General features: G+C 76.0%; 46 protein-coding genes. 31 read left to right on the top strand and 15 right to left on the bottom strand.

Annotated features, from left to right (window positions below; all coding sequences use genetic code 11):
* Positions 1 to 272 precede the first annotated feature (272 nt).
* Positions 273 to 710, top strand: a complete 438-nt coding sequence (gene arfB / locus ACPCUX_RS17080) for an alternative ribosome rescue aminoacyl-tRNA hydrolase ArfB (RefSeq protein ID WP_423389229.1) — start codon at positions 273 to 275, stop codon at positions 708 to 710.
* Positions 711 to 812: 102 nt separating this feature from the next.
* Here arfB and ACPCUX_RS17085 read toward each other — a convergent pair whose 3' ends face one another.
* Complete coding sequence (locus tag ACPCUX_RS17085; RefSeq protein ID WP_423389230.1) at positions 813 to 1442, bottom strand: putative glycolipid-binding domain-containing protein; 630 nt, start codon at positions 1440 to 1442, stop codon at positions 813 to 815.
* Positions 1443 to 1503: 61 nt separating this feature from the next.
* Here ACPCUX_RS17085 and ACPCUX_RS17090 point away from each other — a divergent pair, with 61 nt between their 5' ends.
* Entirely contained in the window at positions 1504 to 1923 is a 420-nt protein-coding gene (locus ACPCUX_RS17090) for a VOC family protein (protein ID WP_423389231.1), read from the top strand.
* Here ACPCUX_RS17090 and ACPCUX_RS17095 read toward each other — a convergent pair.
* Positions 1920 to 2576 (bottom strand): helix-turn-helix transcriptional regulator, encoded by a 657-nt coding sequence (locus tag ACPCUX_RS17095; protein ID WP_423389232.1) that lies wholly within the window; start codon positions 2574 to 2576, stop codon positions 1920 to 1922. The genes ACPCUX_RS17090 and ACPCUX_RS17095 overlap by 4 nt on opposite strands.
* 229 nt (positions 2577 to 2805) lie before the next feature.
* Between ACPCUX_RS17095 and ACPCUX_RS17100 the strand changes: the two genes are divergently transcribed.
* From ACPCUX_RS17100 to ACPCUX_RS17175, 16 genes are all read left to right on the top strand, one after another.
* Positions 2806 to 4626, top strand: a complete 1821-nt coding sequence (locus ACPCUX_RS17100) for a fatty acyl-AMP ligase (protein WP_423389233.1) — start codon at positions 2806 to 2808, stop codon at positions 4624 to 4626.
* Positions 4623 to 4889 carry an acyl carrier protein gene (locus ACPCUX_RS17105; protein ID WP_144723492.1) on the top strand — a complete coding sequence of 89 codons (267 nt, stop codon included), beginning with the start codon at positions 4623 to 4625 and terminating at the stop codon, positions 4887 to 4889. Before ACPCUX_RS17100 ends, ACPCUX_RS17105 begins: the two co-directional genes overlap by 4 nt.
* Entirely contained in the window at positions 4886 to 5926 is a 1041-nt protein-coding gene (locus tag ACPCUX_RS17110) for a 3-oxoacyl-[acyl-carrier-protein] synthase III C-terminal domain-containing protein (protein ID WP_171467176.1), read from the top strand. The genes ACPCUX_RS17105 and ACPCUX_RS17110 overlap by 4 nt, the downstream gene beginning before the upstream one ends.
* Positions 5923 to 7380: a hypothetical protein gene (locus ACPCUX_RS17115; RefSeq protein WP_423389234.1), complete on the top strand. Its 1458-nt coding sequence runs from the start codon at positions 5923 to 5925 to the stop codon at positions 7378 to 7380. Before ACPCUX_RS17110 ends, ACPCUX_RS17115 begins: the two co-directional genes overlap by 4 nt.
* Positions 7377 to 8690 (top strand): type III PLP-dependent enzyme, encoded by a 1314-nt coding sequence (locus ACPCUX_RS17120; protein WP_423389235.1) that lies wholly within the window; start codon positions 7377 to 7379, stop codon positions 8688 to 8690. The genes ACPCUX_RS17115 and ACPCUX_RS17120 overlap by 4 nt, the downstream gene beginning before the upstream one ends.
* A gap of 72 nt (positions 8691 to 8762) precedes the next feature.
* Positions 8763 to 9047, top strand: coding sequence for an acyl carrier protein (locus ACPCUX_RS17125; protein ID WP_061268877.1), 285 nt, complete (start codon positions 8763 to 8765; stop codon positions 9045 to 9047).
* A 43-nt stretch (positions 9048 to 9090) separates the two neighbouring features.
* Positions 9091 to 10050: a hypothetical protein gene (locus ACPCUX_RS17130; RefSeq protein ID WP_423389236.1), complete on the top strand. Its 960-nt coding sequence runs from the start codon at positions 9091 to 9093 to the stop codon at positions 10048 to 10050.
* Positions 10047 to 10817: an acyl-CoA dehydrogenase family protein gene (locus ACPCUX_RS17135; RefSeq protein WP_423389237.1), complete on the top strand. Its 771-nt coding sequence runs from the start codon at positions 10047 to 10049 to the stop codon at positions 10815 to 10817. The genes ACPCUX_RS17130 and ACPCUX_RS17135 overlap by 4 nt, the downstream gene beginning before the upstream one ends.
* Complete coding sequence (locus tag ACPCUX_RS17140) at positions 10814 to 12052, top strand: acyl-CoA dehydrogenase family protein (protein WP_423389238.1); 1239 nt, start codon at positions 10814 to 10816, stop codon at positions 12050 to 12052. The genes ACPCUX_RS17135 and ACPCUX_RS17140 overlap by 4 nt, the downstream gene beginning before the upstream one ends.
* A complete protein-coding gene (locus ACPCUX_RS17145; protein ID WP_415297611.1) occupies positions 12036 to 13523 on the top strand; it encodes an MATE family efflux transporter in 1488 nt (495 codons plus the stop codon). Before ACPCUX_RS17140 ends, ACPCUX_RS17145 begins: the two co-directional genes overlap by 17 nt.
* Positions 13520 to 15604, top strand: coding sequence for a hypothetical protein (locus tag ACPCUX_RS17150; RefSeq protein WP_423389239.1), 2085 nt, complete (start codon positions 13520 to 13522; stop codon positions 15602 to 15604). Before ACPCUX_RS17145 ends, ACPCUX_RS17150 begins: the two co-directional genes overlap by 4 nt.
* Positions 15601 to 16299: an HAD-IA family hydrolase gene (locus ACPCUX_RS17155; RefSeq protein WP_396049727.1), complete on the top strand. Its 699-nt coding sequence runs from the start codon at positions 15601 to 15603 to the stop codon at positions 16297 to 16299. The genes ACPCUX_RS17150 and ACPCUX_RS17155 overlap by 4 nt, the downstream gene beginning before the upstream one ends.
* Complete coding sequence (locus tag ACPCUX_RS17160) at positions 16296 to 16994, top strand: 4'-phosphopantetheinyl transferase family protein (protein ID WP_051028342.1); 699 nt, start codon at positions 16296 to 16298, stop codon at positions 16992 to 16994. The genes ACPCUX_RS17155 and ACPCUX_RS17160 overlap by 4 nt, the downstream gene beginning before the upstream one ends.
* A complete protein-coding gene (locus tag ACPCUX_RS17165) occupies positions 16991 to 18457 on the top strand; it encodes a hypothetical protein (protein ID WP_423389240.1) in 1467 nt (488 codons plus the stop codon). Before ACPCUX_RS17160 ends, ACPCUX_RS17165 begins: the two co-directional genes overlap by 4 nt.
* Positions 18458 to 18604: 147 nt before the next feature.
* Entirely contained in the window at positions 18605 to 18868 is a 264-nt protein-coding gene (locus ACPCUX_RS17170) for a GlsB/YeaQ/YmgE family stress response membrane protein (RefSeq protein ID WP_009863124.1), read from the top strand.
* Between the two features lie 45 nt (positions 18869 to 18913).
* Positions 18914 to 19261 (top strand): STAS domain-containing protein, encoded by a 348-nt coding sequence (locus ACPCUX_RS17175; RefSeq protein WP_170963661.1) that lies wholly within the window; start codon positions 18914 to 18916, stop codon positions 19259 to 19261.
* Between the two features lie 24 nt (positions 19262 to 19285).
* On the opposite strand, the gene ACPCUX_RS17180 is transcribed toward ACPCUX_RS17175, so the two are convergent.
* Positions 19286 to 20200, bottom strand: coding sequence for a LysR family transcriptional regulator ArgP (locus tag ACPCUX_RS17180; RefSeq protein ID WP_423389241.1), 915 nt, complete (start codon positions 20198 to 20200; stop codon positions 19286 to 19288).
* Between the two features lie 68 nt (positions 20201 to 20268).
* Between ACPCUX_RS17180 and ACPCUX_RS17185 the strand changes: the two genes are divergently transcribed.
* The gene (locus tag ACPCUX_RS17185) at positions 20269 to 20922 is read left to right on the top strand and encodes a LysE/ArgO family amino acid transporter (RefSeq protein ID WP_423389242.1); all 654 of its coding nucleotides are present in this window, start codon (positions 20269 to 20271) and stop codon (positions 20920 to 20922) included.
* Between the two features lie 62 nt (positions 20923 to 20984).
* Here ACPCUX_RS17185 and ACPCUX_RS17190 read toward each other — a convergent pair whose 3' ends face one another.
* Both ACPCUX_RS17190 and ACPCUX_RS17195 read right to left on the bottom strand, forming a co-directional pair.
* A complete protein-coding gene (locus ACPCUX_RS17190; RefSeq protein ID WP_144723503.1) occupies positions 20985 to 21371 on the bottom strand; it encodes a hypothetical protein in 387 nt (128 codons plus the stop codon).
* A gap of 156 nt (positions 21372 to 21527) precedes the next feature.
* On the bottom strand, positions 21528 to 22262 hold the full coding sequence (locus tag ACPCUX_RS17195) for an aminoglycoside phosphotransferase family protein (RefSeq protein ID WP_423389243.1): 735 nt from the start codon (positions 22260 to 22262) through the stop codon (positions 21528 to 21530).
* Positions 22263 to 22367: 105 nt separating this feature from the next.
* Between ACPCUX_RS17195 and ACPCUX_RS17200 the strand changes: the two genes are divergently transcribed.
* Positions 22368 to 24116, top strand: a complete 1749-nt coding sequence (locus tag ACPCUX_RS17200) for a SpoIIE family protein phosphatase (RefSeq protein WP_423389244.1) — start codon at positions 22368 to 22370, stop codon at positions 24114 to 24116.
* A gap of 19 nt (positions 24117 to 24135) precedes the next feature.
* Here ACPCUX_RS17200 and ACPCUX_RS17205 read toward each other — a convergent pair whose 3' ends face one another.
* Both ACPCUX_RS17205 and ACPCUX_RS17210 read right to left on the bottom strand, forming a co-directional pair.
* Positions 24136 to 24624 carry a hypothetical protein gene (locus tag ACPCUX_RS17205; RefSeq protein WP_423389245.1) on the bottom strand — a complete coding sequence of 163 codons (489 nt, stop codon included), beginning with the start codon at positions 24622 to 24624 and terminating at the stop codon, positions 24136 to 24138.
* A gap of 362 nt (positions 24625 to 24986) precedes the next feature.
* Positions 24987 to 25844 (bottom strand): MBL fold metallo-hydrolase, encoded by an 858-nt coding sequence (locus ACPCUX_RS17210; protein ID WP_051028345.1) that lies wholly within the window; start codon positions 25842 to 25844, stop codon positions 24987 to 24989.
* Between the two features lie 55 nt (positions 25845 to 25899).
* Here ACPCUX_RS17210 and ACPCUX_RS17215 point away from each other — a divergent pair, with 55 nt between their 5' ends.
* Positions 25900 to 26418: a VanZ family protein gene (locus ACPCUX_RS17215; RefSeq protein WP_423389246.1), complete on the top strand. Its 519-nt coding sequence runs from the start codon at positions 25900 to 25902 to the stop codon at positions 26416 to 26418.
* Positions 26419 to 26578: 160 nt separating this feature from the next.
* Complete coding sequence (locus ACPCUX_RS17220; protein ID WP_423389247.1) at positions 26579 to 27550, top strand: LacI family DNA-binding transcriptional regulator; 972 nt, start codon at positions 26579 to 26581, stop codon at positions 27548 to 27550.
* A 38-nt stretch (positions 27551 to 27588) separates the two neighbouring features.
* Here the strand turns inward: ACPCUX_RS17220 and ACPCUX_RS17225 are convergent, their stop codons facing one another.
* From ACPCUX_RS17225 to ACPCUX_RS17245, 5 genes are all read right to left on the bottom strand, one after another.
* The gene (locus ACPCUX_RS17225; RefSeq protein ID WP_423389248.1) at positions 27589 to 28335 is read right to left on the bottom strand and encodes a glycosyltransferase; all 747 of its coding nucleotides are present in this window, start codon (positions 28333 to 28335) and stop codon (positions 27589 to 27591) included.
* Positions 28332 to 29741, bottom strand: coding sequence for a PIG-L family deacetylase (locus ACPCUX_RS17230; protein WP_423389249.1), 1410 nt, complete (start codon positions 29739 to 29741; stop codon positions 28332 to 28334). The genes ACPCUX_RS17225 and ACPCUX_RS17230 overlap by 4 nt, the downstream gene beginning before the upstream one ends.
* Positions 29738 to 30829 carry an acyl-CoA dehydrogenase family protein gene (locus tag ACPCUX_RS17235; RefSeq protein ID WP_423389250.1) on the bottom strand — a complete coding sequence of 364 codons (1092 nt, stop codon included), beginning with the start codon at positions 30827 to 30829 and terminating at the stop codon, positions 29738 to 29740. The genes ACPCUX_RS17230 and ACPCUX_RS17235 overlap by 4 nt, the downstream gene beginning before the upstream one ends.
* Positions 30830 to 30931: 102 nt before the next feature.
* Positions 30932 to 32104, bottom strand: a complete 1173-nt coding sequence (locus ACPCUX_RS17240) for a YihY/virulence factor BrkB family protein (protein ID WP_423389251.1) — start codon at positions 32102 to 32104, stop codon at positions 30932 to 30934.
* A 134-nt stretch (positions 32105 to 32238) separates the two neighbouring features.
* Positions 32239 to 33195, bottom strand: coding sequence for an L-lactate dehydrogenase (locus tag ACPCUX_RS17245; protein ID WP_423389252.1), 957 nt, complete (start codon positions 33193 to 33195; stop codon positions 32239 to 32241).
* A 152-nt stretch (positions 33196 to 33347) separates the two neighbouring features.
* On the opposite strand from ACPCUX_RS17245, the gene ACPCUX_RS17250 reads away from it, so the two are divergent.
* From ACPCUX_RS17250 to ACPCUX_RS17270, 5 genes are all read left to right on the top strand, one after another.
* Entirely contained in the window at positions 33348 to 33719 is a 372-nt protein-coding gene (locus ACPCUX_RS17250; RefSeq protein ID WP_423389253.1) for a hypothetical protein, read from the top strand.
* A gap of 174 nt (positions 33720 to 33893) precedes the next feature.
* The gene (locus tag ACPCUX_RS17255; protein WP_423389254.1) at positions 33894 to 34454 is read left to right on the top strand and encodes a SigE family RNA polymerase sigma factor; all 561 of its coding nucleotides are present in this window, start codon (positions 33894 to 33896) and stop codon (positions 34452 to 34454) included.
* On the top strand, positions 34451 to 35137 hold the full coding sequence (locus tag ACPCUX_RS17260; protein WP_423389255.1) for a hypothetical protein: 687 nt from the start codon (positions 34451 to 34453) through the stop codon (positions 35135 to 35137). The genes ACPCUX_RS17255 and ACPCUX_RS17260 overlap by 4 nt, the downstream gene beginning before the upstream one ends.
* 329 nt (positions 35138 to 35466) lie before the next feature.
* A complete protein-coding gene (locus ACPCUX_RS17265) occupies positions 35467 to 36117 on the top strand; it encodes a hypothetical protein (protein ID WP_423389256.1) in 651 nt (216 codons plus the stop codon).
* A 929-nt stretch (positions 36118 to 37046) separates the two neighbouring features.
* Positions 37047 to 37538, top strand: coding sequence for a hypothetical protein (locus ACPCUX_RS17270; RefSeq protein WP_423389257.1), 492 nt, complete (start codon positions 37047 to 37049; stop codon positions 37536 to 37538).
* Positions 37539 to 37619: 81 nt separating this feature from the next.
* On the opposite strand, the gene ACPCUX_RS17275 is transcribed toward ACPCUX_RS17270, so the two are convergent.
* Positions 37620 to 38054: a hypothetical protein gene (locus ACPCUX_RS17275; RefSeq protein ID WP_423389258.1), complete on the bottom strand. Its 435-nt coding sequence runs from the start codon at positions 38052 to 38054 to the stop codon at positions 37620 to 37622.
* Positions 38055 to 38481: 427 nt separating this feature from the next.
* Between ACPCUX_RS17275 and ACPCUX_RS17280 the strand changes: the two genes are divergently transcribed.
* The 4 genes from ACPCUX_RS17280 to ACPCUX_RS17295 all read left to right on the top strand — a co-directional run bounded on the left by ACPCUX_RS17280 (position 38482) and on the right by ACPCUX_RS17295 (position 42448).
* Positions 38482 to 40821: an arylsulfatase gene (locus ACPCUX_RS17280; protein ID WP_423389259.1), complete on the top strand. Its 2340-nt coding sequence runs from the start codon at positions 38482 to 38484 to the stop codon at positions 40819 to 40821.
* A gap of 103 nt (positions 40822 to 40924) precedes the next feature.
* Positions 40925 to 41401, top strand: coding sequence for a DUF6325 family protein (locus ACPCUX_RS17285; RefSeq protein WP_021480863.1), 477 nt, complete (start codon positions 40925 to 40927; stop codon positions 41399 to 41401).
* A 23-nt stretch (positions 41402 to 41424) separates the two neighbouring features.
* Complete coding sequence (locus ACPCUX_RS17290) at positions 41425 to 41727, top strand: SHOCT domain-containing protein (RefSeq protein ID WP_137279997.1); 303 nt, start codon at positions 41425 to 41427, stop codon at positions 41725 to 41727.
* 52 nt (positions 41728 to 41779) lie between these two features.
* Complete coding sequence (locus ACPCUX_RS17295) at positions 41780 to 42448, top strand: YrhK family protein (RefSeq protein WP_171467198.1); 669 nt, start codon at positions 41780 to 41782, stop codon at positions 42446 to 42448.
* Between the two features lie 34 nt (positions 42449 to 42482).
* On the opposite strand, the gene ACPCUX_RS17300 is transcribed toward ACPCUX_RS17295, so the two are convergent.
* Positions 42483 to 44699, bottom strand: a complete 2217-nt coding sequence (locus ACPCUX_RS17300) for a sialidase family protein (RefSeq protein ID WP_423389260.1) — start codon at positions 44697 to 44699, stop codon at positions 42483 to 42485.
* Positions 44700 to 44920: 221 nt separating this feature from the next.
* Positions 44921 to 45592 (bottom strand): peptidase, encoded by a 672-nt coding sequence (locus ACPCUX_RS17305; protein WP_391513420.1) that lies wholly within the window; start codon positions 45590 to 45592, stop codon positions 44921 to 44923.
* Positions 45593 to 45864: the final 272 nt, after the last annotated feature.

Genomic DNA, 45864 nt, shown 5'->3' on the forward strand with positions numbered 1-45864 from the left:
GAGAGTGTAGACAGGCATGGTTCCTCAGGTTCCTTCCGTCGGTATGTAGCCACGCTAGGACCTCGACCACGGTTGAGGTCAAGGAGGGCGCGCTGTGATCTTGCAGGTCGGACGGGTCGTCCCGCCCGTCGAACGGCTGCGCCGAGCACGCGGTCCGCGACCGGGAAGGCCCTTTCCGCTCGCTCGTCCCGTGCTCGACGGACGGTGGTCGGGAAGGGGGCCGGGGTCCGAATCCGTTGGGCTGGGGGGTCCTCGTCGGGCACGATGGACGGATGCCCGACGACGCCCGCACCGGCCTGCGCGTGACGACCGCACTGGTCGTCCCCGAGGCGGAGCTGTCGTGGCGGTTCTCGCGCTCGTCCGGCCCCGGCGGGCAGGGCGTCAACACGACGGACTCGCGCGTCGAGCTGTCGTGGGACGTCGCCCGGTCGGCGGTCCTCACCGACGCCCAGCGCGCACGCCTGCTGGACCGGCTGGGTCGCCGTGTCGTCGGGGGCGTCGTCACGGTCGCGGCGTCCGAGCACCGGGAGCAGCGGCGCAACCGCGAGGCGGCGCGCGCCCGGCTCGCCGCGCTCCTGGCCGCGGCCGTCGCGCCGCCCGGGCCGTCGCGGCGGGCGACGCGGCCCACGCGCGGGTCCGTCGAGCGGCGGATCGCCGCCAAGAAGCGGCGGACCGACGTCAAGCGCCTGCGCCGCCCGCCGCAGGACTGACCGGGCGGGCACGCCTCGCCGACCACGACCCTGCGCGCGGTCGAGCACGAGCCTCCTGTCGTCCTCGACGCGAGAGCGACAGCAACCTCGTGGTCGGCGGGGTCAGAGGCGGCGCGCGAGCTCCGGGTAGTCCACCACGAGACCGTCGGCGTCGACGGTGAGGTCGGCCGTGAAGTCCCGCGTCGCGCTCGTGTACGTGACGACGCCCTGCCCGGTCGCGGGGTCGAGCGGCTCGCGCGCCGCGTAGACCTGGTCGCTGCGCAGGACGCGCAACGACGGCACCTCGACCCAGGCCATCACGAGGTGCGTCTCGTGCGCCGGCGGGTCGTCCCCGAGCAGCCCGAGCCGCAGGATCGGCATCGTGTTCGTCACCGGGCAGAGCGCGACGTCGCAGTCCAGCGCCCCGTCGAGCGTGGCCGGGTCCTCCACGCCGGGCGCGGCCAGGCCCGACGGCGGCGTCCCCGCCTCGCGCACGTCGGCCCGCCACGCGCCGTCGGGCATCCGGACGAGGTCGAGGTGCCGCGACCACCCGAGGCCCCGCACCGACACGTCGAGGTGCTCCGTGACCCAGCCCGGCCCGGTGCGCAGCGCCCACGCCGTCGCGTAGGTGGTGGCGCGCGACGTGCCGAGCGCGGCCAGGCGGTCGCCGCGCACGGTGACCGTCGCCGCCTCGAGGCGGTCGGGGTCGTCGTCCCAGCCGGTCCATGCGACGTGCCTCGTCCGTGGGCTCACGCCGGTCAGTGTGGGCCGAAAAGCCGGTGCCCGCGCGGCGAGCGCGTGGCAGGGTCGCGCCATGACCTCTCGTATCTCCCACACCACGTTCGACGCGCGGGACGCCTACGCGCAGTCCGTCTTCTGGGCCCAGGTGCTCGGGTACACCGACGTGCCCGGCGACCCGAACCTCCCCGGCCACGAGGAGTGCATGATCGTCCCGCCGGCCGACGCGACGACGCCCGTCGAGAGCCGCGGGCACGTCCTGTTCGTCGAGGTGCCCGACGACAAGCAGCTGAAGAACCGCGTCCACCTCGACCTGCAGCCCACCGACGGGTCGCGCGAGGAGGAGGTCGAGCGCCTGCTCGCGCTCGGCGCGACCCAGGTCGCCGACCGCCGCACGCCCGACGGCGGCGGCTGGGTCGTCCTCGCCGACCCGGAGGGCAACGAGTTCTGCATCCTGCGCAGCGACGCCCAGGTCGCGGCGGACGCGGCGCGCTAGCGGTCGGTCATCCGGATCCAGCCGCGCTGCGCGGCCCGGACGCCGGCCTCGAACCGGCTGGTGGCGCCGAGCCGCCCCATGAGGCCGGCAGCGTGACGGCGCACGGTGCGGGGCGAGACGCCGAGCCGGACGGCGACGGCGGTGTCGGTCTTGCCCTCGGCGAGCAGCCGCAGCAGCGTGTCCTCGCTCGGGGCGAGGGCGTCGCCGTCGGGCCGTGCGCGGTCCCACTCGGACTCGGCGAGGGCGCGCAGCGCGGCGACGGCGTCGCGGTCGGTCACGGCGCGCGTGCGCCCGGGGCGCGCCACGAGCACGACGGTGTCGTCGAGGGCGACGAGCGACACCGGGAGGGAGGTCGCGACCCGTCGCTCGACCGCGGGGGCGCCGCCGCTCGCGTCACCGGGGTGACCCGCCGCACGACCGGGGCCGCCGTCCTGCGCGGGCGTGCCGTCCGTGACCTCGCCGCGACCGGCACCGAGCATCACGACGCGGAGGCGTGCGGCGTGGCGGGCGCGCTCGCGGACCCGGAGCCACAGGGGCTCCGGGCAGGTCTCGCTGCCGTCGTCGAGGACGAGCACGTCGTGCGCGCGGCGCAGCGCGAGGGCCCGCGCGGAACGGCGGGCCCCGAGGACCGGGTCCCGCTCCGTCGAGGTCACGCCGTGTGACTGTAGTCGACCCCGGCAACGGTCCCGGGCCGTCCCGCGGTGCGGACCGATGTGACGGGTTGCGGTCGAGAGAAGGCATTTGTCCTCTTCCGGCCACGTGAATTTGTTTACACCGCGAGCAACCGCTGCGAGGCTTCCCCCGGACCGCCGGGGTGGGGCGCGTGCTTCCCGGCGTCCGCGTGCGTCGGGACGGTCCCGGCGCCGGCGAGCAGGGGGCGACGTGGGCGTGCTGCCGGACGACCGGACTCTCGTGGACCTCGTCCGCGACCATGTGCGCGAGCGCCCGGACCACCCCGCGGTCGTCGTCGTGCCGGAGGTGGGGGAGCGTCGGACGCTCACCTACGCCGAGCTCGACGCGCAGGCGGCGGCGCTCGCGGGGCGGCTCGCGTCCCTGCACCAGCCGGGCGACCGGGCCCTGGTCCTCTACTCCGCCACCGCGTCGTTCGTCGTCGGGCTCCTCGCGTGCTTCTCCGCCGGGCTGGTCCCCGTCCCGTCGCCCCTCCCGGGCGGGCAGGCGTACCAGCGCGAGCGCGTGCGGGGCATGCTCGCGGACTGCGACGCCGCCGTCGTGCTCGTCGACCCGACCGCCGCGATCGAGACGACGGAGTGGGCCGTGCCGCTGCGGCGCGCCGACGGCAGTCCCGTCGCCGTCACCGTGGTCGACGGCGCGACGGACGGCCCGGCGCGGCGGGACCGCCCCGGTCCGCAGGACGTCGCGTTCCTCCAGTACACCTCCGGGTCCACGAGCAGCCCCAAGGGCGTCGTGGTCACGCACGCGAACGTGCTGCACCACCACGACGCCTTCACGACGACGCTCGGCCTCGTCCCGGACGACGTCTTCTGCAGCTGGCTCCCGGGGTACCACGACTTCGGCCTCGTCGGGATGCTGCTCGTGCCGCTCGGCCTCGGGGCGACGGCGGTCGTCGTGCCCTCGACGTCGTTCCTCAAGCGCCCTGTCCGCTGGCTCTCCGCCATCACCGAGACGGGGGCGACCGTCACGGCGTCGCCGAACTTCGGCTACGACCAGTGCGCGCGGCGCGTGCGCGACGACCAGCTCGCCGAGCTCGACCTGTCCCGCCTGCGCTGGGCGCTCGGCGGCGCCGAGCCGGTCGACCCGGCCGTCCTCGACGCGTTCACGCGCCGGTTCGAGCCCGTGGGCTTCCGCGGGTCCGCGCACGGCCCGGGCTACGGCCTCGCGGAGGCGACGCTGACGGCCACGTACCCCGACAGGCGGCTCCCGCTCGTCGTCACGGCGGACGAGACGGCGCTCGCCGACGGCCGCCTGGTCGTGACGGAGGAGGCGACGTACCTGTCCGCCCTCCCCGACGCTGCGGCGGTCGAGGGGCCGGGCGCGCGCCTCGTGTGCTGCGGCGTGCCGAGCGGGGTAGAGCTGCGGGTCGTGGACGGCGAGGGCGCCACCGTGCCGGACGGCGCGGTCGGCGAGGTCTGGCTGCGCGGCGGCAGCGTCGCGGCCGGGTACTGGGGCGACGCGGCGGCGTCCGCGACGGCGGAGACCTTCGGCGCCGTCGCCGCGGACGGCACGGGCCCGTGGCTGCGGACCGGCGACCTGGGGGCCCTGCACGGCGGCCAGCTCGTCGTCACGGGCCGCATCAAGGAGCTCCTCATCGTCGCGGGGCGCAACCTCTACCCGTACGACCTGGAGCGCGAGCTGCGCCGCCTGCACCCCGGGGCCGAGGGCCGCCCGGGCGCGGTGTTCGAGGCGGACGGCCGACCGGGAACGCTGTGCGCGGTCCAGGAGTTCCGCCCCACGCCGGGCGCCCGGGCGGGCGGGGCGGCGAGCGCCGAGGAGGAGCTGGACGCCGTCGTCCGGCAGATGGCGGCCCACCTCGCGACGGTCTCGGGCGCCGCGGTGCACGACGTCGTCCTCGTGCGTCCCGGCCAGGTGCCGCGGACCACGAGCGGCAAGATCCAGCGCGGCCGGGCGCGCGACCTGCACGGCCGGGGCGACCTGGCCGCGCTCCACTCCCTGCGCGCGGCCCGCGACCGCGCGCACCCCGAGCTCGCAGGGAGCCGACCATGACCGCACCCCGCCCCGACGCCTTCGACGACCTCGTGCTGCGCCACGTCGCCACCGCGCTCGGCGTCGCCCCCGCCGACGTGGACCCAGGGGCCGACCTCGCCGGGCTCGGCCTCGGCTCGGTCCAGGTGCTGGCGCTGCTCGGCGACCTGGAGGACGTCCTCGGCGTCGACATCGACCCGGAGGCCGTCGTCGACAACCCGACGCCCCGCGCGCTCGCGGCGCACCTGCGCAGCGTCGTCGACGTCCCCGGGACGGCGGCATGACGACCCTCGTCGACGTCGGCGCGCACGTGCCCGCGACGCGCGTGCCGATCCGGGACCTCGCCGACGAGCTCGGCCTCGACCACCTCGAGCTCGGCGTGTTCGAGCGGTTCTTCGGGCTGCGCGAGGTGTGCACGGCGCCGGGGCAGACCCTCACCGACCTGCTCGTCGCCGCGGCGCGCGCCGTGCCCGGGCTCGCGGGCAACGAGCACCGCGTCCGGTACGTGCTGGGGGCGCGGACCATCGCGACGGTCGCCCCGGTCGGGATGAACCCCCTGCACGACGCCGCGACGCGCCTGGGTCTGGACCACGCGGTCGTGTGGACGCTCACCCAGCACGCGTGCGCGTCGGCGCTGCTCGCGGTCGACCTGGCGGGGCGCCTCCTCGCGTCGGACGGCGACCCGGACGCGCTCGCGCTCGTGCTCACGGGCGAGAAGGCGTTCAGCCCGGGCTCCCGGCTCATCGAGGGCACGACGATCATGGGCGAGGGCACGGCGGCGTGCCTCGTCGCGGCGTCAGGCCCGGCAGGCTCGTCCGCCGACGGGCCCGCGTCGGGCAGCCCCGTGCTCGCCTACGCGACCCGCACGCTGGGCGAGTACCACCAGGTGCCGCTCCCCGAGGACCTCGCGGGCCCGTTCGGCGTCGCGTACACCGAGGTGCTCGCCGAGGTCGTGCTGGAGGCCGTCGAGCGCGCGGGCCTCACGCTGAACGACCTCGCGCTGGTCCTGCCGCACAACGTCAACCGCGTGTCCTGGCGGCGGCTGTGCGCGCGTCTCGGCCTCCCGCTCGCGCGCGTCCGGCTGGACGACGTCCCGGTGACCGGGCACTGCTTCGGGGCGGACTCGTTCATCGGCTACGCCGCCGCGCGCGCCGAGGGCCGGCTGCGGCCCGGCGACCCGTTCCTCATGGTCGCCGTCGGGCTGGGCGCCACGTTCTCCGCCATGGTCCTGCGCCACGAGGCCTCGGAGGGCTCCGGGGTCACCGGGGTCTCCGAGGACTCCGACGGCGCCACGGCCCACGACACGAAGGAGCAGGCATGACGGTCGACCAGGTGACGGGGACCGCCCCGCAGACCACCACGGCGGCCGGCCGCGAGCCGTTCCTCGCGCGGACGAAGCGCGCGCTCGCGGGCGCGCCCGACGCGCCGCTCGTCCTGCTGGGGAACGTCGAGGTCGAGGACGCGTGGGCGGCCGGGGAGGTCGGCCTGCCCGCCGTCGGCGGCGCGTCGGCGACGGCGGCGCTCGTCCACCGCATGGACGAGCTCGCGCTGCTCCTCGCGGGCCCGCGCGACCACGTCGTGCTCAAGGCCGAGCCGGACCCCGACCACCTCGCGCACCTGGACGCGCTCGGCGTCGGGCTCCCCACGGTGCACGTCGCCGGGTCGAGCGACCCGCTGCGCACGGTGACGCTCGACGCGCTCGACTCGCCCGCGCTGCTCGCGCGCCTGGGGGAGCTCGCGGCGGACGGCGTGCGGCTCCTCGCGCACGGGACGTCGTCGGCCGAGGAGGACCTCGCGACGGCGACGGGCCTGCGCTCGGTGCTCCCCGACGCGGCGACGACCAAGACCGTCAACAGCAAGGTCTACAGCCGCGGGCTGTGCGACGAGCTGGGCGTGGAGCAGGCGCGTGGCTGGGCGTGCCGCACCGTCGAGGACTTCGAGCGTGCGTGCGCCGAGGCCGCGCGGCTCGTCGCGGACGGCGCGACCGTCGGCGTCAAGGACGCGTACGGCGTCTCCGGGAAGGGGATCCTCGTCGTCGACGACCCGCGCCGGCTCGACCAGCTCGTGCGCATGGTCGCGCGCCGGGCCGCGCGCTCGGGCGACGACCGCCTCGCCGTCGTGGTGGAGGTGTGGGCCGACAAGGCGACGGACGTCAACTACCACTTCACCGTCGCGCGGGACGGCTCGGTCGCGTTCGACTTCGTCAAGGAGGCGATCACGGAGGGCGGCGTCCACAAGGGCCACCGCATCCCGTCGCGCCTGCCGGCGGAGCAGGTCGACGCGCTGGCCGAGCTGTCGGGCCGCCTCGGCGCGCGGCTCGCGGCCGACGGCTTCCACGGCCTCGTCGGGGTCGACGCGCTCGTGCGCACCGACGGCCGGCTCCTGCCCGTCCTCGAGATCAACGCGCGCAGCAACATGTCGACGTACACCGTCCCGCTCCAGGAACGGTTCCAGCCCGACGGGTGGGTCGCGCTCGCGCGCCAGTACCCGCTGGTGCTCGACGCGCCGCTCCCGTTCGCGGCGCTCCACGACCTGCTCGGCGACCTGCTGCCCGGCGCCCCCGGCGAGGCGGGCCTCGTGGTCCAGGGGACCGGCACGGTCAACGCGGGGGCGTCGGGCGCGTCCGGGCCGACGCCGGGCACGACGTTCGCGGGCCGGCTCCACGGCCTCCTCGTCGCGCCCGACGAGGACACCCTGACCCGCCTCGACCGCGCCGTGACGGAGCGGCTGGCCTCGCGGCCCACCGGCCGCTCCACCGAAGGAGACGCCCGATGACCACGAACCGGCCGACGACGCCCGGGAGCGCGGACCTCGCCGCGGTCGCGGAGCGGTACGGGACCCCCGTGTACGTATACGACGGCGACGTGCTCGCCGCGAACTACCGGGCGCTGCGCGAGCGGCTGCACCCCGCGCTGGGGATCTTCTACTCGCTCAAGGCGAACCCCAACGTCAGCGTCTGTGGGCTGCTGCACGCGCTCGGCGCGAACGCCGAGGTGTCGTCCCTCGCGGAGCTGCGCACCGCGCTCGCCGCGGGCGTCGCGCCGCAGGACGTCCTGTTCCTCGGCCCCGGCAAGAGCCGGGACGAGCTCGTCTCGTGCCTCAACACGGGCGTGCGCGCGATCATCGTCGAGTCGCTCCCCGAGCTCGTGCTCGTGGACGAGCTCGCGCAGGCGGTGGGACGGCCCGCGCGCGTCGTGCTGCGCGTCAACCCGTCGTTCTCGGTCAAGGGCTCCGGGCTCACCATGGGCGGCAAGCCGCGCCAGTTCGGCATCGACGAGCAGCAGCTCCTCGACGCGCCCGACCTGTGCGCCGGCCTCACCGCGGCCCGCGTCGTGGGCGTCCAGGTGTACATGGGGACGCGGATCCTCGACGAGGGCACGATCGTCGAGAACACGACGCGGATCTTCGAGCTCGCCGAACGGCTCGCGGAGCGCCTGCGGTTCCCGCTCGAGCTCGTCGACGTCGGCGGCGGCCTGGGCGTCGCGTACTTCGAGCGCGAGCGCGACCTCGACGTCGAGGTCCTCACCGCGGCGCTCAACCCCGTCGTCGAGGCGTTCGTGCAGCGCCACCCCCGGACCGACCTCGTCATGGAGCTCGGCCGCTACCTCGTGGCGCTGTGCGGCACGTACGTCGCGCGCGTGCGGTACGTCAAGGAGTCGATGGGCGAGCGGTTCGCCGTGGCCGACGGCGGCACGAACCACCACATGGCGGCCGTCGGCATCGGGTCGTTCGTCAAGCGCAACTTCCCGATGCGTCGCGTGGGGCCCGCGTCGACCGCCGAGGACGTCGCGTGGAACGTGACGGGCCCGCTCTGCACCCCCAACGACACGATCGGCAAGGCCGTGCCGCTCCCGGCCGACCTCGCGCCGGGCGACCTCGTCGCGGTGGACCGTTCCGGCGCGTACGGCGCGACGGCGTCGCCGGTGCACTTCCTCAGCCACGGGTACCCGGCCGAGGTGCTCACGCTGGGCGACGAGACGTTCCTCGTCCGGCACGCGGACACGCCCGACGACCTCCTCGCGCGCCAGGTGTTCCACGACCTCGGTGCGCGGGTCGAGCCCGTCGCCGTCGGCGCCGTCCCCTGACCCACCGCCCGTCCGCCGTCGTCCAGCCACCGCCCGCCCCGCGGGCGCCGACCCACCACCGGAGGAACCATCGTGAGCACCAGCACCGAGCCGCAGGAGGCCCTCGGCCGCGAGCGCGTCGTGGGGGCCGTCGTCGAGGCGCTGTCGAGCGTCCTCGGGCGACCGCTGCCTGACGTGACTGCGGCGACGCGCCTGTTCGACGACCTCGACCTCGACTCCACGAGCGTCCTCGGCCTGCTCATGGCCCTCGAGGACTCGCTCGACATGGAGGTCGACCCGGAGTCGCTCGAGCAGCACCACCTCGAGACGGTCGGCTCGCTGACCGACTTCGTCGTCGAGCACTCGACCCGGAACTGACGTGCCGCTCGGGGGCAGCGGTGCGGGGCCCGGAGCCTCGCCGGTGTCGGATCCGCGCGAGGACGCGCTGCGGGTGCGGGCCGTCGTGGACGTGCCGGTCGACGACCTCGCGCCCGTCGGGGACGGGACGCGGCGGTCGGTCGCGGAGGACCTGCGGTACGTCTACGGCGAGGACCAGCCGACGGACTGGCTCGAGGACGGGCCGGGCCGCGACTACCCGACGATGATCCGCGCGGCGCGCGCGGCGCTCGACGGGCGCGGCCTGCTCGACGACGTGCGCCTCGTCGTGCTCGTCGTGACGACGCCCGACCTCCAGCACGAACGGCTCCTCGGCGGGTTCGTCGCGGACCTGTTCGACGGCGGCCCGTCCACCTTCTGCGTCACGGAGCAGGGGCTCGCGGGCCCGTTCACCGCGCTGCGGCTCGCGGGCGAGCTGCTCGCCGACGGCGGGCCGGGTGTCGGGTCGCTCGGCGGACCGGGAGGCGGGCCGGGCGGCGGGCCGGACGGTGCCGGGCCAGCAGGGACGGCCGTCGTGCTCGTCCTCGAGCAGTGCACGCTCCCGCCCACCGCGACGCGCGTCCCGGCGCGGGACCGCGTGGTGGCGGTCGTCGTCGCGCGCGACGGCGCGGGTCGGCCCGTCGAGAACCTGTCGGTCGCGCGCGCCCCGCGGGGTCCGCGACCCGCGGGCCCCACCACGCCGGCGGGTTCGTCCGACGCACCCCGCGGGGCGGGCCCGGACGTCCGGCGCGTCGTCCTCGGTGTCGACGTGGACCCGGCCGACGTGCCCCTGCTCGACGGCGACGTCGTGCGGCACGCCGACCCCGGGGCTGCGGCGACGGGCGTCTGGGAGGTGCTCGCTGACGACGACGCCCCGGACGCGCCCGTCGTGCTGCACGAGCGGTGCGTCGAGCTCGGCTACCGCTGCTCGCTCGCCCTCGGTCCGCGGTCGGCCGCGACGGCCCCGGAGGCCGGCGGCCGCGCCCGCGAGGCGGTGCTCGCATGAGCGCGGGGGTCGTCTCGCGGGACGCGGGCACGGTGAGCGCCGGCGTCGCGGCGCCGGGCGCTGCGGGGGGTGCTGCGACCTCGGTGGCCGGGGCCGCCCGGGTCACCAGGATCGCCGGGGTGCGCGACGTCGCGCGCGAGCAGGGCGCGGTCGCGGCGCTCGTCGCGCTCGCCGCGGTGCTGCCGGTCGCGGCGCTGCCGGGGGAGTGCGTCCTGCTGCCCGACGACGTCGCCCCGCCGCCCGGGTCGGTGCTGCTGGGCGAGGTGGTGACGGACGCGGGCCCGCTGCTCGCCTGGCGCGCGGCGGCGTCCGGGCCGGTGGACGACCGGCGCGGCCGCGCCGCGGACGCCGCGTGGCGCGTCGGGGTCGCGTGGGCGCGGACGGGCCTGTGCGAACGGCTGGCCGACCGTGCGGTCGACCGGCTGCGCGGCCGGAGCATCGGCGGCACGGCGACGGTGAACCTGCCGCCGGTCCGCCTCGTCCTCGCGGACGCGGCGCTCGCGCACCTGGAGGCGCAGGCGCTGCTGGCGCGCGTGACCGCGGAGCCCGGGGAGCAGGCCGACGACGGGCCGGTGCCCGCCACGACGCTCGCGCGCGTCACCGCGGTGCTCGACCGCACGTCGCGCGCCGTCCACAACCTGTTCGGCGCCTCGGGGTTCGTCGACGGCGACGCGGCCCGGCTGGCCCGCACGATCGACCTGCTCGGCCACGCGAGCGGGACGCTGCCGACCGGGGCGACCCGCGGCGGGGAAGGGCAGGACGCATGACCACGGTCGACCTCCTGGCGCTGCGGGACCACCTGCGCCCCGTGGCCGTCGCGCTCCGCGAGCGCGCGCTCGCGGTCGACGCCGACCCGGGCGCGCTGCACGCGCTCCTCGACGCCGGCGTGCTCCCGTACCGGCAGCTCGGCGGCTTCCCGCCCGGCTATCTCGACGACCCGCCGCGCGTGCGGGGCGTGCCCGTGCTCGTGCGGACGTGCGTCGAGCGCGCCGTCGTCGCGGAGACGCTCGCGTGGGGCGACGCGTCCGTCGTCGTCGGGGCGCCGGGACCGTCGATGTCCGGGGTCGTGGTGGACGACCTCGCGGACGACGAGCAGCGCGACCGCTTCTACCGGCACGTCGCGCAGCCGCGCACCTGGACGTTCTTCGGGCTCACCGAGCCCGACCGCGGCTCGGACGCCGCCGCGCTCGAGACCGCGGTGGTCGCAGCAGGCGCGCCCACGGGCGGCGCGACGGCGGACGGCGCGATCGAGGACGGTGCGACCGAGGGCGGCGCAGCCGCGGACGACGGGAGCCCGGGCGCCGTCCTGCGCGGCCACAAGAAGTACGTCGGCAACGTCGCCCGGGCCAGCCTCGGCGTCGTGTTCGCGCGGCACCGCCCCGGCCCGCTCGGGGTCGGGGTCTACCTCGTCGACACCGCGCGCCCGGGGTTCGACGCCGCGCCGCTCGTGACGACGGGCATGCGGGCCGTGCAGCTCGGCGAGGTCCGGTTCCGCGACGTGCCGCTCCGCCCGGAGGACAGCCTGGGCCGGCACCTCTCGCCGTCGCGCCGCGGGCTCCTCGGCGCGGTCCGCACGTTCAACCGGCTCCGCCCCGTCGTCGCGGCGCTGGCCGTGGGCGTCACGCAGGCGGCCCTCGACTACGTGCGGGCCGAGCGGTCGTCGTTCCGGGCCGACGAGCGCCGGCTGCTCGAGACCTTCGACGACCGTCTCCACACGGCCCGGGCCCTCGTGCTCGAGGCGGCGCGCGGCGCCGACGCCGACCCGGCGGACGGGACGCTGCCCGCGGCGGCGAAGGCCACGGCGCTGGACCTCGCGGAGGAGGTCACGCGCACGGTGCCCGCGCTGCTCGGCCCCGGCGCGCGGTGGGAGCACCCGTACCTCGACAAGCTCGTCCGCGACGTGCCCGGCCTCGAGATGATGGAGGGCACGCGGACCGTCCAGCGGCTCACGCTCGCCCAGGGCTGGCTGCAGGGCAGGGCACGGCATGTCGAGCTCGTCTAGGGAGGCGGGAACGGCACCGGCCCTGCCCGTCCCCGGGCTCGAACCTGACGCCGCGCTTCCGGGCGGGTCGGGGCTGCCGGGCGCGTCGGCGCCGTCGGTCGCGGAGCTGCGCCGGCGCGTCCTGCGGCTCGCGGGCCCGATCTGCGCCGCGCTCGTCGTCGGGGCGCTCGCGCAGCTCGTCGTCGCGGCGCTCCTCGGCCACATGGGCGACGACGCCCTGTACGTGCGCTCGCTGTTCATCCCCGTGACGTTCCTCGTCCTCGCCGTCCAGGAGGGTCTCGACGTCTCGACGCAGGTCGGGTTCGCGCGCCTGCGTGGCGCGCGCGGCCGGGACGACGTGCCGTCGTCCGCGACGGCGGCGCTCCTGGGGCGGTTCGTCGCCGCGGGCGGTGCGGTGCTCGGCGCCGTGGCTCTTCTCGTCGTCCTCGCCGCCCCGGCGCTCGCGACCGTGCTCTCCGTGCCGGGCCCGCTCGTCGCGGAGTTCGTGGCGTTCGCGCGCTGGACGGTGCTCGCGAGCGTCCTGTCCGTGCCGACGGCGGTGGCGGCCGCCGCGCTGCGCGGCTGGGGCCGCACGGGCGCGTCGGCGACCGTGGCGCTGCTCGTCGCGGGGCTCCAGGTGCTCGTCGTGTGGCTCGTCGGGCTGGTCGGCGGGTTCGGCGTCCTCGCCGTCCCGGTCGCGATCGCCGGGTCGACCCTCGTCGGCGCGGGCGTCGCGTGGGCCCTCCTCGTGCGCGCACGCCTCCTCCCGCCCCCGGGACGACGGATGCGCGGCGCCGCGCGACCGGGCGCGGCGGACCACCGGGGCGTCGACGTGCGCGCGCTCCTCCTCGGCGTCGGCCTGCCGGTCGGTCTGTCCTACCTCCTGCTCACCGTGACGAACCTCGTCATGGTGTGGGTGCTCGGGCCCTCGGGGACCGACGTCGTCGCCGGGTTCGGCGGCGCCGCGACGGTCCAGACGCTCGTCGTCGTGCCGGCCATCGGCCTCGCGGCCGCGGTGAGCATCGTCATGAACCAGCAGTGGGGCGCAGGTGCGCTCGGCCTCCTGCCGCGCACGTTCCGGGCCGGGACGGTCGTGGTCGCGGGGACGTACGTCGTCGTGGGCGCCCTCGTGCTCGCGGCGGCGCCCCTGCTCGCGGGGCAGCTCTCCGCCGACCCGGAGGTCGCCGCGCAGGCGGCGCTGTACCTGCGGGTCGTCGGGCCGTCGTACGCGGGCGTGGGCCTCGTGCTGTACCTCGTGACGCTGCTCGAACAGCTCGGGTACGGGCGCGTCGCCGTGACGCTCAACGTGCTCTACCACGCGGTGTCGCTCGGGGTCGGCGGGGCGCTCGCGCGGGCGGGCGGCGGGCCGACCGCGCTGTACGCGACGATCGCGGTGGCGAACGTCGTCGGGCTGACCGTCCTGCTCCCCGTCGCGGTGCGTCTCGTGCGACGACGCGCGGGCGGCGGCAGAGCGCGGCAGGTCGCGCCGTGACGGCCGGGCCCGCGGTCGCGCGCGCCGGGGAGCCCGGGCCGGGGCGGGTGACCGCCGCGCGGGGCGAGGTCCGCGACCCGGTGCTGAGCGTCGTCGTCATGCACCACCCGGCGCGGGGCGACGTGTCCGCCCTCGTGCGCGCGTGCGCCCCGCTGGACGTCCGCGTCGTGGAGGACCCCGACCCGGACGGTCCGCCCAGCCCGCTGCGCACCGCGAAGCGCGCCTGGGCCGCCGTCGCGCCCGGCGCGACGCACCACCTCGTGCTCCAGGACGACGTCGCGCCCGTCGCGGGCTTCGCCGAGCTCGTCCGGCGCGCGGTGCGGGCCCGGCCGCGGCACGCCGTCGCGCTGTACTCGAACTGGAACAGCCCGCGCAACGCCTACCTCGTGCGCGCCGCCGCGGCCGCGGGCCAGGCCTGGGCGCCGCTCGGCCACGACGAGTGGGTGCCGACGCTCGGCCTCGTGCTCCCCGCCGACGGCGCCCGACGGCTCGCCGCGCACCTCGCGACCCTGCCCGACGACGCGCGCGACGACGACGAGGCCGTCGTGACGTTCTGCGCGCGCGAGCGGTACCCGGTCGTCGCGACGCTGCCGCACCTGCTCGAGCACGGCGACGGCCCCAGCCTCGCGGGCAACGACGCGCACGGCGCCCGGCACGCCACCGTCCCGGCGGACGACGTCGTCGACCCGGACGCGTGGGACCGGCCCGGGCCGGAGCGCACGCCGGCGCGCGTCCCGGCGACCCTGCGGCCGGTCGCCGTCACGCTCGAACGGTCGCGCTGCACGCTGCGCGTGCTGCGCCCCACGGCGGGCGAGCCGCTCGAGCACCCGTTCGGGTGGGCCTGGGACGCCTGGGCGGGGTGGCTCGGCGTCCACCCGGCGGCGGTCGCGCACGACGTCGCGGCGCTCGCCGCAGGGGTCTGCCCGCGGCTGGGGGGCGTCGCGCCCGCCGCGCTCGTCGAGCTCGGCGCGGCGTGCTGGCTGCTCGGGTCCGACGTCGCGCGGACCGCCTGGCCACCGCCCGCCGGCCCCGGGACGACGGCGCACCGGGCGGCCGCGGTGCGGACGTGGGTGCTCTCGGGGCTGCTCCCCGCCGACCGCCCCGAGAGCCGCGTCGACGAGCTCGTCGCGTTCGGTCTCGACGCGCTCGCCGCGGGCGCGACCTGGGCGGCCACGGCGCGGGACGCCACGGCGGGCGGCGCGTCCCCCGCGGGGCCCGCCCGGCCCGGCCCCGGCGCGCGCGGAGACCGGCCCGACCCGGCCGCACGCGACGACCGTCGCTGCCCGGCCGCTGGCGACGACCGGCCCGATCCGGCCGCTCGCGACGACAGTCCCGGCCCGACCGCTCACGACGACCGTCGCGACCCCGCCGCTCGCGACGACCGGCTCGACCCGGCCGCGCTCGACGCGGTGCTGCTCCTGGCCGAGCGGGACGCGGCCGTCGTCTGCCGCGCGGCCGGTCCCGCGGTGCCGGTGCGGGTCGTCGTGCACGACTGCGCGTCGTGCGGTGCGCAGGCCGCGGACGCCGTCGCCGACCACGCCGCGCACGGCGACCTCGACGGCGCGGCCGAGCACCTCGTGGCGGACGAGCAGGACGTCGTGGACGAGCACGGCGTCGTGGCCGAGCACGGCGTAGCGGCGACCGCCGTCGGGTCGGACGAGACCGTGTCCTCCGCGGGCGACGGGACGGGCCGCCCTCACCCGGCGCCTGGCGGCCCCGACCCCGTGCACGGCGACGGGCGGACCAAGGACGCCCGGGCGACGGTGGAGGTCCTCGCGTGCGAGCGGCTGGAGGTGCGGGGGTTCCTCGGCCTCGTGCCGGGCGGACGGCACGTCTCGCGCGGGCTGTGGGCGGCACGCCGCGCGTCGGCCGCGGGCGGGGAGCGGCTCGACGCCGCCGACCTCCTCGTGGCGCTCGCGGACGAGGCGCCCGGCCTGCCCGTCGTGGCCCGCGCGGTGGGCGAGCCGCTCGGCCGCCCGTGCCGCGCGCCGCTCGGCCTCCAGCACGCGACGGGCGCCGCGCAGGAGTACGCCGACCGGTACGCCGCGGCGCGGTCCGCGCGCGCGGCGGAGCTGCTGTGAGCGGCGGCCCTGCGGGCGTGTGGCGGTGGCGCGGCGACGCGCTGCTGCTCGACCTCGACGGCACGCTCGTCGACTCGTCCGCCGCGATCGAGCGCCACACGCTCGCGTGGGCCGCCCGCCTCGGGCTCGACGGCGAGGCCGTCGTCGCCGCGTCGCACGGGCGGCGCGACGTCGAGGTCGTCCGCCTCGTCGCGCCGGGCGCCGACGTCGCGCGCGAGGTCGCGTGGCTGCACCGCCTCTCGTGCGACGACACCGAGGGCGTCGTCGCCGTGCCGGGCGCGGCCGAGCTGCTCGCGGGGCTGGACGCCCGCACGTGGACGGTCGTGACGTCGGCGGCGCGCGAGGTCGCGCTCGCGCGCCTCACCGCGGCGGGGCTGCCGGTGCCGGGGCCCCTCGTGTGCTCGGAGGACGTGACGCGCGGGAAGCCCGACCCCGAGGGCTTCCGCGCCGGGGCCCGGCTGCTCGGCGTCGACCCGCGGCGGTGCCTCGTGCTGGAGGACTCGGCGGCGGGCGTCGCGGCGGGTCGCGGGGCGACGGCGGCCGTGCTCGCCGTCGGGCCCGAGCCCGTGCCGGGGGCGCACCACCGCGTGCCGGACCTGCGGCCGGTGACGGCACGACCCCTGTGCGGCGGGCTGGAGGTCCTCGTGCGGGCCGACCGCCCCCTGCGCGTCGCGAGCCTGGAGGTCGTGGCATGAGCGGAGTCCTCGACGTCGAGGCCTGGTACGTCGACACGACGGTCCCCGTGCTCGGCGGCGACACCCTGCTGGGCGCGGCGGAGCGGGCGCGGTCCCGGCGGTTCGCGGTGGCCGTCGACGCCTCCCGGTACGTGCACGCCCACGTCGCCGCCCGCGCGATCCTCGCGCGGCGCGCGGGCCTGGCACCCGCGGACGTCGGGTGGGAGGTGGGGCCGCACGGGAAGCCGGGGCCCGTCGTCGGGCAGCGGTGGAACCTCAGCCGGAGCGGGGGGCACGCGCTCGTCGCGCTCGCGGCCGACGACGTGGGCGTCGACGTGCAGGTGCGCGACCCCCGCGTGGACGTCGCCCGCGTCGCGGCGCGCTACCTCGCCCCCGCGGCCCGGACCGCGGGAGCCGCCGACGACTGGCGTCGCCTCGCGCGCCTGGAGGCGTGCGCCAAGGCGGTCGGCGGGCGCCTGCTCGACGTGCTCGGCCTCGACGTCGCGGCCCCGGGGCTCGTGCGGGCCGACGACGGCGCGTGGCGCGGGCAGGAGTGGTGGGTGTCCGACGTGCCGGCCCCGGACGGAGCCGTCGCCGCGTGCGCGACGCCGGGCGCGCGCCCGCACGTGTGCCGCGTCCGGACCTGGCCGGGGGAGCAGCGCGACCGCCCGGTCCGCGTGCCGCGACCGGTCGCCGCTGGGGAGGGGGCCCGATGAGGGTCGTGCACCGGGTCGAGGTCCGCGGGAGCGCGGGCGAGGGGCCCGCCACGTGGGGGCAGACCGCCATCCGGCGGGCCCTGGCGGCGCTCGCGCCGCAGGACCACCAGTTCAACCTCGTGTGGGGCGGTCCGCTCGACCGACCGCTGCCCACCGCCGCGGCGGTCGAGGTGGTGCGGGCGCTCGTCGAGCGCCACGACTCCCTGCGGACGCGGATCCACGTGCGGGGCGACGGCTTCGCCCAGGAGCTCTGCGGCGTCGGGACGGTCGAGGTGGTCGAGGAGCGCGTCGACGACCTCGCCGCCGTCGCCGTGCGCGGCGCGCGCATGCGTCACGAGCTCTGGGGCCGCAGGTTCGACTACGCGACGGACCTGCCCGTGCGCGCCGGTCTCGTGACCGTCGACGGCGCGGTGCACCACACCGTGCTCGTCGTCGCGCACACGGCCCTCGACGGCTGGGGCCTGCCCGTGCTCGACGCCGACCTCACGGCCCTCGCCGCGGGGAGCGCCCCGCCGGAGCGGGCCGCGTGGACGCCGCTCGACGAGGCGGCCTGGCAGACGTCGCACGACGGCCGCCGGCACGACGCCGCCGCCCGAGCACGCACCCTGCGCACGATGCGGGCGGCGCCCGTCGTCGTCTTCCCGCGAGGGAGCGCCGACGGCGAGGGCCCGGACAGCGGGAGCGCCGTCCGCGAGGGCAGAGGAGACGAAGGCACGGAGGACGGAGGCGCGGGAGGCGCGGTGGCCGCCGCGCGGCCGCGGTACCGGCAGACCGTCCTGCGCTCGCTCCGCCTCGGGCCCGCCGCGGAACGCGTGGCCGCCCGGTGGCGCACGAGCACGTCCGGGGTGCTGCTCGCGGCGTCGTGCCGGGCGCTGGCCACCGCCGCGGGCCGGGACGACCTCGCGCTCCAGGTCATGGTGAGCAACCGGTTCCGGCCGACGCTCGCGGACGCCGTCGTGACGACGGCGATGGAGGGGCTGCTCCACGTCGACGGCCTCGACGCCCCGTTCGAGGAGGTCGGGCCGCGCGTCTGGCGGGCCGCGATGACTGCGTACCGCTCGGCGTACTACGACAAGGACCTGCTCCGACGCGAGGCCGCCGCCGACCCGACGACCGCGCACGACGGGACCTGCTGGTACAACGACCGGCGCGGCACCGGGCCCGACCGGACGCTGCGCGCACGACCCACGCGGTCGCGGCGGCTGGCGCGCGCCGACGCGTCCGACGAGCAGGGCGGCGTCACGCTCACGCTGCACCTCGTGGACGCGCCGGACGGCGGCGTCGACGTCGTGCTCACGGCGGACGCGGCGCGCCTCGACGACGCGACCGCGGCGTCCGTGGTGCGGGACGTCGAGCGCACGGTCCTGGCGGCGTCCCGGGCCCCGACCCCGTCGTCGCCTCGACGCGCCCCTCGACCTGCCGCCCCCCGCGCCCCTCGGCCTGCCGCCCCGCGCGCCCCCTGACCGGGGCAGCGAGGGTCACACCCGCGCGTCGGGCGGTGTGACGTCCGCAACGGGGTGCGGGTGAGACGGCGCCAGCGCGTGCGAGGAGTCCCGGACCCTGGGAGTGTTCACGTCCGCAAGGGAAACCGACATATCGGAGGAGTACTCATGGGTTGGATCGCGTACATCGTCCTCGGCCTCGTGGCCGGTCTCATCGCCCGTGCCGTCCTGCCGGGCAAGCAGACCGGTTCGGTGATCATCACGATCCTGCTGGGCATCCTGGGCGCGCTGCTCGGTGGGTGGCTCGGCTCGGTGTTCTTCGGGACCTCGCTGGGCGACCTGGGCGACTTCCGCACCTGGCTCCTCGCCATCCTGGGTTCGCTCATCACCCTCGGCGTGTACGGTGCGGTCACCCGGAACAACCGGGGCTGACCGTGCGCACGGCGCACCGTCGGTGACGTCGGGGACGGGAGCGTCGTGGGGAGCACTGGCACCGGGGGAGTCCGCGTCGAGGACGGCGGCCGTCGCTGGGTGATGTGGGGCCAGATCGACTTCGCGGTCACCCACGACGTCAAGGCACGGCTCGCCGCCACGATCGACGGCCGACCCAAGACGGTCGACCTCTCGGCCGTGACGTTCATGGACTCGTCGGGGCTGCACCTGCTCCTCATGAAGGTGACCGAGGAGTCGCGACCGCGACTCCTCGGCGTCCCGCCCCAGGTGCTCGAGATCCTGGAGTTCAGCCACGCCCTCGACCTCGTCGAGATCGTCGGCCCCGACGAGGTGCCCCCGCCCGACGAACCGGCCGGTGCGCTGGCCGGCTGACCGACGCCCGCGGCGCGCGACGTGCTATCCCAGCGCGTCGCGCGCCGCGCGTGCGACCGCTGTCGCGAGCCGGTCGAGCGAGGCGGAGTGCAGCCGCCACTGCTGCCAGTGCTGCGGCACCTCCGTCGCCCGCTCGTCGTCGAAGCCGACGAGGCGCCCGGCCCGCTCGGCCCGGGCGCTCTGCAGGTCGGGCAGCATCGCCCACCCCATGCCGAGCTCGACGGCCCGGCGGAACTCGTGCGACGCCGGGACGTAGTGGCGCGGCGGGTCGAGCGCGGTGCCCGCCTCCTCCGCCCGCAGCCGCAGGTAGCGCTCCTGGAGGTCGTCCTTGCGGTCGAACGCGAGGACGGGCGCCCGGGAGAGCGCGGCGGCCGTCGGGCCGTCGGGGAACCAGCGCTCGACGAACGCCGGGCTCGCGCACGGCCGGTAGCGCATCCGGCCCAGGAGGGTCGACCGGCAGCCCGGCACCGCGTCCGCCACCGACGTGACCGCGGCGACCGCCGTCCCGTCGCGCAGGAGACGGATCGAGTGCTCCTCGTCCTCGCGGAGCACCTCCAGCCGTGCCCACCGCGCCGCCTCGGCGAGCGCGGGCAGCGCCCACGTCGTCAGGGCGTCCCCGGAGACGACGAGCGTGATCTCGGGCAGCGCGGCCGGGTCGCCCGCGTCCTGCCCGTCCCGCCCGATGCCCAGCTCGGCGAGCACGTCCGCCTGCTGGAGCGCGAGGTGGCGTGCGTGCCGCACGAGCACGCGCCCGGGCGGCGTCAGCGCCGCAGGCTTGCCCCGCCGCACCAGCACCTGCCCGACGGCGGACTCCAGCGCGCGCATGCGCTGGCTCACCGCCGACGGCGTGACGCCGAGCCGGCGCGCCGCGGCGTCGAACGTGCCGGTCGCGGCGATCGCCTCGAGCGCGCGGAGCTGGTCCGGCTGCAGGTCCACCATGAGCGAATCTTACGGTTCTGGAGAATCTGTCGCTGTACTTCACCGAGCGGCGTCCCTACCGTCCAGGGGTGCTCGCCCTCCTCGCGCCCCTTGCCGCCGGCCTCGCCGCCGGGCTGTCCCTCATCGTCGCGATCGGCGCGCAGAACGCGTTCGTGCTGCGCCAGGGGCTGCGGCGCGAGCACGTGCTGCCCGTCGTCCTCGTGTGCGCGCTCTCGGACCTCGTGCTCATCGCGGCCGGGACGGCCGGCCTCGGCGCGCTCGTCACGGGTGCGCCCGTGCTCCTCACCGTCGTGCGCTGGGGTGGCGCCGCGTTCCTCCTGACGCTCGCGGCGCTCGCCGCCCGGCGGGCGCTGCGCCCCGGAGGGCTCGACCCGGCGTCGGGCGCGGGGGCGACGTCGGCGCGGTCGGCCGTGGGCACGTCGCTGGCCCTCACGTGGCTCAACCCGCACGTGTACCTCGACACGGTCCTGCTGCTGGGGTCGCTCGCCGCGGGCTACGCCGCCGCCCACGCGGGAGGGGCGGGGGCCGGAGGCGCCGACACCGCCCGGTGGCTGTTCGGCACCGGGGCGATGGTGGCGAGCGTCGTCTGGTTCACCGCGCTCGGCTTCGGCGCGCGGCTGCTCGCGCCGGTCTTCGCCCGGCCCGGGGCGTGGCGCGTGCTCGACGGCGTGATCGCCGTCGTCATGGCGACGATCGGGGTGTCCCTGCTGCTGGGTGGCTGAGCTGCTGGGAGCAGTTCACCGCGCGGGTCACGCGGGGGGTGCGGGGCGGTGGGGCCGCGGGGTCAGGGCGTCGGGTCGAGCTGGTAGAACGTGCGGATGCGCTGCTGGGTCGCCGGGTCGATGCGGCGCCGAGGGCTCGTCGAGCCGCCGGCGTGCACCGCGATCCACGAGCGCAGGACCGTGGGCTGGACGTCGACGACGCGCGCGAACTCGTCCACGGTGGGCCACGCGGGCTGCGGCGTGCGGACGCGCGGGCCGCTCGCGGCGAGGTGCAGGTCGTCGCCCCAGGCCATGGCCTCGGCGGTCGACGGGAACCCGCCGATGCGGCCTGGCGTCGGGAACGGCTTCTCGAGGCACCACTCCGTGCCGCGCGCGACGATGCGGTAGACGCCCTCGGGCGCGCGCGCCTCGTACACGTCCGGTCCGGTGTTCCCCCAGTTCAGCCCCATGGGCCACATCTTCAGCGGAAAGCGCTGTCAGCGGAAGGGACCTTCGTCAACTTCACCCGCTCTCGCTACTGGACGCTTGTCCAGTTCGCATCTAGCGTGAGGGACAGCCGGTGCCGCATCTCTGCCCCCTGCTGGTGCGGCACCGGCAACCACCCCTCACCCCCGCGGCAGGCGCTCGACGGCCCGCCGGTAGAGCGCGGCGTGCTCCCGCAGGTCGTCGCGGCCCGTCGTCCGGGCACGCTCCTCGGTCCAGTCCGCGAGGTCGAGCAGGCGCTCGCGCATCGTGCGGAGCGCGACGGCGGCCCCCGGCGCCGCGTCCGGCCCGTAGGCCTCCAGCAGGTGCGCCAGCCGTTCCTCGGGCCGGGCGTCCGCGGGAGCGGGCATGTCCTCGCACCACCCGCACATCCGGTAGGCCAGGTAGGCGAGGTCCCACGCGCGCGGCCCGGGCGCCGCCATGTCGACGTCGATGAACCCGACGACCCGCTCGCCGTCGTGCACCATGTTGTACGGCGCGACGTCGTTGAGGCACACGACCTCCGCGGGCTCGCGCACCGGCGAGCGCCACACGGCACCCGGGGGAGCGAAGCCGACCGAGGCGTCGTGCACCGTCCGCAGCATCCCCGCCGCCTGCTCGCGTGCCGCGGCCGTCCACACCCAGTCCGGGACCGGCCAGCCGCCCGTCTCGCCGGGGATCCAGCCGAGCACCTCGCGGCCGCGCTCGTCGAGCCCCAGCGGGGCGGGCACGAACGAGACGCCCTGGGCACGCACCCACGCCAGCAGCGCCTGGACGGTCGGGGTCCACGGGCCCGCCGAGCGCCGCACGGTGTCCCCGCGCCGCACGACGTCGTTCACGTTGCCGCCGGTGAGCTCCTGCTCCGTGGTGTCGTCCATGGCCCCGATCCTGCGCGGTGCGCGCAGCGTGGAACAGCGATTAACGGCCCGTCTCAGCACGCCCCACGCGCCGTCCCGAGGCCCGGAGCCCTCTACGATGCGGAGGTGAACGCGGACGCGAGCTGGTTTGACGAGGCGACGTCGGGCAGCGACGTCGGTCGCCTCGCTCGCGAGGTCGTGTGGGCGGACACCCCGCTGGGAGAGCCCGCGACCTGGCCGGTCGCCCTCCGCCACGCGGTGCGGCTGTGCTTCTCCACCCGGTTCCCCGCGATGATCGTGTGGGGCCCGGAGCTGACGCTCCTCTACAACGACGGGTACCGGGACATGCTCGGCACCGACAAGCACCCGAGCGCGCTCGGCGCGCCGGTCCGTGCGGTGTGGCCGGAGATCTGGGACGACATCGGGCCGCTGTTCGACGCCGTGCTCACCGAGGGCCGCGCGACGTGGAGCGAGGACATGCCCCTCGTCATGCACCGGTCGGGCTTCGACGAGGAGACCTACTTCACCTTCTCCTACAGCCCGCTGCGCGACGACGAGGGCCGGATCGCCGGCGTCCTCGACATCGCGACGGAGACGACGCGCGAGGTCGTGAACCAGCGCCGTCTGCTCACGCTCGGCGAGCTGCACGCCGTCCTGCCGACGACGGCCGGCAGCCTGGGCGCGTTCGCCCGACCGGTGGTCGAGGTGCTCGCCCGCAGCGCCGACGTCGCGCGCGTCGCGTTCTACGCCATCGACGGCCCGCGCCCCCGCGTGCTCCTGGAGGCGGGCCACGCGGCCGACGGCACGGAGGCCGAGGCCGTCGGGCGCACCCTCGCGACCGGTCAGCGCGAGGTCGCGCGGGGCCGCGTCGTCAAGCCCCTGCGGGACGCGAGCCCGCGGGGTGCTGCGGGCGTCCTGGTCCTCCAGGCGGCGACCGGCCGCCCGTGGGACGACGACTACGCGCGCTACCTCACGGGTCTCGCCACGACCATCGGTGCGGCGCTGCGCGACGCCGCGCGGATGCGGACGACCCTGGACGAGCTGCGCCGTCGGGCCGAGCGGTCGGAGGAGGAGACGGCGCGCGCCCGCGAGCTCGCGCTCGTGCTCCAGCAGGCCGTGCTCACCGAGCCGCCGCAGCCCGAGGACCTCGAGGTCGCGGTGCACTACCAGCCCGCGACCCACGACCGCGACATCGGCGGCGACTGGTACGACGCGTTCGTGGCGTCCGACGGCGTGACGACCCTCGTCATCGGGGACGTCGTCGGGCACGACCTCGGCGCCGCCGCGACGATGGGCCAGCTCCGCGGCCTGGTGCGCGCCATCGGCTACGACAGCGGCGCGACCCCGGCCCGCCTGCTCGAGCGCGTGGACGCCGCGATCGACGGCCTCGCCCTGGGGATCAACGCCGTGGCGACCGCCGTCGTCGCCCGCATCGAGCAGAGCGACGACGAGCGCTCCCGCGGCGTGCGGACCGTCCGCTGGTCCAGCGCGGGCCACCTGCCCCCGGTCGTCGTCCGCGCGGACGGCGCGGTCGAGGTGCTCACCGTGCGCAACGACCTCCCGCTCGGGCTGCGGCCGGGCGCGGGCCGGCGCGACCACACCGTCGAGCTCGGCACCGACGACACCCTCGTCCTGTACACGGACGGGCTCGTGGAGCGCCGCGGGCACAGCATCCGGGACGACGTCGCGGCGCTCGCCGACGCGCTGCGGGGCCTCGCGGGCGCGAGCCTGGACGACGTGGTGCGGACGGCGCTCTCCCAGGTCCTCCCCGGCGACGCCGAGGACGACGTCGCGCTCGTCGCGCTCCGCACCGGTCCGCAGGCGGCGGTCGTGCGGCGCGACGTCCCGGGCACCCCGGTGGCCGTCTCGGCGTGAGTCCCACCGGGCGCCGGCGTCAGGGCGCGACGTCCACGAGCGCGGACGGCGGTGCAGCGCACCCGATCGTCGGGTCGACCTCGCACACCGTGGGGGCGTGCCGGAGGCTCACCGAGACCTGGGCCTCGCCGGAGGGCACGTCGTCGGGGACCGGGAACGTGCCGTCCGCGGCACCGCCGTCACCGGGCTCGAGGGTCCCGAGGGACGCGCTGTACCGGCTGGTGGCGGGATCGCTCGCGGGTCCCCGGACCGTGATCAGCACCTCGTAGCGTGCCCGGTCCGGCAGGTCGTGCTCGCACCCCGTGCCCCCGCTGCTGCTCGGCACCTCGACACGCAGGTCGTCGCCCGGAGCGACGCGCTGCGGCGTCACCAGCGGGTCGTCGGGCTGGCAGTACGCCGTCGGCTCGCCGGTCCCGAGAGCGCAGCCGGACGCCACGGCCATGACGACGGCCAGCCCGCAGAGCGCCCTGCGGGCGACCTGTCCACGACCCGGGGAGGACGCCGACACGGCCGCGGGTCGATCCGGCGCCACGGCTTCTCGTCGCGCCGGGCGCCCGTCCCGGCGGCGCAGCGGCGGCAGACGGACGTGACGGCGTCGGCGTCCCGCCCGGTCGCGGGCTGGACGTCGGCCCACGTCACGTGGGGGAACCGCACGAGACCCTGGCGGCTGAGCTGGAGGCGGCACACCGTCGCGTTGGTGCCGCGCTCCCACGCGTGGACCTCGCCTGCGGGCATGCGGACGCCGTCCGGGTCGACCCACGTCCCCGTCGCCGCCACCGCGGCCCCTGAGACACGCCTCGGCATCGTCGTCACCTCCGCTCCCATCCTCGGCCGGGCCGCGCGCGGTCGCAGCCCTGGTGGGGGGTGGGGTCAGGTGAGGTGGTCGAAGTCGCCGCGGACCCACGCGGCGTGCCGCTGCGCGGAGCGGAGCACGACCGCGCGGGCGTCGGCGGGGATCACGCCCTCGAAGTTGTTGTAGAGCCGCTCGAACGGGCGCCGCGCCACGCGCTCGGCGACGCGCAGCACGACGGCCGCCGAGAGCGGGATGCGGTTGGGGTAGGACCGCATGAAGCTCACCGACGTGCGGTCGGGGTTGGCGAAGATCGTGTCGCCGGAGAGCAGCACGCCCCGACCGTCGGCGCCGGCGGCCCAGTGCACGACGGCGCTCCCGGGGAAGTGGCCGCCCGGCTGCGAGAGCACGACGCCCGGCAGCACCTCGCGCTCGCCGGTCCAGGTCTCGACGACCGGGTCGGGTCGCGCGACCCAGTGCGCGTCCGCCTCGGCGACGAGCACGGGGACGTCGCCGAGCGCACGGCTCCACTCGACCTGGACGCCGAACATGTGGGGGTGGCTCGCGGCGATCGCGACGACCGGGCCGAGCGCGCGCACCTGCTCGACGGCGGCGTCGTCCACGTAGCCTGGCGGGTCCCACAGCAGGGTGCCTGCCGGGGTGCGCACGACCTTGGCCTGCTGCCCGATGCCGACGCTCGGCTCGCTCGTCAGGCCGAACAGGTCGGGCTCGAGCTCCTCCAGCACGAGGCGCTCGCCCGCCGCGGCGAGCTCGGCGAGCGTGGTCCACGCCTGGCCCGTGGGGGGCACCCACTGGCGCTCGTCGGCGCAGATCGCGCACACCGCGGGGCGCTCGGCGTGCTCGACGGCGCACGTGCGGCAGATCCACCAGCCCGCGTCCGGGGTCGGGGCGGGCGAGGGCGCGGGCGTCGTCGTCATGGCACAGGTCTACCGTGCCCCGCCGACACGCGTCTCCTGACAGACTGTCGCCCCCATGATCTCCACGCTCCTCGTCGCGCACCCCTGGATGTCGCCGCTCGCGCTCGCGGCCCTCGTCGTCGTCGGCCCGTTCCTGGGTTCGTGGCTCGTCGGGCGCCGTCGGCTCACCGGCGCGCTGCTCGCCCTGTCCCTCGTGCCGCTGCTCCTGCTGACGCTCGTCCCGGTCGACCGCGAGCTGTACGCCGTCTGCACGGTGGGCTGGGTGCTGCCGACGCCGGCCCGGGTCGAGCTGTTCGCGAACGTCGTGCTGTTCGTGCCGCCTGTTCTTCTCGCGGCGCTGCTGCTCCGCCGGCCGCTCGTCGCGCTGCTGGGCGGGGTCGTCGCGTCGGCGCTCGTCGAGGCGTTCCAGGCGCTCGTCCCGGCGCTGGGCCGGTCGTGCGACACGAACGACTGGCTCTCCAACTCGATCGGTGCGCTCGTCGGTGCGGGGATCGCCGTCGTCGCGCTGGGTCTCGCCGCGCGGCGGGCGCGCGCGACGGACGACGACCGCGTGCCCGCGACCCGCGCGTCCTGACGGCCGCGGCCGAGCGCCCGGTCGGGCCTGGGCGCCCGCGCGCAGGACCTGAGGACGGACACGGTGTGGGAACGCTTCCACGGAGCGTGCTCCCCGGGTTAGCGTGGTGGTCCGGGCGCGTCGCCCGTCACCGCCGACAGGACCACGCCGGGAGTACGCCATGCCGACCACCACGCTCGACGACGTCGCGGCCGCCGCGCGCGTGTCGCGGTCGACGGCGTCGCGCGTCGTGCGCGGGACGGGCCCCGTCTCGGACGAGGCGCGCCGCGCCGTGCTCGCCGCGGTCGACGAGCTGGGCTACGTGCCGCACCCGGGAGCACGTGCGCTCGCGAGCGGTCGGGGCGAGCGCGTCGTGGTCGCGGTCGGGTCGCCGTCGGCGGACCTGCTCGCCGACCCCTACGTCGCGCGCGTCGTCGCGGCGGCGAGCCGCACCGCGGACACCCAGGGCGTCGGGGTCGCCCTGCGCTGGCTCGGCCGCGACCCGCGGGAGGAGCTGCGTCGCCTCGCGCGCGACCCCGGCGTGGGCGGCGTGCTGCTCGTCGACTACTCGGCGGACGTGCTCGCGAGCGTCCCGCGCGAGCTCGTCCCGCGCGTCGCGGCGATCGGCCCCGCGGACGGCCGCGTCCCCTCGTACGACGTCGATGCCGCCGCCGGGATCGCCGCGCTCGTCGTGCACGTGCTCGCGGACGGACGGCGCGACGTCGTCATGCTCACGGGACCGGGCTGGCTGCCCGGGTCGCGGCGTGCCGTCGAGGCCTACGAGAGCGTGGTCCGGGCGGCGGGGCGCCCGACGCGCGTCGTCGCGGCCGACCTCTCGTGGCTCGCCGGCGCGGAGGCCGCGCGCGAGGCGCGACTGCGCTGGCCCGGCGTCGACGCGCTCGTCGCGATGAGCGACACCCTCGCCGTGGGCGCGATGCGCGCGCTCGCGGAGGACGGCGTCCGCGTGCCCGACGACGTCGCCGTCACCGGGTTCGACGACCAGCCGTTCGCGGAGCAGGCCGGTCCCGGCCTGACGACGGCCACGCACCCGGTGGAGCGCATCGCGGCCGCCGCGACCGCGGCCCTGCTCGGGCGGCGGCACGACGACGAGCGGACGTTCCCGTCCGTCGTCGTGCGGCGCACGAGCGCCTGACCCGCCGTCGGGACTGCGCTCGCCGGGAGGGTGGCGCCTCAGGCGGGGAGGTCGTGCGCGAGCAGGTCCTCGCGCAGGTGCCGGGCGTACCCGCCGGGCGTGCGTCCGACGAGGCGCGCCGACGTCAGGACCTCCCCGGCCGCGTCGGCGACGACGCGCGCCCCCGCGGCCCGCGCGCGCTCCACGAGCCCCACGTCCTCGTGCTCCGCGACGGGCGCGAACCCGCCCGCGGCGTCGTGCGCCGTGAGGCGGATCCCCAGGTTCGCGCCGTGCACGTGCCCGTTGGCCGTGCCCGGCCGGTGCGTGGCGAGCCACGCGCGCGCCCGGTCCGGCGAGAGGGCGGCCAGCTCGGGGCGGACCGTGCCGACCACGACGTCCGCGCCGGCGTCCGCGAGGTCGAGCTGACGCGTCAGCCAGTGGTCGGGCACCGCGGAGTCCGCGTCGGTGCACGCGAGCCACGTGCGCGCCGCGGCGCCGTCCCGGCGCACCTGCAGGTCGGCCACGCCGGCGCGCACCCCCGCCCGACGAGCGCGCCCGACGTTGCCGTACGCGACCTCCACCACGCGCACGCTCGCGGCCCGGGCGACGCGCGCGCTCCCGTCCGTGCAGCCGTCGAGCACGACGACGACCGCGACCCGCACGTCCGGCCGGTCCCGCGCGACGACGGCCGTCGTCCGCCCGAGCGCCGCCAGGCAGCGGGGCAGCAGCTCCTCCTCGTCGCGGGCGGGGACGACCACGACGACGCGCTCGACGGCGCCCGCCGACCCGCTCCCCGGGGCGCTCACAGCAGCCCCGTCGCGCGCGCGACCGAGACCGTCGGACGGCGGACGAGCACGTCGAGGACGAAGTCCTCCTCCACGTGGTGCGCGAGCCGGTCGAGCTCCGGGCGGGCGGCGAGACGCGCGTGCACCTCGTCGCCGCCCAGCGGGTACTCGAGGACCTCGTGCCGCCAGTGGCACGCGACGAGCACGCCGTCGGCGGCGAGCGACGCCGTCGCCCGGTCCAGCGCGCGGTCGAGGTCGTCGCGACCGTAGTAGTAGAGGACCTCCGAGAGCACGACGAGGTCGAAGGTGCCGTCGGGCCACTCGCCCGGGGTGTCGAGACGCAGCAGCTCGACCTCCGGCCCGAGGCGGCGCCGCGCCTCCGCCAGCGGAGCCTCGGCGACGTCCACGCCGACCACGAGGTCGCAGCGCGCGGCGAGCTCGGCCGTGAGCACGCCCGTCGAGCACCCGACCTCGAGCGCGGCCCGGAACCGCGGCCGGGGGAGGCTCGCGAGGAGGACGGCCCGCTTGCGCTGCTCGTACCACCGCGTCTCGAACCCCCACGGGTCGCGTCGGCCTGCGTAGAAGCGCTCGAAGAACCCCGCTCCGAGGCTCGCGCCCGGGTCCGCGGGCTCCTTCGCGACCCGGCGGCCCGACGCGTCGACGAGCACCTCGACGTCGCGGTCCGCGTGCCGGAGCATCTCCGGGCCGAGCGTCGCTTCGTCGCCGGGCGCCGCGGACAGCGGCTCGACCTGCGTCACGTGGGCGGCGAGGGCGCGCCGCTTGGCCTCCCTGGCCTCCGCGCCCAGCGGCAGCGCGCGCAGGGTCGGCCACGGCACCGCGTCGTCGCCCGGGTCCGCCCAGTGCCACAGCCACACGGGGTACTCCAGGAGGCGCACGCCGAGGCGGTCGGCGACCCCTGCCGCCACCTCGCCCGCGATGCGGTGGTCGCGGTGCCCGTCGCCGCGCCACGGCGCGCACAGCACGACCGACGACGGCGGCACGCCCTCGCCGCCCGGCCCGGCGAGCACGTCGTCCAGCACGTCGCCGAGCACCCGGGCGAGGTCGTGGCGCTGCTCGCGCAGACCGCCGTCGGGCAGGCCGGGCAGCACGAGCCGGGCCGCAGGGGCCAGGACGCCCACCGCCTCGGCCACCTCCGCGCGGCGGACGGCGCGGAGCCGCTCGGGCGAGATCGTCGCCGAGCCCGCGTGCGACGCCTCGCCGTCCGTCGCGACCACCACGGTGACCGCGGTGCCGCGACCGGCCAGCTCGTGCACGAGCCCCGCCGCGCCGAACGACTCGTCGTCGGGGTGCGCGGCGAGCACCACGAGGTGCGCGACCTCGCCCACGTCGAGGCGTGGGACGTCCAGGATCCCGGCGCGCACCCAGGCGTCCTCCGACGTGCCGGGCTCGCGGTGGTCGAACGTCACCACGCCGTCGTCCCGTGCGCGAGGAGGGCGCGGCCGAGCGACGCGTCGTCGCGCTCCGCGTGGTGCTGGCGCACGTACAGGCCGAGGTCCGCGACGCGTCGCGCGAACCGCTCGTCCGTAGTCAGCGGGCCCGGGCCGAGCGCGTGGGCGCAGCGGCGCTGCACCTCCTCGACGACCTCCGCGACGACCCCGCGGACGCGCCGCGCCAGCAGGGAGGCGTCAGGGCCCTCGATGCCCGCGTCGACGGCGCTCGCGGCCTCCGCGAGGACCGCCCGCCCGGCGGCGAGCGCGCGGTCCGTCGCACCGAGGTGCGCGAGCGCGAGCTGGTCCGGCTCGCGCGCGGCGAGCGCGTCGCGCTGCGTCCGCGCCAGCCCCACCGCGCCGCCCCACCAGCACGCCGCGACGCCGATGCCGCCCCACGCGAACCCCGGCCGCTCCAGGTACCAGCCGGGCGCCCCGACCGGCACGGCCGGGACGTCGTCGAACCGGACCGCGGCGCTCACGACCTGGGCGAGCCCGCGCGCGACCCACGGCCCGTCGGCGGGGACGACGCCCGGCGACCGCAGCCCGACCGCGAACAGCCGCCGACCGGCGTCGGTCCACGCGGTGACGAGCGCGTGCGAGAGATCGGCGGCGAGGGAGCACCACGGCTTCGTGCCCGACAGCACCCACGCGCCGTCGCGCTCGTGCGCCTCCAGCCGGACGCCGGGGCCCTCCGCCGCGTACACGCCCCACGTGCTGTCCGGACCCGCCCCGACGGCGTCGAGCGCGACGGGGACCGGGACCTGCCCGAGGATCGCGAGGGCGTCGAGGTGCGGCTCGACGACGCGCGCGGCGCCCACGTCCGTCGCGGCCAGCGAGGCGAGCGCCCCCCAGAGCTCGGCGGTCCGCCCGTCGCCGGGGAACGGCGCCCGGGCGCCGATCGTCCGCGCGTGGTCGAGGAGGGTCGTGACGTCGGTCCCGGCGGCGTCGATCGCGGCGAGCTCGTCGGGCCCGACGAGCGCGGACCGGTCGGCGAGCGGGGTCGACGGCGGGCCCAGGTACAGCGGGACGAGGCCGGAGGTGGTGGGTCGGGCGAGGTCGGGCATGTCGCGGCTCCCGAGGGTGGAGGACGGGCCTCGTCTCGACCCGCCACGACCGTAACCGCGGGGGCGCCGCCGGGCGCGTCGAGCCCGGCGGCGCCGGCGCGGTCAGTCGCGGCGCGGCGTCGTGCCCGGGCCGGTGCCTTCGTCGTCCGTGCTCGTGCGCCCGGTCCCGGGGGAGTCGGTGTCGGTGTCGCTGTCGGTGTCCGTCGACCGGCCGTTCGACTCGCGGAGGGCGCGCGCCTGCTCGACCGCCTCCTCGCGCTTGGCGGCCTTCTTGTCGCTCGCGCGCGTGTCGCGCGGCGGGAGCTGGATGCGCTCCTCCGCGGGCATGCCGCTCTGCAGCTCACGGCTCCGCTCGACCTCGGCGTCGAGCTCGGCGCCGAGCAGGAGCGCGAGGTTCGTCAGCCAGAGCCACAGGAGGAAGATGATGACGCCCGCGAGGGTGCCGTAGGTCGCGCCGTAGTTGCTCAGCCCGCTGCCGAGGTAGAGGCCGAACGCCGCCGAGGCGGCGACCCAGACGAGGATCGCCAGGATCGCGCCCGGGCTGACCCAGCGGAACTTGGGCTGCTTGATGTTCGGCGTGAGGTGGTAGAGCAGCGCGACGAGGATGACGACGAGCAGGAGCGCGACCGGCCACTTCGCGACCTGCCAGACGGCGATCGCGGTGTCCCCGAGGCCGACGAGCTCGCCCACCTGGCGCGCGATCGGCCCGGACAGGACGAGGCTCCCGACGACCAGGCCCGCGAGCAGCACGGTGATGACGGTGACGCCGAGCATCACGGGGCGCAGCTTCCAGATCGGGCGCCCCTCCTCGATCTCGTAGATCCGGTTCATCGACCGGGAGAAAGCACCCACGTAGCCGGACGCCGACCACAGGGCCAGCACGACACCGATGACGAGCGCGAACCCGGCCTTGTCCGTGTTGGCGGCGTTCTCGACGAGCGGCTTGATCATGTCGAGCGTGGTCTGCGGCACGACGCCCTCGACGCTCTGGAGCACCGACTCGACGGCCTTCTCGCCGTCGCCGACGAGCCCGAGGATCGACACGAGCGCCAGCAACGCGGGCGCCGACGCCAGCACCGCGTAGTACGTCAGCGCGGCGGCCAGGTCGGTGCACTGGTCGTCCATGAACTCGCGCACCGCGCCCTTGACGGCGAAGCCCCACGACGGCTTGCGCAGGTCCGTGGGGGAGTCGGGCTTGTGGTCGGCGTCGGGGGCGGGCCGCGACTCCTCGTCCCGTGCGGTGCCGGACGCGTGGCGTCCGCTGCTGTCGGTCATGGCGGCCTCCTCGGTGGGCGTCGCCTCGGCGCACGACGCTCGCGTCGGTGGACGGCCTCACGGCGCGTCCCGGACGAGCACCACGCTCCGTGCGCCGGGCTCCACCCGCAAGCGGAGGGGCCCGGGGCCGGCGGCTACTCGAGCCCGAGGTCCTGCTGCGCGGCGTGCAGGGCCTCGGCGGACGCGCGGAGCTGGCGCTCCTCGGCCGCCGACATCGTGAGGTCGAGGACCTGCTGGACGCCGCCGGAGCTGATGACGCTCGGCACGGAGAACGCGACGCCGCCGATGCCGCGGTAGTCGTCGTGCACGGTGCCGACGGGCAGCACGGCGTGCTGGTCGCTGACGACCGCCTCGACGATCCGGGCACCCGCGAGCCCGATCGCGTAGTTCGTCGCGCCCTTGCCCTCGATCACCCGGTACGCAGCCTGGCGGACCTGGTCCGTGATCTCGTCGAGCTCGCCGTGCGTGAAGTGGTGGCCGTCGGGCGAGACCCAGTCGAGGATCGGCACCGGCCCGATGCGCGCCTGCGACCACAGCGCGAACCCGGTGTCGCCGTGCTCGCCCACGATGTCGGCGTGCACGCTCGTCGCCGCGACCCGGGCCTTGTCGGCGATGAGGCGGCGCAGCCGAGAGGTGTCGAGCACCGTGCCGGACGAGAACACGCGCGACGTCGGCAGGCCGCTGATCTGCTGCGCCGCGACGGTCAGCACGTCGCACGGGTTGGTGACGATGCAGTAGACGGCGTCCGGCGCGTGCTCGAGGAGCTGCGGCAGCAGCGTCTCGAGGATGCGGACGTTCGTGCCCGCGAGGTCCAGGCGGCTCTGGCCCGGGTCCTGCTTCGCACCGGCGGTGATGACGACGACGTGCGACCCCTCCGCGACCGACGGGTCCGCACCACCGACGACCTGGCTCGCCCCCGTGAACTGCGTGCCGTGCGCGAGGTCGAGCACCTCGGCCTCGACCTTCGCGCGGTTGATGTCGTAGAGCGCCACCGTCCGTGCGGAGCCGCGGATCAGCGCGGCGTACGCCAGGCTGGTCCCCACGCTCCCGGCGCCCACCACCGTGACCTTCGAGCTCTCGACGCGTGTCATGGGCACCACGCTACGCAGACGGCGTCGCCGCGGCTCGTGCGCGCCGTCCGGGAGCGGTGACGGAGGGCCTGGGGCATCATCGGCAGTGCTCCTCGGCCCGCCCGGGGAGGCCGGGCCGCCCAGGCCGGGCGGGGTGCGAGACGAGGACGGTCATGAGAGCTCTGCGGTACCGGGTCGCGGCGGTCGCCGCGGCGGGTGCGGTGCTGGTGTCGGCGGGGGCCCGCACGGCGGACGAGCCGAGCTTCTGCGACGCCGCCCGGTCCTACGAGGAGACCGTCAGGGCCAGCACGGAGTCGCTCACGCGCGACGAGGACGCGGACGCGTTCGCGCAGGACGCCGAGGCGATGCGCGAGGTCACCGCGCCCGACGAGCTCAGCGCGGACTGGGACCGCGTGACGACGACGGCCGCGGACGTCGCGGACGCCCTGGCCGACGGCGACGACGGGACCGAGCTCCTGCTCGACGACGACTACCAGGACTCGTTCAGCGCGGTCACCGAGCACGTCGAGAACAGCTGCGACTGAGGGGGCCCTCCCTGAGCGGCCGAGCCATCTCGTCCCTCGGGAAGTGGAGGAGAGCGCCCCCCGGTCGTCGCACGACTCCGACGGCCTTGCCATCGCCCCACGACTCCGCGCCAGGGGTTACGCGTCTCAACCTCTCGGCGGGCTCGTGCGTTGTCGTGGGTGACAGAAGGGTCGATGGCGGAGGTGCGGGTGGAGCAGGGGGTCGGGTCGAGCGGCGTCGAGGTCGAGGCGTCGCTCCCGCTCGCGGTGGGCGACCGGTCGTCGTCGGTCGAGTTCGAGGCGTTCGTGCGCGACTCGGCGAGAGCGCTGGCCACGACGGCCTACCTGCTGGTCGGCGAACGGCACCGGGCCGAGGAGCTGACGCAGCAGGCGTACGAGCGCGTGTGGCGCGCGTGGCCGCGGGCGCGCCAGGACCCGCTGCCGTACGCGCGACGCGTGCTGGTGAACCTCCGGGTCGACCACTGGCGACGACGGCGCCGCGAGCGGCTCGTCGACGTCGTGCCCGAGCGCGCGCACGCGGCGGGCGACGACGCGGTGGTGCTCCGTGACGAGCTCGTGCGGGCGTTGATGACCCTGCCGCCGCGCCAGCGCCGGGTCGTCGTGCTGCGTCACCTGCTGGACCTGTCGGTCGAGCAGGTCAGCGTCGAGCTGGGCGTCACGCCCGGCACCGTCAAGGCCTCGGCGTCGCGCGGACTCGCCACGTTGCGTGTCGTGCTGGGAGAGGAGCACCCGTGAACGACGACGACCTCGCCGCCGCGCTGCGCGACCGGTTGCGCGCCGCGCCGTTCGACCCCGACCTCGACCCCGCTGAGGTCCTGACCCGCGCGCGGCGAGTCCGCACGCGCCGTCGTCTCGGCGCGGTCGCCGGGTCCGCGGTCGCGTTGATCGCCGTGGTGGCGTTGGTGGTGCCGGCCGCGCTCGGGACCGCGGGCACCGAGCCCAGCACCCGGCTGGGCCGGGTCGTGCCGGCGGGCCCGAGCGACGCGCCGCGCACCGACGCCACGACGAGCGCGCCCGAGCCGTCCACGCCCGAGCGCGAAACGAACGGCGTCCGGTTCTGCGCGAGCTACGTGGCGCAACCCGGCGGGAACACGGCGACCCAGTACCAGCCCGACGGCACGACGTACGAGATCGGCGGGCTCGAGGGCTGGTGGAACGCGATCCCCGCCGACACCGTCGGTGGCTACCTGCCCGTCGAGGAATGGCCCCAGCAGATCCTCGACCACCCCGCCACCGCCACGGTCGAGACCGTCAGCGGCACCGTCCTGGAGTCCTTCGACCGGCGCACCTGCGGTCCCGTCGAGGGCTACGTACCCCCGCCCCCCGAGACGCTGCCCGCCGACGCGATCGTCGTCCTCGACGCCCGGACCGGTGAGGTCCTGGCCGAGCAGGCGCTCAACACCCCCACCACGCCGTAGACCGACGTCGGGCGGAAGCGGGGCCGATCCGTGAAGTCACGATGGCCCGTCACAGGCTCGTCCTGCCTCGACCCGCCGCGAACCAGGACGGCGAGTCCCGCGCGGGGACGCGGGCCGTCCTCCCTCGTCGGCATTCACCCGGTGCAGTTTCAGCGGTTCGATCGGCGGATGGGCTATGGTCCGTGCACCTTCGCTTGTTCTGAGCTTGCTGTGATCCAGGCTGGGGCCTGCCCGTACGGATGTGGGTTTCGGTTGCCGGTGCGCGCTGGTGTGTGCCGTCACGAACGGCTGGTTCACGATGGCGTCGAGAAAAATCAGCGGGAGTGCCCTTGGCAGAGATCAATCTTCAAGACCTGTTCGCCGATGACCTGCTTTCCCGCGGCTTCCGATTGGATGGGCGTGTGTTTCGCCGCGAACCGAATGTGCTCAGCGGAATCGCCATGAGCGTGTGGCTCAACCCCGAGAACCGACTGAAGCGTGTGCGGACGGTGACCGTAGACTGCTGGCAGGGGAGTGAGACGCTGGGAAACTGGTTGTACGGATTTGACCAGGCACGAGCTGTGTCGGAGATCGAGCGAGGCTGTCCTTGGGCCTCATTCGAGTACGGGGAGGCGGTTCCGGGTTGGCCGAGCGTGATCGTCGACGACTTCAGGCGGGTCACGCTCCCGTTCATCGATGCGTGCAGTTCTGTGGAGACGCTGTGCGTGCTGTTGCTGGAGTCCAAGATCCCTCCGTCGAACATGCGGAGGGCGCCGCTCGGGTGGGTCCAGGATGTCTGGGACATCTCGGGGAGAGCGGAACTCCCAGAATTCGGCTCGCGTGCGCTCGATCTTGCCGCAGGCCTGAGGCTCAGCGCGCAGAATTATGCCGACGCGAAGTGGTGGTTGGAGTCTCAGGGGTTGGATGCGGACATCGCGCATCCACCGCAGCGAACGGTTCGTCGGCTCCCGTGGCGACGGCGCTCCCGCAGCGGCTCCTGAGGAGCGAGCGTCGAGCACTCCTGCCCATGGCCTGGTGTCCGACTCTGCTCACCAGGAGGTTTGTCTGTGTGCAGCGTGATGTGGTGCGCGGGGGGTCGCTTTCGAGGTGAAGACGGGCAAACCCCGCCGCGCTCTGTGCAGCGCGCACGAAAGATGCTCGGACCACCAAACGCCTCGGTGTCAAGAGAATGCTGATGAGGGTGTGAGGTTCCCAAGTATGACAAGCCAGTACATCGATCGGCGCGAGGCCGCGCGCCGGGTGCGTACGAGCCTCGGGGTGGCCCTTGCTGAATGTGGGATGAAGACGCTTCGCGGCGGGAAAGGCTGGGTCCGCCGTTTTCCAGAGAGCGGGAACGGAGTCGGGGTCTGGATCCAGTTCGTGATGCATCGTGGTTTGCTGAGATGCGCCTGGATGGAGACGATTCCTTCTTTCCGTTGGCCGACCTTGCCGCCGTTGACTTTTGGTGCGAGCGATTCGGACCGATTCTCTCTCGCTTGGCGAATGACGCGTTTCGGCGAAGCCTATGACCCGGGCGTGCGCTTGTGCGATGGAGTTCTCGGCGGTGCGTCGCGCGTTGTGTGCCCGGCGCCGTTTGAGGTGAGTGCACGCCGTACCTGTAGCGCCGCAGATGATCGGCGCCGCGGTCTCGGCCCCGACCAGCGTTGGAGAACGTGGTCCAGGTGCGCCGCGGCCTGACCCTGTGCCACGAGGCTCACCGGTCCCGGGTTCTTCGCGCGAGCGAGCGGTCCTGCCGCTCGGGCGTGGCGAGTGGCGCTCCGTGTCGGACGACGGTGTGCATCAGGAGCGGCGCGCGGACCGGTGAGATCCTGGTCGGCCGATCACAGGCTCTACACGCGCCACGCCGTAGACCGCCACCCGCGCGCCGATCCGTCCCGGACGACACCGACCTCTGCCACACTCCTCAGGCATGAACGACGGACGATCCTGGACGTGGGGCTTTCGCGCTGCGGGCCCGGCCGTCGAGCTGTTCGCGATCGCGACCGTCCTGCTCTGCGTCGCCGGCGCGCTGCCCGGCCTGGTCGTCGCCGCGGCGGTGACGGAGTACCGCGACGAGGCGCCCCGTGCGGCAGCGGCGTCACCGGAGCTCCTCGCGGAAGTGCAGCAGCTCTCCGCGTTCGGAGGTGGTGTCGGGGCGGTCCTCGCCCTGGGGTGCGGGGTCCTCGGCTGGCGCCTGGTCCGGGGCTGGGCCCGCGGCTCGTCCGACGTCGAGGCGCCCCGAGCCGTCGCAACAGCGGCGACCCTGAGCGCCGCCGCGATCGTGGGGGCGTTCTTCACCGCTGCGACGGGGTCGGGCGTGGCCGAGGTGTGTGCGGCCGGGGCTGCTCTGCTCGTCGTCACGTCGCTCGCCGTGCTCGGGTCCGCGCAGGTGCGCGCTGCACGGCGCGAGCCGGCTGGCTGATCGGGCGGCGGCAGGGCACGCGGACGACGCTCGGGCCCTACGGGTGGCCGTCGACGGCCGGTCCGTGCTGCCCGGAGGTGATCAGAGCGTCCAGCCCACCCGGGCTTCCATCGGGCCGCCGCACGCTTCCGACCCTCCGACGCGGACCCACTCGACGGACTTCTCGGTCTCGGCGAGGACTGCTCCGGTCTCTTCGAGGGCGCGCAGCCCGACCGGGTTGGTCCGCGAGAAGACCGTGAAGGACCAGGTGTCACCCTCCCGTGAGGTCGCGATGGCCGGCTCCTGCGCGTCGGGACCTGTCGGCAGCGGTGGTTGCCACCCGGCGTCTCCGCCATCGCGCACCTGAAGATGGTGCACCTCCTCGGTGTCGCCGGTCAGCACCACCTCGAGGAGATCGGCGTACGCGATCGCGGGGCAGACCTCGGCGCCGCCGGAGAGCCGCGAGACGAGGAGCGCCACGACGACCAGCGCCCCGACGACCACGAGGCTCGTCCCCGCCCAGACGGGCAGGCGCACGCGCCGAGGTCTCGGCGGCCGGTGCGCCCGGTCGACGTCCTGCTCCTCCATAGAGTGCCCCCCTCGTCGCGGACCGGTCCCGGTACCGTGCACGTCGCGGAGGACGACCCTGGCCGCGCGCGACATCGAGGACCATCATGGCCGATCCGCCGCCCGGTCAGGCGGTGCGCACCCGTCCCCGCAGGTCCACCCAGCTCTCCTCGCGGAGTCAGGTGTGGCGGCGTCGACCCCACCCGGTTCGCCCGTCGCGGGTGATGCCGCGCCTCGCTCGTCGTCCGTACGGTCGAGCCGATGCCCTCCGCCGCGCCTCCCTGCTGCGCGCCGGTCGGCGACGACGTCGCACCCGCCCACCGCACCTCGGCAGGTCCGCACCCGGGGCGGGCCACGGCGTCGGTCCGCACGGCCCAGGACAGACGGGAGAGCGTGGATGAGCACCGAGCCCCGCCGGACGGTCGTCGGACCGCCCCTGCCCACGGAGCGGTCGTTGCCGTTCCCGCCCCGCCGCTCCGGCAGCGTCGCGGGCCGGACGATCCAGGAGTCGACGTACTCTCCGCGCCCGCCGGAGCGCCACCTGCCCCCGGGCACGCCGAACGTCGTCGTGATCCTCATCGACGACGCGGGGCCCGCGCTCCCGACGACGCTCGGGGGCGCCGTCCGCACCCCGACGCTCGACCGGGTGCGCGCGAACGGCATCGGGTACAACCGCTTCCACACGACTGCGATGTGCTCGCCGACGCGCGCGTCCCTGCTCACCGGGCGCAACCACCACCGGGTGGGCAACGGCCAGATCGCGGAGCTCGCGAACGACTGGGACGGCTACTCGGGGCACATCCCGAAGAGCAGCGCGACGATCGCGGAGGTGCTGCGCCAGTACGGGTACGCGACCGGCGCGTGGGGCAAGTGGCACAACACCCCGGCGGAGGAGACGACGTCGGCAGGCCCGTTCGACCGCTGGCCCACCGGGTACGGGTTCGAGTACTTCTACGGCTTCCTCGCGGGCGAGGCGTCGCAGTACGAGCCGCACCTCGTGCGCAACACGACCCCGACCCTGCCGCCGAGGACCCCGGAGGAGGGGTACCACCTCAGCGAGGACATCGCCGACGACGCGATGCGGTGGCTGCGCGACCACAAGGCGAACGCGCCGGACAAGCCGTTCTTCGTCTACTGGGCCACCGGCGCGCTGCACGGGCCGCACCACGTCATGAAGGAGTGGGCGGACAAGTACGCCGGCGCGTTCGACGACGGGTGGGACGCGTACCGGGAGCGGGCCCTCGCGGGCGCGAAGGCGGCGGGCTGGGTGCCCGACGACGCGGAGCTCACCCCGCGCCCGGAGAGCCTCGCCGGCTGGGACGACATCCCCGACGACCAGAAGGCGTTCCAGGCGCGGCTCATGGAGGTCGCCGCAGGGTTCGGCGAGCACGCGGACGTGCAGGCCGGGCGCCTGCTCGACGAGGTGGAGCGGCTCGGCTACGGGGACGACACGATCGTCGTCTACATCTGGGGCGACAACGGCTCGTCGGGGGAGGGGCAGAACGGGACGATCAGCGAGCTGCTCGCCCAGAACGGCATCCCCTCGACGGTCGAGCAGCACATCGCCGCCCTGGAGGAGCTCGGGGGCCTCGACGCGCTCGGCACCCCCGCGACGGACAACCAGTACCACGCCGCGTGGGCGTGGGCCGGGTCGTCGCCGTACCAGGGCATGAAGCTGCTCGCGTCCCACCTCGGCGGCACGCGGAACCCGATGTTCGTGAGCTGGCCCGGGCACATCGAGCCCGACCCCGTGCCGCGCACCCAGTTCCACCACGTCGTGGACCTGGTGCCGACGATCTACGAGATCCTCGGCATCTCCCACCCGGAGACGGTGAACGGCGTCCCGCAGGACCCGATCGACGGGACGAGCCTCGCGTACTCGATCGACGACGCCGGCGCCGAGGGCCGCCGTCGGACGCAGTACTTCGAGATCATGGGCAGCCGGTCGATCTACTCCGACGGCTGGATGGCGTCGGCGACCGGCCCACGCCTGCCGTGGGTCCAGGGGATGCCGGCCGGGATCCAGACGTGGACCCCGGACCAGGACCGGTGGGAGCTCTACCACCTCGACGAGGACTGGAGCCAGGCGCACGACCTCGCCGCCGAGCACCCCGAGAAGCTCGCCGAGCTCAAGGAGCTCTTCGCGATCGAGGCGGCACGCAACGACGCGCTCCCGGTGGGCGGCGGGCTGTGGGTGCCGGTCATGCACCCCGAGGACCGGATCAGTCCCCCGTACACCGCGTGGGACCTCTCGGGGGACACCGTGCGCATCCCGGAGTTCTGCGCGCCGGCGCTGGGCAACCGCCCGAACCGGGTCGAGATCCGGCTCTCCGTCCCCGACGCCGCGAACGGCGTGCTCTACAAGCTCGGGGGCGCGGGCGGCGGGCTGACCTGCTTCCTGCTCGACGGCGTCCTCACCTACGAGTACAACCTCTTCCTCGTCCAGCGGACCGTGGTGCGGTCGGGCGCGCCGCTCGCCGCCGGCGACCACACGGTCGAGATCGTCACGACGTACGCCGAGCCGCGGCCGGCCGGGCCGCTCGACGTCGTGCTGCGGCTCGACGGCGAGGAGGTCGGTTCCGGCACGGTGCCCGTCAGCGCGCCGCTGCTGTTCTCCGCGAACGACTGCCTCGACGTGGGACGCGCGTACGGGGGCGCGGTGTCGCGCGCGTACGCGGACCGGATGCCGTTCGCGCTCGACGGGCGCATCGACGGCGTGCACGTCGCGTACCTGTGACGCGACTTCACACTTCCCGGGTGAGGACGCGGACGGCGCCCGGGGGCGAGCCTGGGGGTCGATCCCGTGCGCCGCGCGGGACGGACGCGGGGAGGACGCCACGATGACGCAGGAACTCAGCGACGGGCCCGGTGACGGGCTCGACGACCTCCGGGAGAGCGGGCCCGTCGACTTCCTCGTCGTCGAGCTCCCGACGGACCGCGCGACGGGCGACGCCGCGTTCCCCTACCTCGTCGACCTCGTGGACCGCGGCATCATCCGCGTGCTCGACCTGGTGGTCGTGCGCCGCGAGGACGACGGCGGCGTGACGGCCGTCGGGCTCGAGGAGCTCGACGACGGGTCGACGGAGCTCGCGGTGTTCGAGGGCGCGCGGTCGGGGCTGCTCGACGACGACGACCTCGCGCAGGCGGTGGACGCCGTCGAGCCCGGCATGACGGCCGTCGTGCTGGTGTACGAGAACGTGTGGGCGGCGCCCTTCGCGACCGCGCTGCGCCGCAACGGTGCCCAGCTCGTCGCGAGCGGGCGCATCCCGGTCCAGGCGCTCATCGCGTCGCTGGACGCCACCGAGCCGGTCGGCTGACCGGCGCCAGGAAGGAGACCACCGTGCCAGGACTGCTCCGCGGCGTCGCCCGCACCGCCGTCGTCGCCGGGACGGCGACCGCCGTCTCGAACCGTGTCTCGCGCCGCCAGGCGGGCCGCTGGGCCGCGCAGGAGGAGCCGCAGTACGCGGCCCCGCCGCAGCAGCCGCAGTACGCGGCCCCGCCGCCGCAGTACGCCGCGCCGGCACCTGCCCCGGCGGCCACGGACGCGCGCATCGAGCAGCTGACGCAGCTCGCCGCGCTCCGCGACCAGGGCGTGCTCACGCCGGCAGAGTTCGAGGCCCAGAAGGCCCGCATCCTCGCCTGACACGGCCGGTCCGCCGTCGCGCGGGCCGGCCCGGCACGGCGGAAGGACGAGCATGACCCGGACCCGCACCGCCGACCCGGGGCGCCGCCTGCGGCGCGAGGCGTGGGGGTTCGCGGCGGGGTCGCTGTGCTTCCTCGTCGGCGCGCTCCCGCCGTACGCGGGCGCGGTGGGCGCCGTGGCGACCGGGGTGACGTTCGTCGTCGGCTCGGTCTTCTTCACGGCCGCGGCGTTCGTCCAGCTCGGCCTGAGCGGGCGCCGCCCGCCCCGCACGGGCACGCCGCCCGCCGACCGCTGGGACTGGTGGTCCGCGGCCGTGCAGCTCGTCGGGACGCTGTGCTTCAACGTGAGCACGACGGCGGCCCTCGTCGCGGCCGTGAAGGCCCCGACCGCGCTGTGGGTGGGGTGGAGGCCCGACGCCTACGGCTCGGTCGCGTTCCTCGTGTCGTCGGCGCTCGCGGTCCTCGCGACGCGCGACCGGGGCCATCTGTGGGACACCGACGCGCGCACGTGGCACGGCACGTGGCTGAACATGATCGGCTCCGTCGCCTTCGCGGCGTCCGCCGTCGGGGCGTACGTCGACCCGTCCACGGGCACGTACCTGAGCGCGTGGTGGGACGACGCCGGGACGCTCCTCGGCGCCGTCTGCTTCCTCGCCGCCGCGCTGCTCTCGCGCCGGTCGGCCGGTGTCCCCGCCCGCACCGACGCAGTCCCGGCCGGGTGACGCCCCCGCGTCGCCCGGCCGGGCGCTCCCGGGGTCAGGAGCAGTCGGCCGCCGCGTAGTCGGCGTCCACGGCCGCTGCGGCCGTCCCGGCGCTCGCGCTCCCGGCGTCGACCGACGCCGCGCGGACCGCGAACGACTGGTACGCCGCCCGGCCCGGCTGGACGCCCGCCACCGTGCGCTCGCCGTACGGCGTGCGCAGGGTGACGTCGGTGGGCTCGTCGCCGGTGTTGCGCGCCGTGACCGCGACGTACGCGCCGCCGGCGAGGCAGCGGCTCGTCGCCTGGACCGCGAGCGCGGCCGGGGCGGCGGCGAGCTCGACCGTCGGACCGTCGAGCTCGACGACCGTCACGCTCGACCCGGAGGTCGAGGTCCACGTCGTGGCGGGCGTGAACGACCCGCGGTCGAGGTCGGCCTGCGTGACGACGTGGTGCGCGAACGTGCACGTGTACGACCCCTCGGCCGGGAGGTTCCGGTACCGGCAGTTCTGCGCGGCGTTCGCGGGGTCGAGCCCGGCGAGGTTGCCCGTGGGCACGACCTGGGTCGCGGCCGTCGAGAGGTTGCGCACGTCGAACGTGAAGCTCAGGCGGTCGCCCACGGCGTACGACGGCTGCGGGTTCGCGTGCGTCCCGCGCACGCTGATGTTCCCGGGCGCGCCGAAGTACACGCCGGGACCCTCGTGCTCGACGGTGGTGACGGTCGTGCCGGACGTCGACGTCCACGTGGTGCGCGGGACGAAGAAGCCCGCGTCGAGGTCGGCCTGCGTGATCGTGTGCCGGGCGGACGTGCACGTGTACGCCGCGCGCGCCCCGAGGTTGCGGTAGCGGCAGTTCGGCGCGCCCTGCGCGGGGTCGAACCGCTCGAGGTTCCCCGTCGGCGAGACGGTCGTCACGGCGTCGGACAGGTTGGTCACCGTGAACGAGTAGGTGACGATGTCGCCGACCTTCCAGCCGCCGGCCGGGGTCGCGCTCGTGACGCTCGCCGTGGTGACCTCGACCTCGCCCGGCGTGCTGCTCGGGGCCGCGAGGAGCCAGTCGTGGTCGAGCTTGGCGAACCGGATGCCGCCCCCGCCACCACCGGGCTCGTAGAGCAGGCCGACGGTCCCGTCCGCGAGCGTGGCGAGCGTCGAGTACGCCATGCCGCCCGGCTGGAAGACGCGCGCGACGGGCCACGTCTCGCCGTCGTCGTAGCTGACGCGGACGGTGCCGTTGACCCGCCCGGTCTGCGACGCGGCGTTCGAGAAGAGGAGCACCTTCGCCTCGGCCGACCCCTGGGGCGCGTTCGGGTACGCGCGCACGATCGACGCGTTGTTGGTCGGGTCGGGCAGCTCCGTGTCGAGGGTGACCGGCCCGTACGTCACGCCGCCGTCGGTCGAGTACGCGACCTTGCGGTACTTCGACCCGGCGGAGTCGCGCGAGTTGAGCATGACGCGCCCGTCCGAGAGCTCGACGGTCTTGTTCTCGTCCATGCCCGTGCCGACGGGCTGCCCGACCTGCCAGGTCGCGCCGTGGTCGTCGGAGTAGACGGACACGGCCTGGAACTGGCCGGAGCCGTTGATGATCGTGTACTGCTGCACGAGCCGGCCCGCGTGGGGGCCGTACCGGAGCTGGATGCCCTGGCCCGACGCGGCGAAGCGCGAGCGCCACCCGAGGTCCGCGGTGACGTCGGCGGTGATGGTGCGGTGGGTCCACGTGCGGCCGTCGTCCGTGGAGGCGGAGACGTTGGCGTGGATGACGTCGCGCGCGGTCGGGTCGACGCCCGGCCGGGAGCCGCCGAAGCCCTGGTCGTAGGACTTCACGTGGAAGTTGAAGATCGTCCCCGTCTCCCGGTCGACGACGTAGCTCGGGTCGGAGTAGCCCTCGATCGGCGCGGTGGTCTTCCCGGCGGCGACGACCTCCTGCGGCCCCCACGTGACGCCGTCGTCGGTGGAGCGGCGCTGGAGGATCGAGTTCGGCCCGGGGGAGTCGGCCGCGGTGGGGCGGCCGTCGTACGAGGCGAGGACGTCGCCGTTGGGCGCCACGGTGAGCGCCGGGATGCGGTAGTTGGGGAAGCCGCCCTGTCCGTTCGTCGCGAGCTGCTGCTCGGTGTACGAGCCCGGTCCGCCGGTGGCGGGCGCGAGGTCGAAGTCGGGGGCGAGGGTCGTGTGGTGGGCCGACGCCGTCGTGACGGGGGCGACGACGCCGCCCACCGCGAGCGTGAGCGCCGCGGCGACGGTCACTGCGCGGTGCGCGGGTCTGCGGAGGTGTCCGATCATGCCGTTCCTTCCGGTCGGTGCTCGGCGCGGGCGGACGGTCGCGGGGGAACGCGGCGACGCTGCCGAGAACGCTTAAACAGATGATGTCAGATGTCTGACGTTAGGAAGGTAGCCCGGCGGGTCGGCAGGGTCAAGGGCGGCGCGCGGACAGCACGACGCCCGCCGGCCGCGCGGGGTGCGCGGCTGACGGGCGTCGGTGCGGGTCGGAGCTCTCCGGCGGCTCAGCCGCGGCGGGTCCGGCGGGACGCGATCACGACGGCGGTGCCCGCGGCGGCGAGCACCGCGGCGATCCCGGCGTACAGCGCCGCGCTCACGCCGGTCTCCGCGAGGCCCGGGTTCGCCGCGGAGGCGCTGACCGTGCTCGAGACGGGGACGACGCCGGCCGGGTCGTCCAGCCCGGGCGGGTTCGTCGCGCAGTCGGGGGACGCCGGCGGGTAGACGGTCGTCACGACGACGTGGGGGTTGACCTCGAAGCGGACGTCGACGGAGGGGCGCACCCAGTCGTACTCGTCGCCCTCGACCCACCGGCCGTCCTCGAGGCGCCAGCCGGGCCAGTCGACCCCGCGGCCGGAGTCGTCGACGACCGCGCCGGGCCACAGGAGGCGGCCCGAGAGCGGGAGCCCGCTCTGCACGACGCTCTCGCCGTCGGGGTTGATCCACGTGACCGTCGCGGTGTCGTGGTCCGTGCCCTCCACCTCGATCGCGTAGTCGAGGTACGCGGCGTCGCTCTCGCACACGGGCGCGAGGGTCGTCAGTCGCATCGAGGGCTCGGTCGGCACGTAGGTGTCGCCCTCCGCCGCGTGGGCCGGCCCCGCGAGGAGCGCGGCGGTGGCAGCGAGGGCGGCGGCGGCGGTGGCCCGCCCGGCGGCGCGGCGCCCGGTCGAGGTGCTCATGGTGGTTCCCGTCGGGTCGTGGTCGGTCGGGTCTCGGCGGTCGTCGTCCACGGGCGCCGCCGTACCCCCGCGGACCAGCGGGACCGGAGCAGCAGGGGCACGGGCGTGTCGGACACGATGAGGCGGCACCGCCGTCGTCGCCGATGCCCGCACCTGCAGGGGGCTGTGGTGCGGGCATCGGCTGGGCCTCAACCTAGACACCCAACTGGACAGGCGTCCAGTTCTCGAGCGGGTGAAGTCCGGGCGTCGTCGAGCCGCCCGTGCGGCGGGCT

It is taken from the genome of Cellulosimicrobium sp. AB352 (assembly GCF_049538415.1).
In the GTDB taxonomy this organism is placed as follows: domain Bacteria; phylum Actinomycetota; class Actinomycetes; order Actinomycetales; family Cellulomonadaceae; genus Cellulosimicrobium; species Cellulosimicrobium funkei.

Excerpts from the sequence above, each read along its gene's own strand:
- ACPCUX_RS17270 (WP_423389257.1), top strand. The coding sequence starts at position 37,047 with ATGAACGACGGACGATCCTGGACGTGGGGCTTTCGCGCTGCGGGCCCG.
- ACPCUX_RS17305 (WP_391513420.1), bottom strand. The coding sequence starts at position 45,592 with ATGAGCACCTCGACCGGGCGCCGCGCCGCCGGGCGGGCCACCGCCGCC.
- ACPCUX_RS17295 (WP_171467198.1), top strand. The coding sequence starts at position 41,780 with ATGACCCGGACCCGCACCGCCGACCCGGGGCGCCGCCTGCGGCGCGAG.
- ACPCUX_RS17160 (WP_051028342.1), top strand. The coding sequence starts at position 16,296 with ATGAGCGGAGTCCTCGACGTCGAGGCCTGGTACGTCGACACGACGGTC.
- ACPCUX_RS17220 (WP_423389247.1), top strand. The coding sequence starts at position 26,579 with ATGCCGACCACCACGCTCGACGACGTCGCGGCCGCCGCGCGCGTGTCG.
- ACPCUX_RS17255 (WP_423389254.1), top strand. The coding sequence starts at position 33,894 with ATGGCGGAGGTGCGGGTGGAGCAGGGGGTCGGGTCGAGCGGCGTCGAG.
- ACPCUX_RS17215 (WP_423389246.1), top strand. The coding sequence starts at position 25,900 with ATGATCTCCACGCTCCTCGTCGCGCACCCCTGGATGTCGCCGCTCGCG.
- ACPCUX_RS17210 (WP_051028345.1), bottom strand. The coding sequence starts at position 25,844 with ATGACGACGACGCCCGCGCCCTCGCCCGCCCCGACCCCGGACGCGGGC.
- ACPCUX_RS17195 (WP_423389243.1), bottom strand. The coding sequence starts at position 22,262 with ATGGACGACACCACGGAGCAGGAGCTCACCGGCGGCAACGTGAACGAC.
- ACPCUX_RS17115 (WP_423389234.1), top strand. The coding sequence starts at position 5,923 with ATGACGGTCGACCAGGTGACGGGGACCGCCCCGCAGACCACCACGGCG.
- ACPCUX_RS17280 (WP_423389259.1), top strand. The coding sequence starts at position 38,482 with ATGAGCACCGAGCCCCGCCGGACGGTCGTCGGACCGCCCCTGCCCACG.
- ACPCUX_RS17090 (WP_423389231.1), top strand. The coding sequence starts at position 1,504 with ATGACCTCTCGTATCTCCCACACCACGTTCGACGCGCGGGACGCCTAC.
- ACPCUX_RS17300 (WP_423389260.1), bottom strand. The coding sequence starts at position 44,699 with ATGATCGGACACCTCCGCAGACCCGCGCACCGCGCAGTGACCGTCGCC.
- ACPCUX_RS17235 (WP_423389250.1), bottom strand. The coding sequence starts at position 30,829 with ATGCCCGACCTCGCCCGACCCACCACCTCCGGCCTCGTCCCGCTGTAC.
- ACPCUX_RS17145 (WP_415297611.1), top strand. The coding sequence starts at position 12,036 with ATGTCGAGCTCGTCTAGGGAGGCGGGAACGGCACCGGCCCTGCCCGTC.
- ACPCUX_RS17105 (WP_144723492.1), top strand. The coding sequence starts at position 4,623 with ATGACCGCACCCCGCCCCGACGCCTTCGACGACCTCGTGCTGCGCCAC.
- ACPCUX_RS17110 (WP_171467176.1), top strand. The coding sequence starts at position 4,886 with ATGACGACCCTCGTCGACGTCGGCGCGCACGTGCCCGCGACGCGCGTG.
- ACPCUX_RS17245 (WP_423389252.1), bottom strand. The coding sequence starts at position 33,195 with ATGACACGCGTCGAGAGCTCGAAGGTCACGGTGGTGGGCGCCGGGAGC.
- ACPCUX_RS17165 (WP_423389240.1), top strand. The coding sequence starts at position 16,991 with ATGAGGGTCGTGCACCGGGTCGAGGTCCGCGGGAGCGCGGGCGAGGGG.
- ACPCUX_RS17240 (WP_423389251.1), bottom strand. The coding sequence starts at position 32,104 with ATGACCGACAGCAGCGGACGCCACGCGTCCGGCACCGCACGGGACGAG.
- ACPCUX_RS17120 (WP_423389235.1), top strand. The coding sequence starts at position 7,377 with ATGACCACGAACCGGCCGACGACGCCCGGGAGCGCGGACCTCGCCGCG.
- ACPCUX_RS17180 (WP_423389241.1), bottom strand. The coding sequence starts at position 20,200 with ATGGTGGACCTGCAGCCGGACCAGCTCCGCGCGCTCGAGGCGATCGCC.
- ACPCUX_RS17285 (WP_021480863.1), top strand. The coding sequence starts at position 40,925 with ATGACGCAGGAACTCAGCGACGGGCCCGGTGACGGGCTCGACGACCTC.
- ACPCUX_RS17140 (WP_423389238.1), top strand. The coding sequence starts at position 10,814 with ATGACCACGGTCGACCTCCTGGCGCTGCGGGACCACCTGCGCCCCGTG.
- arfB (WP_423389229.1), top strand. The coding sequence starts at position 273 with ATGCCCGACGACGCCCGCACCGGCCTGCGCGTGACGACCGCACTGGTC.
- ACPCUX_RS17250 (WP_423389253.1), top strand. The coding sequence starts at position 33,348 with ATGAGAGCTCTGCGGTACCGGGTCGCGGCGGTCGCCGCGGCGGGTGCG.
- ACPCUX_RS17190 (WP_144723503.1), bottom strand. The coding sequence starts at position 21,371 with ATGGGGCTGAACTGGGGGAACACCGGACCGGACGTGTACGAGGCGCGC.
- ACPCUX_RS17170 (WP_009863124.1), top strand. The coding sequence starts at position 18,605 with ATGGGTTGGATCGCGTACATCGTCCTCGGCCTCGTGGCCGGTCTCATC.
- ACPCUX_RS17135 (WP_423389237.1), top strand. The coding sequence starts at position 10,047 with ATGAGCGCGGGGGTCGTCTCGCGGGACGCGGGCACGGTGAGCGCCGGC.